This window comes from Thermobifida fusca NBRC 14071 = JCM 3263 (assembly GCF_001592045.1).
Lineage (GTDB): Bacteria > Actinomycetota > Actinomycetes > Streptosporangiales > Streptosporangiaceae > Thermobifida > Thermobifida fusca.
Genome location: NZ_BCWB01000039.1, coordinates 57,672 through 115,342 on the forward strand (window position 1 = coordinate 57,672; position 57,671 = coordinate 115,342).

Here is a 57,671-nt window from a genome sequence, read left to right on the forward strand (position 1 = left end):
TCAGCCCAATCAGGGTTGTCATCTCCGAGATAGCCCACGATTTCTACGGATCCGTCACCGTCGAGGTCCGCGGTTTCCACGTCGCGCTGTCCAGCGGTGAGCGGGCCGGTGAGGCTGAACTGGGTGACGCTTTCCGGAAGGTCGGGGCGCATCCAGGAGATCTGCTGGAGCCCGGCCACCCCGCGGTATTTGGTCAGCAGCAGGAACGTGCCGTCTTCTGCGATAGTCCAACTGTCGTCGAAGTCAGCGGGAGGCAGTGGGACGAACCCGGTGGGGGGTTCGTTCAGGTTGCTGGCGACGAGTTCGTCGTCCTCGTCTAGCAGGAAGATCCGAGTGGTGTGGGTTGCCCCGGTCACCGGGTGCGGCTCCAGTTCTGCTGCGGCGATCAGCGCACGCACGGGCGTGTCCTGGTAGGTCAGCCCAGAAACCGTGTGAACGTCGGGCGAACAGCTAGTGCAGCCCAGCTCACGGACGAGCTGCGCCTCGGCGGAAAGGGGCTCGCTGGAGGGTGCTGCAGCCGGGGCGCTGGAAGAAACACACCCGGTCCCAGAGATGAGCAGCACCGCGGCAGCGGCAACAGCGGTGCGGCGCTGAAGGGAGAACATCACCGTCCCTGACCGTGCGGGTGGGCTGTTGCAGGAAACGCGCCACACAAACCGGATAGTGGGCGCGGCGTACCGAGAAGCCTGAGAAGAGGCATGATCACCCGGACCGCTGGGGGACCCGTGCTGCGCTCACCCAGCGGGACTCCCAGTAAGGGTTGCCGAATACCTGGGTGACGTTGACCGGGTTTCCAGCGTGCACCATTTTGCCGTCGCCAATGTACATGCCGACGTGGGTCGGGGGTGGGTAGTTGCTCATGGTGTGGAAGAAGATCAGGTCACCCGGTTGAAGCTGGTCTCTGCTCACCGGCGGTAGAGCAGCCCGCTGTTCCCAGGTGGTCCGGGGGATTTGTACGCCTGCGGCTCGCCAGGCTCCTTGAACCAGCCCGGAACAGTCGTATCCGTGCGGCCCGGTGCCGCCCCACACATACGGCAGACCCTGTTTGGACAGGGCCCATTCGATAGCGACCCGGGCGTCTCCTTCACCGATGACGGGGCCGTTGTAGTAGCCGATGGGGAAGGTGAAGACGTACTCTTCGGGTTCTTCCGGCCGCTGGATCTCCGTCCACGTCTCACCCCCGCACTCGGGTCCGTCAACGAGACAGACCATTTCGCGAACGTTGTCGTGGAGCACTTCCCCGACCGGGGATTGGAGGACAGCGGTGATGACCCCCACCGCGACCAGGGTGACCACCCCCATCTCCACGAAGGAGGAGCCGCGGTCGTCTCTGGCCGAGGAACGGGGAGGAGTGGCAGGTGATCTCACCACCGGAGAGCTCCTTTAGCAGCAGGATTCAGCGGAAATCAGCTAATAGGAACGTCTTTGACCGGATGGAAACCGGGGATTTCGATAGTGACTTTTTTGGTTTCTTCAGGGATTTGATAAGAGGCCCAGTAGGTGCTTCTTCCTCCCGGATCTGTTCGCAGAACAAAGGAAGCAACAGTGTGGTCTGCGCCAGCGCAGAGACATCCCTTCTCTGAGTCAATATATGTATTGAATCTAATTCCCCGTTCTTCATCAATGAGAACCAGTCCGTTGCCAGAGGCTCCTGAAGGATAGGAGTAGACAGAATTTTTGAATTCGTGGAGCCAGATTTCTGTTTTGCTGTTGTTGTAAAGCGTCCATACGAGCGAGGTGTACTGACCTGTGGCAGATCGTTTGAGTTCATTGATTTCGATGCGGGCGCCTTCCCACGCTGAGTGTGTGGCTGTTGTTGAACCAATAGAGGGAAGACTTTCTGAAGAAGGAGCAGTCTCTATAGAGTCCTGGGCGTGAGCGGAAGGCATAGCTAGCACTAGAGCGGTGGTGAGTAAACCGGTAGCCAGGAGAGACAGAGAGCGTGTTCTGGACAGTTTCTTCACGGTTTCCTCACTATTTGGAGAAAGTGATGGTGACGCGCCGGTTTTTCGCCCGTCCCTCTTCGGTTCCATTGTCGGCGACTGGGTCAGCAGAGCCATGTCCAGCCACTTCAAAGGTGATGCCATCCCGGGTGATGAGCTCTTTGAGTCTCTTCTCCACTGCCTTGGCGCGATCCAGAGAAAGAGGGTTGTTAATGGCATCGTTTCCCGTGTTATCGGTGTGACCATCGATTTTTACGGTGGTGGTGGAAGAGGCGTCGATCTCTTCGGCAACAGCCCGTAGCGTCTCATCAGCAGCATCAGTCAGAGTGGACTCATTCAGATCAAAGAGCACATCCGAGGACAGCATGATGCTGGTCGTATCGCCCGTCTCGCTTCGAGAGCTACTTCCGTCAATGTCGTCCTGGAATGCCCAGAAGTCGAGAATCCGCGGTTCGGCAACGGGCGTGTTCACAATATCAGGATCGGGAGACGCCGCTTCGGTAATAGGAATATCTAGAAAATCTGGGGTAACGGGGGTCATTACCGTCATGAGTTCAACATCTTCGGGGGGAGCAGGGTAGGCTGCCCAGATATCGATGCTCTCTCCAGGAGAAAGATCCTTTTGTCCCGACCAGTCAGAGCAATGGCAGGTTTTCCCATCAGTCAGCTTAAGCGGCATGTGCCGCTTATTGTTTTGCATATCGATGAGAGAAACCCCGTTAGGAGTGGTGGGTTCTGTATTGGGGTCACCAAACTCGGCGAGTGTATAGAATATATACGTATTCTCCCGACCGATGTTGGTGATGCCTAGATTCAACACTAAAATCTCTGGGCTATGCCGTTCCAGAGAATAGATGTCGAAGCGGAGATTTCTTCCTCCCACTGCCGCGTTGGCGAGTGCAGTAGCGATGGGAGAGCGGCCGTCCCCGTTGCCGGAAGTGTCGCTTCCTCCGTCGGATTCAACATCTCCTGTGCTCTGCTCAGGATTGGTCGAGCTGTCCGGGCTGGAGACACAGGAAGAAAGCAGAACCGTGCTCAGCGCCGCTGCCAGTAGAAGGCAGGATGCGCGGAGGAAACCAGACGTAGCGATCAGTCGGTTCACGGGACGGCCTTCCAATCAAGGGCAGAACGATTGATCAGATGATTAGATTATCCAACGATGCCGGGGATCGGGACTATGCGAATGATGGGTACGGAAAACTATCGAGGATGAAGAGGCAAGATGAAGATCCTTAAGGCTGAGGATCTTCATCTTCCTCATCATCCGAGTCGGCTACACCGAAAGGCTTGTAGAGATACTGTCCTTCCTTGGATACAAGGCGGATGTCAATGAGCTGACGGGCGTGCTGCTCGCTCTGGATCATCTGTCCTTCACAGGAGACGCCGATGATCTGGTGGCTGGCTCCGAAGACGTAGTTGCAGTCGGGAATGACCATTTCCGCGATGGCTGCAGCGTTGCCGATATGGACAAGCCCTTCCTCGTCCTCTGGTTCGGTCCCGTCACAGACGGAGTCTGACCAGCCCCTGCTTCGATCCTCTAAAAGCTCCTTGCGGCAGTTCGCACCGCGGATCTCGACCCGGACAAAGTTGCCGACCTGGCCCATATGGTTGTCACTGGCCCGGATGTCTTCCAGGATTGCTCCGTTCTTTTGAGCATATTTCTCCGCTTGGGCTCGGCCACGTGCGGGATCGTAGAGTCGGTAATACGGGATCTGCCGCCTGGCTAGCATCGCAGCGGCGTTGTCTCGCGCGACCGTAACTGCGGCTAGCGCTGCAGCATCCGCTGCAGTCTGGGCTCGACTACGTAACTGATGAGCATCGCCGAGGCGGATAAAGAGCAGCATTAGCGCTAACAGAGACAACATCATGCCGATGAGCAAGAGCAGGCTCGCCTGCCCTTGCTCATCGGCCGATGGAGACTTGAGAGTGAGCCTCATGGAACTGCGGAGAACTACTGAGGGAGGGGTGGTTCAGCCGGGGTTGCAGTGCCGCTGCCCGTACCAAAGATTTGATCTAGCGCTTTGTTGACAGCCGTCTGGACCGCGTTGCCGATGGGGTTGTTGGTGATCAGAAGGGTCGCGATCGCGGCCACCAGGACGAGGACACCCGCGTACTCCACGAATCCGGCGCCTCGATCATCGCGCCGCTTCATGAGGTTGAGGTGGTTGGCAAAGGCCATCCGGGCCTTGACGTAGAGAGAAAGGATCGGCGTCACTGTGGGAACTCCTTTGTCGGACGTTCCTTGGGGCTGTTGTTGACGGTCACTAATGTAGAGAGTGGGCCATTGGGTGCCTAGAGCCCGCGGGCCTAAATATCAGGTCCCAAGAAGGCCCAGGTCCGCGCGTCAAGGTCTGGGACCTGCATGGCCGTTCCACCGGGCGATCGCCGCTGCTCGGGTACGCACCCCCAACTTCCGAAAAATTCGGTTGATGTGGTTTTTCACGGTTTTTTCGGAAAGGAAGAGTTCTTTCGCGATCTCAGCATTGGACAGACCACGCGCCGCTGCTTCAAGCACTTCAGCTTCCCGTTCGGTGAGGCCTAACGCCGCAGGGGCGACTGGGACCGGAGTAGGGGGAGCGGCACGCAGCGAGGAGACCAAAGCCGTCGCAGCCACTGGGGAGAGCGGACTCCCAGTGCCGTGCACTACTTCACGCAGTGCCCGGTTCAACTCGTCTAGCGTGAAGTTGCCGTGCACGAGATAGCCGGAGGCGCCGCGGCGCAGCGACGTCTGGATCACCTGCGGGTCTTCGGTGTGGGTGAGCATGACGACTTTGGTGAACTCGGCGAGTTCTTCCACCACGCTGACCCCGTCGCGTACCGGCATGCGCACGTCGAGCAGGACGACGTCGGGCCGGAGCTCTTGGGCTTTCGTCACAGCCTCGGCGCCGTCGCTCGCCTCGCCGACCACCTGAATGTCGTCGGAGGCCTCCAGCAGAGCGACCAGGCCTGCACGCACGACAATGTTGTCGTCCACCGTGAGAACGGTGATCGGGGACATGACGAGGACCTCCTCCAAAAGGGGTTACTGGGACAGGTCGCTGTTCTCGCAGGACGGCGCCAGCGGGAGTCTCACGGTGAGGGTGGTCCCTTCTCCTGGGGTTGAGTCGATGACGAGGTGACCTCCCGCGCGGATCGCGCGTTCCTGCATCCCAACCAGCCCGTAGTGGCCAGGGGCGGGCACCTCGGGGTCGAAACCCTGACCGTCGTCGTGGATCGTCATGACCAGGTGGCTTGCCTCAGCGGTCAGCTCCACGGTGACGGTGGCAGCGTGGGCGTGCCGGTGGACGTTCGTGAGCGCCTCCCGCAGTATCGCAATGGCTTCATGACGTGCAGTCACCATCAACGGCAGGGGAGAGTCGCAAGATCGCAGCTGGGTGCGCACCCCGGTCCGAGCAGACCACTCCCGCAACACTTCGGCTATCTGGTCTGCGATCGGAGTGTCGGAAGTTTCCTCACGCAGGTCGGAGATGAGTTGCCGGGCTTCGCGCGCCGCGGTCTCTGCGGCTTTCACCACCTGGGCCGCGGTGGCCTCGGCGCGTTCCGGATCCTTGCGCAACCACACCGGGAGGGCTTGGGCAGCGAGTGCGGCGCCGTGCAGGGTTTTCGCCACCGAATCGTGCATGTCCCGAGCTAGCCGGGCGCGCTCTTCTGCTGCTGCGGCGGCGCGTTCAGCTGCGCGACGCCGCTCTTGCTCCGCGGCCAGCTCTTCGAACAGGCCGCGGAGCCGCAGCCCGATGTATCCAGCGGTCGGATAGAGCAGCGGCTGGATGACGATGGCCTGGACGGTGACCCACAGCGTCACCGTTGGCGTGGACAAGCCGCCCAGGTAGGTGAACAAGGCGGCGAGATAGCCGAGGATCTGCAGTGCAGAGATTCCCGCCACACCCCGGACCCCGTAGAGCACCCCTGCGGTGGCGCTGGTGAGCACGGTGGCGAGGAAGAAGGCTCCCGACAGGCCGGACATGGCCAGGATCGCTGAAGAGACCAGAATGTCGGCGACGGTCAGCACCGGGTAGCGCACGACGTGGGCGGAAAACCGCCCCCAGTAGCGGGACAGGAGCCAGGACAATACCGCGTAGCTGATCAGGGCGAGGGCAACACCAGCGGAGATCTGCTGCGGGGGGAGGAGCAGCAGAGCGACGCCGGTGAGGAGGAACCGCAGTTGGATGAGGAGCCGAGCGAGCGCGGCTAACCGTTCCCGTGGGGTTTCTTTCTGATCTGCTGCGGTGCCCATGGCATCACCCGAAGATGGCGGAGAGGTCTACTTCAGAGCCGAGGAGCATGCCACCGCCGATGATGAGCAGCAGACCAGGCAGCATGGTGGCGGCGGTTACCGCGGTGACTCTGGGGTTGAGATGCTGCGCTTTGCGCCGCAGGAATTGGGCGTCTTCGCGGCGCATGTCGGTGCTGAGCGCGTGCAGGGTCTGGGAGAGTGGGGCTCCCAGCTCTTCAGCCTGCTGCAGCGCGGTGATGAAACGGCCCAGGGCCTCGTTGGAGTTGCGTTCCCGCAGTGCGGCGAAAGCGTCCCGCCTACTGGTGCCGAGTTCCATCTGGCGCAGCGCCAGTTGGAACTCCGAAGCCAGCACCCCCGGCATGGCGTCAGCCACGCGGGCCAGAGCTTGACGGAACGAGAGCCCGGCACTCACCGTGACGGCAAGGACGTCCAGGAAATCGGGCAGCTGCTTTTGAATCTCTTCCTGGCGTTTGCGCTTCTCGGAGTAGAGCGAGAGGTCGGTGAGCGTGCCGAAGGCCAGGACGACGAGGGCCAGAGTGGTCGAGCCTTGAAGGAACAGGAAAACAGCGAGGGTGCCGTAGAGCAGCACTTCACCGGCTTTGCGTTGCGCATAGCGGCGTACAGTGAGGCCTTCGGGGCGGCCAGCCGCATCGATCCGCGCCTGGATTTTCGCCTGCTGTTCTTCACCGAGCCATTCCAGGAGTGTGGTGGCGAACGGCCGTCCGATCAGTTCGGTGATGCGGTGCAGGATGAAGGTTTCGTCGGACTTCTTCTTTTTCGGCGCTGCGGTGATGAAGTCGCTCGTGACCTCGCTTGTCCGGGTCATCAAATGGAAACCCCACGTGAACAAGACCACGCAGAGCGCACCGGAGAGGCCTAGCAGCAGGCTTGTCGAGGGGGTCAGCGCGATGGACATGGGGTCGGGCTCCGTGTGTGGGTGGGGGCGAGCTTAGAAGTCGATACGGGACATGCGGCGGATCACTACGAACCCGATGGTGAAGAGGGTCAGGGCGGCCCCCAGGACAACGAGGCCGGCGAAGCTTTCCGTCATTCGGGCGACAGTGCCGGGCATGAGCGCGTTGAGCAGGAACAGCGAGCCCACGCCCATGAGGAGCAGCGTCCACGCTGTACTGGTGGTCTCGCTGAGGATGGTGCGGACCTCGCGCCGGGTCTCCTTGCGGTTCTCCAGGGTTTCGGAGATGTTGCGGAGCGCAGTGACGAGAGCACCACCGGACCGAGCCGACACCAGCAAAGTGGAGATCAGCACCCCGATCTCCCGGGACGGCATGCGCTTCCTCAAATCGTTGAGGGCTTCTTCAAAGGGTTGGCCGACTTTGATCGACTCCGCGACGTGCCGTAGCTCTGCTCCGGCCGGGTCGGCGAGTTCGTCGGCAGCCATGTCGATCGCGGTGGGGAGCGCGAGACCCGCTTGGGTGGCGTTGGACAGCACCCGGGCGAGTTCGGGAAGCTGCGCGGTGAACGCTTCCCGGCGTTTCTCTTCCTGCCGGTTGAGATAGGCGAGGAACAGGTAGCCCACGAGGGCGGCGGCACACAAGCCCAAAAGCGGAGCGAGGACGTGCCAGACGATGACGATCGCGGCGACAGCGCAGGCCGCCACCAGCAGGGCGAAGGAGGAGACCTTCATCTGCACGCCTGCCCGGTCCAGGCGGGTTCGGATCTGGCGGCCCAGCTCGGTGCGGCGCAGCCGAACGTCGAGGCGGGCCATCGGGCTGTTGGCGCGCCGCTCCACTTCGGCGAGCACGCTGCGTGCTGCCAGCATGCGGCGCTGCGCCACCCCGTCCAGGAAGACGACGACACCCCACACCGCGATGACCAGCGTGATGATCGTGATGAGCAGGATGAGCAGGGGATAGTGGTTCACAGTGCGCCTCCGGAGAAGGGGGAGCCGTGGTCGGCGGGGCGGCGGATCCCGAAGGTGGCCGGGATGCTTTCCCCAGCGGTGTAGAGCCGTTCGGCGATGTGCCGGGGCAGCGGGAAGTGGTGGAATTCTCCGGTGACTCGGCGCTGGGCTTCGTAGCGGTCCGCGTGGAATCTCAGGAGCGGTTCCAACCGGAATTCCTCGTGCCTTCGGGAGGCCACCACCGACACTTCGGCGACCCGCCGTGAGCCGTCCGGGTAGCGGGACAGGTGCACGATCACGTCGATGGCCGCGTTGATCTGGTCGCGCAACGCCTCGAAGGGGATCTTGACTTCGCTCATGGACGCCAGGGTCAGGAGGCGGTGCACGGCGTCGTCCGCGGAGTTGGCGTGCACGGTGGCTAGGGACCCGTCGTGACCGGTGTTCATCGCCTGCAGCATGTCGAGGGTTTCCGCGCCGCGGACCTCGCCGACGATGATGCGGTCCGGTCGCATACGCAGCGAGTTGCGGACGAGGTCGCGGATGGTGACGGCTCCTTGGCCTTCGATGTTGGGGGGACGTGCTTCCAGGCGCAGCACGTGCTCCTGCTGGAGCTGGAGTTCCGCGGAGTCTTCGATGGTGATGATGCGTTCGTGGGAGGGCACGAACGCGGAGAGTGCGTTGAGGAACGTGGTTTTTCCGGTGCCGGTACCCCCCGAGATGATCACGTTGAACCGGGCGCGGATCATGGAGGCCAGCAGGATGCCGGTCGCTTCGTCAAGGCTGCCCATAGAGATGAGCTGTTCAATGGTGAACGGCTTGGGGAAGCGACGGATGGTGACGATCGGCCCCGACAGCGACAGCGGCGGAATGATCACGTTGACGCGTTCCCCGGTGGGGAGGCGTGCGTCAACCATAGGGCTGGATTCGTCGACACGGCGGTTGACCGTGGAAACGATGCGGTCGATGGTCTGGTAGAGCTGTTCTTCGCTGGCGAATGTGGTCTCGATCCGCTGGACCCGGCCGTTGCGTTCTATGAAGATGTTGTCCGGGCCGTTGACCATGATCTCGGTGATGCTCTCGTCGGCGAGCAACGGTTCGAGCACTCCGAGCCCCAGGGCCTCGTCCACGACCCGGCGGATCATGTTGGCGCGCTCCCGGTCGGAGAGCACAGGGCCTTCCCGGGAGAGCAGGTGCCCGACGACCTTCTCCAAGCGGATGCGGCGCTGCTCCATGCTGAGCATGGCCAGGTCGTCGAGGTTGATCTCGGAGAGCAGACGTTTTCGCCAGTGGGCGACGCTGCCCCGGTCCGAGTGCTGGGCGGAGAGGCGGCCTTCGTTGAGCCGGTCTTTCAGAGCCATGAGTCGTACCTGTGCAGAACGGGCGGTGCGGGAACGTTAGAAAGCCATGTCCACGCGGCGGACCACGGTGTATTCGAGACCCCCGATGGGGAAGACCACGGGGATGCTGAACTCCACTTCGGCGTAGACACCGCGGTCGTCGGTGCGGCCGGTGCGGATCTTGGCGTCGTCCATCCAGTCGGGGAGCGCCTGCCGGGCTTCCGTTGCCCCGCTGATCAGCCCGGTGCGTTCTACCGCCCGGGCGCCGATCCGCGCCGCGTTCTCCGCCTGCTCCACGGCAACGAACAGGGCGAACACTTCGAACACTACGGTCGCCACCAAGAGGAACAGCGGCAGGTAGACGGCGAACTCCACGAGCTGGGAGCCGCGGTCGTCACGGCGGGGGCGGCGGAAACGGGAGGGCAGGAGCACCGGGGTCACCTTTCCGGAAAGACCATGGAACGGCTGCTGATCTCCCACGGGCTGTCCAGCCCGGGCAGGACCATCGGCATAGCGATCGTCACTTCGACATATTCCCGGCCTTCCACGGTGATCCGCTCGAGATGGAAAGTTCCCTCCTCGTCCCAGGGGGAACGCACCCGCCGCGTGGCCTCCTCCAGGATCAGCTCCGGGTCGTCCGGGGTGATCGCTGCTTGGCGGGCGCCTTCGTTGGCCGCGTGCGCGGCGTACATTCCCGTCAGACCGATCAGCACGAGCTGCCAGGTGAGCAGGAACGCGAGACCGAGAAGCGGGATGAGCGCGGCGAATTCCACCATGGAGGCGCCGGTGTCGCTGCGGCCGTGGAATTGACGGCTGCGGGCCAGCATCGCTTCGGCGGCATCCGCGGTGCTCGTGACCCCGGTGGGAGGCTCCGCAGCGGACTCTTCAGCGGATTCCAGGAGGCCCAGTTCTCTGGCGATCTTCCCGAACGCTTTGAGCAGGCTCTCGTCAGTGAGTCGGGAAGGGTCGCCGGTGTTGGACGCTTCTTCCAAAGCCCGGTAGGCGGCGGGGATGACTGTGCGCAGCATGGGAGCGCGCAGCAGTTTGCGAGCGAACTCGGGTTGGATCTCGTTTTTACGGCTGTGCCGGACGAGCAGCGAAGTCACGTTCTTGGGGTCGCGGACTTGGAGCCGTTCCCACATCGCGATGAGCCGCTGCGCGGCGCGGAGGGCCGGAAGGTCGGGAGTGATGAGGATGAGCGCGGTGTCGGACAGTTCCACGGCCACCGCGGTGGCGTCGTCGACAGCGGAGCCGCAGTCCACGATCACCATGTCGTAGCGGGATCGCAGGGCGCCGAGGATCTGCCGGGCGGCGTGCGCGGTGACGTCTTCCCCGTTTTCGCCGTGGACGGGGGCGAGCAGGATGTGAGGGCCGTCGGGGTGCACGTAGACGGTTTCGGCGAGCATCGCGGCGCTGATGTCGTCGGCGGCGTCAACGAGGTCGACGATGCTGCGACGGTGTTTGAGGTCGTAGTAGCCGGGGATGTCGCCGGACTGGAGGTCGAGGTCGACGAGGCAGACCGCCTGGCCGTTCCTGGCCGCGATCCGGGCGAGGTGGATCGCTGTCGTGGTGGTGCCCACCCCGCCTTTGGCGCCGGTCAGGCTGATGATCCGGCCGCGCCGCCCCCCGATAGGAAGGTCCAGGGACGCTGCTTCCAGGTGGCGGCGCAGGGTCCGGGACCATTCGGCTGCGCTGGAGACACGGGTTTCGAGTTCTTCGATTGTGGCGTCGCTGTGCAGCAGGCCGCGCGCCCCCGCCTCGACCGCGCTGGTGAAGAGGTCGGGGGACATCTCGTCGGAGACGAGGATGACCGCGAGTTGGGGACGGTTGCGGGAGATGTCACGGATGAGGTCGAGCACCGGCAGGGGACCGAGGTCCTCGTGGATCAGGACGACGTCGAGTGAGGGGAAGTGGGTGAGCGCGTCCGTGATGTCGTGGGAGGAGCGGTAGACGCTCACCACTTCAATGTCGCTGATCTCCGCGAGCCGTGCGAGAAGGGCGTTCTCCAGGTCGTCGCTGGGAACACCGATCATGACCTGGTAGGCGTTCATCCGTTCTCACCTCTGGAGCGGTCGGGGCTGGGTGGTGCGCGCTATTAGTTGCCAGCCGGGCCGGTGGGGTTCTGCTCGTCGTCGTTGCGCTGCTGTTCGAGGGCAGCGAGCTGGTCGTCAGAGCAGAACTCCATGTCTCCTGGAGTGCCCGCTCCGCGTGCGCTGACCAGAGCCAGCCGGACCTTGGAGGCGAAGGATTCCGCGTAGGTGAGCTGCAGGGCTTGCTGGGGGGTCAACCGGAACGTGACAGGGACGACCGTGTTGGTTCCGCCGGTCTGCGCGTCGATCTGGGAGCCGATGTCACCGACGTCGAGGACTTCCACGTTGGTCAGCACTCGGATAGCGCAGGCGGGGGACTGTTCGTTGGCTTGGAAGGAGGCGTAGACGTCGACGCGGGACTGGCGGGACACCTTGCCGGCCACACCGGTCTCCGCGTTGATCATGATCGCGATTTCGCGCTCTCCGTTCTCCAGGGCGGGCGCTGGGATCACCATGCTTTTCTGCAGTAGTGTGCCGGCATGCAGGAAGGTGGCGGAGACGGGTTCACTGCCGGGCTGGCTGAGGGCCTCGTCTGCGCTGGCCAGGTCGGACAGGAAGAGGTCTTCGTCGAAGAATTTGGCGGGAACCTCGTAGGGTTCGACCATGTCTTCGGTGATCGGCTGGTAGGGGTCGACGTCCTGGGTGAGCCGAAGAACCGTCCGGTAGGTGCCGAGTTCCCGGTTGAGCGTGTTGACGTACGAGACGATCGTGAGGAACACGGCGATCGCGCCGAATGCGGCGACGATCATGAGCAGAACGCCGCGTCGTTGACGGGGGTTCATGACGCTCCGTTTCTAGTTCTGGCCAGTCGGTGTGGGCAGGAGGGCAGGAGTGGTCGCAGGCGCGTCACCGCGCCGGACGGTACTCGGGAAGTGAGCCGGGGGACGGGGGAGTCGGCGGTGCGGAGTGGGGATGGCGGCCGGTGGTTTCCGGGCGGACCGGTGGGCTCGGTCCAGTAGGGGGCCCGATCGGGGCGTGGTGGCCTGTCCCGGGGCCGGGGAGGTGCGGACCGGTCGGAGGGGGCGGGCCGGGAATCCGTGGGCCGGCGGGTGCCGGCGGCGGTGTCTGCGGACGCATGTGGGCATGGGGTGCGGCGGTGGGCCGTCGCGCCGGGGTCCGGTTGACCGCGCCGCAGAATCGGCAGTAGGAGCTGACGACTCGTTCCCGGCACCAGCCGCAGGCGGTAGAGCGCAGGGTCCGCACCGGGTGCGTCAACGCGTCCTGGTGGGCGCTGAAAACCACGAATTCCACGTATTTCGTGGTACCCCAATAGGTGGGGCCGAGCGGCTGTTCTGGCATTTCGTGGACTGCTGTCGCACCGATCACGGGAAGGAACTGCTGCTCAAACGCGGTTCGGTCAGCGTCCCTTCCTGCGGAAACAAGGATTTGCGTCGGGTTGAGCGGCCGGAACGGAATATTCTGCTCGGGGTTGGCCTTCTTGACGCGGCCTACGCGTTTGACGGGGGCGCAGAAGGCTAGGAAGACCACTCCTGGAGCAAAGGACCCCATGTGCTGTTTGACAGTGATGGGAATAGTCGAGAGATTAGCTACGCTGCGCAGCCAGCCTCCGGCGAGAACGTGGGCGGCGAGGGTGTCGCCTAGTTCCGCAATGAGCCCGGAAGGCAGGTAGGGGGCGAGGTAGGCCAGTTGGTCAGCGAGGAGCGACAGCGCGAGCGGGGAGACGTCCAAGGGGACCGCGGCGATGTGGTCGGTGCGTAGCGCGCCTCGGGCGAACCTGATCGCGCGTTCGGCGCGGCCGCTGCGCCAGCGCGGGTAGAGCGCAACGACTTTTCTGCCCTGGTTGACGTGGTGGAAGGCGAAATCGAGGAATTCGCCGGTTTGGGTGGCGAGATCGTCGCCGTCCAGGGAGAAACGTTGCGCTCGAGCATTACCGAGATGACCCGTGCTCGGTATGTCGGCGAGCAGGGCCACGACGCTTGTGGACCTCGAACGGCCGCTGGACAAGGTACAAGCTCCAAGAGAATGAGGCGCGTGGTTACGGGTGCCGTCGGTATTGGGGTGGTCGAACGCCCCGCGGGACTATCGTAACGAAGCGGGATCAGTCTCCCGAGGCTGATTCGATTAAGAACCGTTATTCACACCAAGCTCTACCGTGCGTTATGCGACCGAGAAAAAGCAAGTCCTGGAATGAGGCTTGGGGATAACCGGCCCTCTTCGGACACTTTGGTCCAGGTCGCGACGGTACCCGGAAAACAGCAGGCGAGAGGAGCTACGAACAGCCTGGTCGGGGATGAGCGCGGGGGAACCACGGCGCGCGCCACCAGCAGATCTCACGGCGAAGCCGACGCTGGCTGCCTCCCGGCTGGGCACGCCTTTGCCGACGTGCGGCACACTCCGCCACTGGAAGGGACCGCCTGGCCGCACAGGGCCCGAGCCGCCTAGTCCTGGCGATGCCCCGAAAGACGCTGCTGCCCGCATGTGGCGGACACGGGGCCGTGCAGCGTGCTGCACGGGCTGGAGGACCCAGTCCTGAAAGCCCGGGGCAGTGCAGTGCCTGAGACAGCGGAAAAAAGGGGGATACGCACAGGGCCCGGACTTTCCGCGGAAAGTCCGGGCCCTGTGCGTGATCAGGGTGAGTGACGGGATTTGAACCCGCGACAACCTGGACCACAACCAGGTGCTCTGCCAGCTGAGCTACACCCACCATGGGCGCGGTGCCGAACTGTGGTCGGCATCTGCGTTCAGCAGAATACTACCTGGTTTTTGGAGTACTCTGCTCACTCCTGTTCCGTGGGGGTTCCCACACTCACGTTGAACCCGTTGCCGCCAGCGATGATGTCAGCGGCGATGGCCTTGGCCGTGGCACTGTCCGGTCCAGGCGGGGGCACGAACGCGGCCGCGCGGAAGTAACGCAGTTCCCGGATGCTTTCGGTGATGTCGGCCAGCGCCCGGTGGCCGCCGTGCTTTTCCGGGCTGGCGAAGTACACCCGGGGATACCAGCGGCGCAGCAGTTCTTTGACGCTGGAGACGTCCACCATGCGGTAGTGCAGGTGCTCATCGACGCGGGGCATGTCCCGGGCGAGGAAAGCGCGGTCGGTCGCAATGGAGTTCCCGCACAGCGGGACCTTTTTCGGCTCGGGGATGTAGCGCCGGATGTGGTCCAAGACGAGCTGCTCGGCCTCGGCCAGAGTCACCCCGTTCTCGAGTTCCGCCAACAGCCCGGATGTGGTGTGCATCTGGGTGACGAACTCGCCCATCTGATCCAAGGCTTCCTGCGGCGGTTTGATCACTACATTGATGCCTTCATCGAGCTGGTTGAGTTCGCCGTCTGTGATGAGGCAGGCCACTTCGATCAACGCGTCTTTCTTCAGATCGAGACCTGTCATCTCACAGTCGATCCACACCAGGCTGTCGTTCATAAGAGACAGCTTAGAACTTTTCCCCAGTGTTCAGATGACGGGTGTGACTGCCCGTCCGCGCTCCCGTATGACCGGAAAGCGCGGACGGGGACGCGGGTCACAGGCCTACCAGGCTTGGCGGACCGAAGATCGCGACCATCAACGGGTTCTCTTGCAACCACAGGTAGGTGCAGATTCCGCTGACCAGCACGATGAGGATGAGGGTGATGCACCCGCAGCCGCAGCAGCCGCCCTTCTTTTTCTGCGGGGCAGGGGGAGGGGCCGGGTAGGGGCTGCCCTGGCCGGGGCCCCACGAGGGCTGCCCTGGAAGCGGAGGCCGTCCAGGCGTGCCCGGTGCCCCCGCGGTCGGCGAGGTGCCGCGGGCGTAGGGGGCCAAGGGAGGGCGCTGCGGTTGGCTGGGGGAGACCGCCGGAGGGTTGGGAGCGTTCCGCGGCGGGGTGCCCTTGCCGGGGGGTGCTGGGGGCGGGGCCGGGGGAGACTGCGGGTAAGCCCTTGCTCCGTGCTGGGCGCCGGTGGACGGCGCGTAGGGGTACTGCTGCGGTGAAGCGGGGTAGGGAGAGGGCTGGGCCGGCGGATAGCCGGGATTCGGCCCGGAAGGAGCGTAGCCCGGGTTCGGGCCAGACGGGGCATAACCGGGATTCGGTCCAGAGGGAGAGTGGCTGGGGTGTGCCCCCGACGGGGTACGGCCTGAGCCGGCCCCGGAACCCTCAGCGGGAGTGGGAGGAGCCCCTGGCCCGGGAGGGACCGGGGGCCACTGGGCCTGCCCTGCGTGCCGTTGCGCTTCTGCTGCCCGCTTCTTCTGCTCTTCCGCGTCCTGGGCAGCTCGCTCGGCACGCCGCTTGGCCTCCTCTTCTGCCTTGCGGCGCTGTTCCTCTTGGCGTTTCTTGCGCTCCTCGGCGAGCTCGGCGCGGTACTCCTGGATGCCTTCCTTCAGGTTGCCGAGAAGCTTGTTGAACTTGCTGCCTTTCTCCTCAGCGCCGTCCCCTACCGCTTCCTGGGCCAGCGCCGGGTCGTCCGGGTTGAGCACCGCGGTCTTGGGCGCATCTACAGGTCCGAGGACAGCGGTCTTGGGGATGTTATCCGAGCCGAGGACAGCGGTCTTGGGTGCATCATCCGCTTCCTCGGGGTCGAGGCGCATCGTGGCGTCGGCCTGGCTTGGGGTGTTGCCGAGGTTGATGGTGGCCTGGTCGGCGGGGGAGTCCCCGAGGTTGATGGTGGCCTGGTCTGCGGGGGAGCTCCCGAGGTTGATGGTGGCCTGGTCGGCGTCAGGTTCAGGGCTGGGGGACGTTGCCGGGTCGAGGCGCATCGTGGCGTCGGCCTGGCTTGGGGTGTTGCCGAGGTTGATGGTGGCCTGGTCTGCGGGGGAGTCCCCGAGGTTGACAGTGGTCTGGTCCGCGCTGTCACCCGCAGGAGAGTTCGGGGTGAGGTCGGCGGTGGGGTCGTTGTCCGGGGAGGGGGCGGCCGCGGGGTCGAGGCGCACGGTGGCGTCAACGGGTGATGGGCCGCCGCCGCTCAGATCAATGGTCTCTTCAGACGAGGCCCCTTGGTCCGCCCCGGTCGTGTGTTGAGTAGCCGCCGATTCTTCGGCGGCGTGCTGTTCTGAGGTGAACTCGGACAGCGGGCGGACGTGGTGTGTCCACTCACTGCCGTTCCACCAACGGAGCTGGCCCGGAGCCCCTTCAGGGTCTGCGTACCAGCCTGGCTCGATCGATCCACCCATGGGCGACAGACTAAGGGCTCTTCGCCCCTGACGGGACCACAAGGCCCCGCTCCTCGCGAGACGGGAAAACGTCCGATCAGCACACGAAGGCGGGGCACGCTGCTGCTTAGGGGCGGGGAAGCCCGGCGGGTGACAGTTGCGGGTGTTCGTGGCGCGGGCTGGGCAGCCAGTCGCCGCGCAGCCGCTTCACGTCGATCGCCCCCGGACATTCGGCTGTGGCGCCGGGAACCTGGGAGTGCCCGAAATGTCCGCCGAGGGCCCACCAGTGTTCCTGGACTGCGGGGTTGGGGGGTGTGCCGGGGTGGGGAGGGCCCGCCGGCCAGAACCGGGGAATCCCCCAAGAGTCCAGCCACGTGAGGATGGCGTCGAGACCGTTGAGCGGTCCGTCAGTGAACGGTGTTGTGGAGCGGGCGACGACCTGGATGACGATGCAGACGCGTCCTTCCGCGGCCCGGTCGATCCGGTTGTCGGGAGTGAGCTGGCCTGTCGCGGCCATAGTGGCGGGAAGGAGCTGCACGACGTCGCCGTTCACCGGGTTCCACACCAAGTGCGCGGCACGGCCGGCTTTCTCAAGGTCGTGTGCGGCTGTGGATGCGGAGCACTGGCCGGGGTCGGATTCGTTCACGCACCACACGGCACGCGGTGCGCCGCCTCCGGGGCGTCCTCCGCGGAAGCTGCTGGTCACTCGTCCTGCTGCGGGCATCCAAGCGTTGGCCATGGCGGCCGCCTCTCAGTGAGTCCACGTATTCCACACCACATCACTGCGTATGCGAATACGTGCGACAAGTCCAGAAAAGGTATCTCCCCGGACAGCAGGGTCTATCCGTCCGGTCACCTTCAATTGCTGAAAGTGACCGGACGGATACGGGAATGCGGCAGGTTTACTCTTCCTCTTCGTCGGCCGAGGTGCCGGAGATGCGGAGCGCGAAGGCACTGAGGAAGATCTCGCCGATCTCCGTGGGGTCCTCTGTGGTGTAGGCGGCGCCGCGGGTGACTTCGGCGATCCGCTCAAGGGGTTCGGGGTCCACGTCGGGGCCGAAGGAGATGGCGATGATGCTCACCGGACGGTCCGGCTGGTAGGCCTCGCCCAGTTCTTTCAGGAGTTCTTCCAGGGTGATGCTGTCGTAGTCGTCGTTGTTGCCGTCGGTGAGGACCAGCAGGGTGTTGACGCGGTCCGGTGCGTAGGTCTCCGTCAGCTCCTGGTAGGCGGCCAGGATCGTGTCGTACAGTCCGGTGTCCCCGTCGGGCTTGGGGGCCAACTGGGCGAGGGCCGCGGTCAGCGTTTCGTGCTGGGTGGCGCCGTTGACGTCGGTGTCCAGCGGGCGGATGGGGACGAGTTCCCGGTAGTCGCGGCCTTCGTCAAGGTCGACGGAGAACTCCCACAGGCCCACTTCGGCGTTGCCGGGGAACAAGGTGAGGCCTTGCGTGGCGGCCATGGTGGTGACCTGCATCCGGGTGAGTCCGGTGCCGGGCACGAGTTCGGCCATGGAACCGGAGATGTCGATCACGGTGAGCAGGCGGGTGCCGAGTTTGAGCTGGTTCCAGGCTTGGATGAGGGATTTGGCGGCTTGTTCGCCGGGGGCAGGGAGTTCACCGGGGTGTTCGGGGCGGAAACCGTGCTCCTCGGTGAGGACAGCGGGGTCGATGGAGTCGTCCGCGGAGCGGAATCCGTCAGCGCGGATGACTTCCTGAGCGGTCCTGCTGGTGAGGAAGGCGCGGAAGTCTTCTGCGGCCAGTTGCACTTCGGGGTCGTTGGTGCGCAGCACGTAGGGGTAGTCCAGGGTGTAGGTGCCGTCCTCGGGGTAGATGACGTAGACCGTGGAGCCGGTGCGGGTGCTGTGGCGCCAGGCGGCCTGTTCGCTGAGGACCAGCAGGGGCGCTGCGCTTTCCCCGTCGGCGGCTTCGCTGAGCAGGGTGAAGGCGGCTTCCTCATCGGGGGCGATCGATTTCTGCAGGTTCTGCAGGGCGGCGATGAACCGGGTCTGGGCGCCTTCCTCGCGGTTGACCATGTTGCTGACGAGCGCGAGCGTGGCGAGCCCGGCGGAGCTGTGGACCGGGTCGATCACGTGGACCTGGTAGGGAGCCGTCTCCTGGCTGGAGATCGCCTCGGTGGGGACCAGGTCGCTCCAGGACAGCGGTGCGTCCTCGGATTCGGCGTCGCTGACGGCATCCTTGGTGGTCACGAGGACGAGGGGAGAGCGGGCCACGGATGTGCCGGTGCTGACGATGGTGTCGTCGTCTCCCGCGTCGCGTTGCACGGTTTTGACCCACAGGGTGGAGTCGGGAATCCACACCTGGGAGTCGGTGCCGCCCATGGTCGGTCCGGCGCCGGTGATGCTGTAGGCGACGTCGGCCGAGTCGGCGCCGCGGACTTCCACGGTGACGCACCGGTCTTTAGCGGTGTCGCTGGCGTTGAAGTCTTCGGCTAGCCGGGTGAGGACCGGGGCGATCTCTGGAGCCGCGGCGACGTGGAGGGAACGGGAGGAGCTGGTGCAGCCGAAACGGCCGTCCAGCACGAAGTAGCCGGTGACCCCGAGGCCGATGAGGAGAGCGAGTGCCGCGGCGAACGCGGCGAGGGCACGCCCGGTGCCGCGGCGACGCCGCCGCCGGTTCGCGCGGCGGCGAGAATCGAGGGCGTAGTCGTCTGCGTTGCTTCCGCGATGGCGTCCCAAGGTGACCTCACGGGGTTTGTTACCAACAGGTTTAAGGAGGAACGGTACTCAAGGTGACGATGGGGGCAAAGGGGAAGTGGGGTGCAGTGATGTTGCACAAGGGAGGAAAAGTCCGTGAATCCCGGTAGTTTGCACCCGTTTTCGGGTATCCGTAACTAATTCGTTGCTTTTCAGAGACACGCAAGCAAGCGCCGAGAATGTTGCCAAAGTGTGATTATTGGGGAGAGGGAGACGGGAGAAACAGCACGATCCGTGCTCGCTGTGACCTTGATCTCGGCCGAGACGGGAAGTGAGCGCAGAGGATCTCTTCTGGCCAGGATATGAATCCCGTTGCCGCGCGGCGGAACACCGCCGTCGGCCTCTTCCACAGGCCGCCCACCGTCCGTAGCCGGAACTCTGGTTTTCGGGCTACGGTGAGGAGACGGCAGGGGTGCCGCCGTACGCAAGGCGGGCTAGGATGACGAACCGCTCGCGCCAGGTGATTTCTGGGGTTCGCGCTGGATGCGCACGGACGGGGAAGGGTACGGGGGCGCCACGACCCGCCCCGCCGATCCAGCAGCGGTGGGGGTCGCGAGACGAAACGGCTGCGGTCCTGGGGCTCACCGCAGTCATCGAATCGCTCGACTTCTAAGAGGATGGCCATGTCCAAGCTGGGCGTTCGTGGAAACTCCCTCACAACAGTCGGCACCGCGGTACTCGGCTCGCTCTGTCTGGGTGGAGCGGTCGTCTACACCGCCGTGGTGGGAGCATCCTTCGCCGCGGAGTCCGGGATCCGGACCGAAGCGGCCGCCCAGACGATGAGCGGGCTTTCCGAGCTTCCGGAACCGCCCGTGGCGACCCTGGAAGTCCGGGTGGACGACGGCGAGGAGATCTACGAGCAGCAGCTCCACTGCTCCGGGGACCCCCTCACCGACCCGGAGGCCTGCGCCCAGCTCGCCGCCAACAGTGAAGAGGACGACAAGGCAGGACCTTTTGAAGAGGTCGCCCCGGGAGCGATCTGCGCCGACACCGTCTACGGCCCGGAGACCGCTGTGATCAGCGGCGTCTGGAACGGGGTGGCCATCGACACCGAGGTGACCCGCGTCGACTCCTGCGAAGAGGCCCGCTGGCAGCGCCTCAAACCGCTTGTGGAACCGCAGGAATAGCAAGCCGGGACCTTCTCGTCTCCGCCAAGCCCTCGCAAGCCGACCACAATGGGTCTGTGAACGTCATCGAAGTAGCCGACCCGGCCGATGAGCGGCTAGCCGACTATGTGCGGCTGCGCGATACGAACCTGCGCCGCAGCCTGGAGGCGAAGCACGGGCTGTTCCTCGCCGAAGGCGAGAAAGTAGTGCGCCGAGCCCTGCGCGCCGGATACCAGCCCCGGTCGCTGCTGCTCACCCGCCGTCGCCGCCGGGTGCTTGACGATGTGCTCGACACCTTCCAGGCACCGGTGTACGTGGTCGACGACGCGGTCGCCGAGCAGCTGGTCGGTTTCCACATCCACCGCGGGATTCTCGCCTCTTTCCACCGCAAGCCGCTCCCTACGGTGCCCGAGGTCGTTGCGTCCGCGCGCCGCATCGTGGTCCTTGAAGACATCGTCGACCACACCAATGTGGGGGCTATCTTCCGCAGCGCTGCCGGATTGGGGGTGGACGCAGCGGTGCTCGCCCCACGCTGCGCGGATCCGCTGTACCGGCGGGCCGTCAAAGTATCGATGGGCGCGGTCTTCACCCTCCCCTATGCGCGGCTCACCGACTGGGCCAGCGGACTGGAAGACCTGCGGCGGTCCGGGTTCACCCTGGTGGCGCTCACCCCGGCCGCGGACGCGGTGCCGCTGCCGGAAGCGGTACACCGCGACGGCAAGTACGCCTTGCTTTTCGGCTCGGAAGGGGACGGGCTGTCCAGCCGGTGGCTCGACCAAGCCGACGTCCGGGCCCGTATCCCCATGGCTGTCCGCGATGTGGACTCCCTCAACGTCACCGCTGCCGCGGCGATCGCCTGCTACGAGTTGATGCGTTCCGCGTGAGGGCAGGTTTTCGGGACACCGTATCCCTGATAGCAGGACTGCTCGTGCGGGTAGTAACAAAGAGTAGGAAAGCCGCCACGGTGCGGAAGATTCGCGGGTAGACGCCCGAGAACGACCGCAAGCAGGGACAGGAGCCCTGCTAGTGTCGATAAGCCGTGGACTGGCGCAAACAGGGACTACCGCGACATAGAGGAGCAGGGGTGGACGGGCGAATCCTGGTGCCCTGGGAGCAGAACCGGGACAATGCCCCGGCCTCGTTGACCGTGGAGGTCTTCGACGGCCACGGCGATCCCCCGCCGGACGTCCTCGACGACGTCGTCTTCTACGTCGTCCCCTACGGTCGCGACCAGCGTGTGGACCTCATCCCGCGGATGCCCCGACTGCGCGCGGTCCAACTGCTGACCGCGGGCTACGAACACGCCCTGCCGTACCTGCCCGCCGGGGTGCGGCTGTACAACGGGCGCGGACTCCACGATGCGAGCACCGCCGAACACGCGGTGGCGCTCATCCTCGCGGCCCAGCGGGACCTGTTCCGCTGGGCGGAAGACCAGCGGAGCCACGTGTGGCAGCCGCACTACACGCGCTCCCTCGCGGACTCTCGAGTGCTCATCGTGGGATACGGCAGTATCGGCGCGGCCATCGAGGAGCGGCTGCGGCCTTTCGGAGTGACCGTGGTGCGGTTGGCGCGGCGGGCCCGTCCCGCCGAGCAGGTGCACGGTGTCGACGAGCTCCACCGTCTCCTGCCCACCACGGACATCGTGGTGGTGGTCACCCCGCGCACCCCGGAGACCGAAGGACTGATCGGTGCCGCTGAACTCGCGGCGCTGCCGGACGACGCTCTCGTGGTGAACGTGGGCCGCGGCCCGGTGGTCGACACTGAGGCGCTGCTGGCTGAGCGCGGGCGGATCCGTGCCGCGTTGGATGTCACCGACCCGGAACCGCTCCAGCCCGACCACCCGCTGTGGGACGCTCCGGGCGTGCTCATCACCCCGCACGTGGCGGGGGGATCCGCTGCCTTCTACCCCCGTGCCCGGAGGTTCGTCGATGAGCAACTGCAGCGCTGGGCAGCAGGCGAGCCGCTCGTCAACGAGGTCGCCCAGGGCTCCGGGTGAGCGGCCCGGAAATCCCCTTCGTTGACTCTGCGAGATGTGTCGTTTACATACCGTTTGTTGTGATGGCTTGAAACGATTTCCTTCTGCCCGCATCCTGGTACGGAACAACAGACACAACCCGTATATCCGAAAGGCACAAGTGTGTCGGCACGGCGACGGCTGATGGCTGGTACGAGCACCACCGCGGTGTTCGTCGCAGCTCTCGGTGCTTTGAGCTCCCCTGCATGGGCTGAGCCTCATCCTGATGTGGCGGACCGGCCCCCCGTCACCGCTCCGTTCTCCCCCCGAGCAGCCACTCCTTCGGGATCCGGCACCTATCCTTCCCCTCCTGTCGCCGACGCGGACCGGCTCGAGCGCACGATCCGGGTCGCGCCGTTCGACGAACCGCGCTCTCGGGAGTACTTCGCGGTCTCCGCTGTGTCTCTGGACCGCGAACTCATCGACAAGGTTCGAGAGATCGACGGGGTACGGTCTGTCGAAGTGGTGGATGCCGCACGGATCAAGGTCGACGGCGTGACCATGTCCGTACTGGGCGTGAACCCCTCCACTTTCCGCAACTATGCTCCGCTCCCTTCCGCCAAGTCCGACGAGATCTGGCAGGGCATCGCTGAAGGGCGGATCGCGCTTTCCAACGACGCGGGCACCCAGCGGGACCTGAAACTGGGCAGCACGGTGGCCATGGCCGGTGCGCAGGGGACGGTGGACAAGGAAGTGTGGACCCACGCCACCTCGGGGGTGGCTGGGATCGACGCGCTCATCTCCCGTGCCTCTGCCGCGGAACTGGGATTCCCTCGGGGGAACGGGCTGATCGTGTCGGCCCCCGGCGCAGACTTGTGGCAGCTCCGCGAGGATTTGAGGAAGGTCCTCGGCTCGGACATCAGCCTGCAGGTGCTGGCTGAGGAGGATCCCGGACCGCGGAGGTACGACGCGGAAGGGGTCCCGGTCAGCGAAGAGGTCATCGAGAGGATGATCGCTGCGGCCGAGAGTCAGTTGGGTGTGCCCTACGTGTGGGGCGGCACCACTCCGGGGAAGGGTTTTGACTGCTCTGGCCTGGTGCAGTGGGCTTTCCGCCAGGCAGGGGTGGAGATCCCCCGCGTCACCCACGACCAGTGGTGGACGGGTGAGCACCTCGACTACTCCGAGGCCCGCCGCGGTGACCTGCTCTTTTGGCGCACTGACCCGACAGCTCCCGACTACATCTCCCACGTAGCGATCTACTTGGGGAACGGGAAGATGCTGGAGGCGCCGAGGACCGGCGACGTTGTCAAGATCACCGACGTCCGTTTGGACAAGATGGCCGGAGTGGTCCGCGTCCACGTGGCTGAGTAGCGGGAAGAGACGCGAACAAGAAACGGGGAAGGGGACCACGCCGCGCCGGCATGGTCCCCTTCGTCCTCCTGCCGAAGGCAACCGGGAGGGGAAGGCTGGCTCGGCAGGAGGGGAGGCAGGGAACTCTCATCGGGGAGGGGGCGTCCAATGAGGTCGTCCCTGCGAAGTATGCGGTTGGCTGGTTGTGGTCTTCGGTGTGGACAGTGCTCGTGACGCTCAGGCCAAGCGCAAACATAAGGTGCGCATCACCTTTTGGCAAGAGCGTCACAGAACGCCGTCACCAATCCCAAAATAGCGGAAACCGTAGTGTCCCACAGGCAATACTCGGGAATTTCTCCGAGTGAACCGAGACAGGCCGCGCAGCACCGGGCTGCGGACGCCCGAGCTGGTAGAAGGGAAAGCGGTATCCCGGCAGTTTCCGTCCGTAACCGCGTAGAAGCGCATTAGAAGCGACTCAAGATCACCATTGCTACTTTTATAGAAAAATGGGGTTTTCCGGTGCGGGGATATCGACGAGGCAGGGAGGATGACCGGATGTCTCCAACGGAGCGGGGACCCCAGACGCCTGCCGCGGCAGCAGACACGAAGAGCGGGGCCCGGGAGGACCACCCGCACCGCGCTCCCGCCGTGCCCCGCGGGAACAGCAAGGCGCTCGCAATCCTCCTGCACGGCCTCATCGACGACGGCGGCCTGTTCCCGCCCGCGCCCTTGCCGATGCGCCAGGCCGTGGAGAGGTACCGGGCGGATCGGACCGTCGGGCACCCCATGCACACCGGGCGGCTGCTGTGCCCCAGAAAAGCGCTCCCCGAGCTGTATGCTCACCTCGGCGCTGACGAACAGATCGCCGTGGGACTGGTCGAAGAACAGGTGGAGGAGATCGCCCACGCAGCCCCGGTCGATCCGCGGGTGCACATCACCCACTACGAGATCCGCGCCTCCTGGTCCGAAGTAGGCAAAACCGTCCGCTATCTGCGCGCGATGACCTTCCCCACGGCGGGCAGGCGACGGCTCTGGGGCCGCAGGGCCCGCACGGGTGGAGAGGCAGCCCACGTCCGGCCGATCTTCATCGAGTTCGACCGGAGCAGGGAAGGGCTGGACAGCATCGCTGGACTAGCCGGAGTGCCCCATGCGGGGGCGCGGCTCCGCTGCAGTGGCGCAACCGAGGACGACTTCCCGCGTCCCGAAGAGGTGGCCGAGTTCCTCGTCAGATGCTTCGACCACGATGTTCCGTTCCGGTTGAGCGCCGGCCCGCACCACGCGGTCCGACACACCGACCCGCTCAGCGGGTTCGCCCACCTCGGCTACCTCAACCTGCTCGCTGGTGCCGCGGTGGCCGCACACGGCGGCGGCCCCAACAAAGTGCTCCGCGCCCTGGTCATCACCGATCTGCAACGCCTACTCGAGCGGATCTACGCCATCGGTGAGGAGACTGCGCTCCGCATCCGGGAACTGTTCCGCGGATATGGAGCACGCAGCACCCGGGACCCGGTGGTGGAGGCCGAACAGCTCGGCCTGGTCACCCCGCCCGCGGCAGGGGCAGGCTGGACGGCCTGAACACGACACGGCTGCGGACAGGCGCACTGGCCTGCCCGCAGCGATACGGTCCCGCAAGGTTCAGGAGGAGAGCACCAGCGGCAGCAAGGAGCTCACGACTGGCAAGCCCTCCTTAGCGGACTGGCCTGCGTCGACGCTGGCGCGGTCGACAGAATTCTCCGAAGCAGCGGGGGAAGGAGATGCCGGGGCCGAACCGAACTCCCGCTGCTGACCAGAGTCCGAGGAGTCTTCGGCTAGCCCGGCGCACTGCGCGACGGCGGCCTGGTTGGCGGGTGTGGGCACCAGCGCCCACAGCCCGGAGTTCCAGCTTGCACTCCCCCAGGGGCCGCTGACCTTGCCCTCGGTGGGGAACTCTTCAGAGGACTTTCCCGCCTCCTCACTCAGGCAGGTGAGGAATTCCACCTCTGGGGAGTTCGCGAAGGAGGAAGGGTAGAGCGGGGCGTCGGCAGGTGCAGGGAGAAGGCGCGGCTGTCCCTCCTCGGACTCCTGCGCGGCATCAGGCTCTGCGGTGCTGGCCGAGGCCATAAGCCAGGAACGTTCCGCCGCGGAGCCCGGAACAAAGTCAGCCACCGACTCTCGGGCTTCGTGGCGAACGGACAGGTTGGACTCCGCGTCCTCGCGCGGTCGGATTCCTCGCGCGACCCGCAAGAGTTCGTCGGTGGACCACCGCGCGGGGTGCAGGAACACGGAGAGGATCACATCCTGGCCGTCCACCCAGAACACCGTGCCGTCAGCGGCGGAGAGGTATGCCGGCTGCCCGTTGACCGTGGTCCAGCGCAGCGCCGTGAGCTCGCTGTAGTAGGTGTCGCGGACCTCGGCCAGGGTGAGGGGCTTGGCGGGGCGGCGTACGTGGACCGACCCGTAGACCGTGTCGTTGTTGACCCACGTGACGCTGGAGGATCGCTCCTCGTTTTTGCGGGAGCTCTCCCAGCGGGAAGAGTAGTTGGCGAGTTCAGACGGCAGGTAGGTCACCTCGTAGCCGTCGATCAGGTAGACCGCTGTGGGGCTCTGGTGGATGGCCGGGGCAGCCAGAACCTCGGTGTCGGTGGTCGCCGCTAAAGCGGGGAAGCTGAGCGCCGCTACGGAGGCGGCAACCGCACCCGCAAACAGGCTCCACCGGCTGTGGAGTTGACGCATTGTGCACCTTTCGCTGATTGGCTGTAGCGGAAAACTGGGTGACAACAGGAAAGGGGGCGTCTGGGAGATGGGAGACACCGCCGACCCCTAAATTCTCACGGAAGGCAATGGAACAGTTGCTAAAAGTGTTCGCTGTGGTGGGGGAAGGGGGAGCGATTTGAAAGGTGTGGCAGGAAAAGAGGCGCCGATCCGTGACCACCGGGCCCGTACCGCCGTGATTTGAACGGCAGCAGGGCCGCAGACGGTGTCGAAACGTCACGGAGAGCAGGCGGGGGTCCGGCGTTTCTGGGGTGAAGGGGACATCAAGTCTGCGGCTAAGCGTGCCGCAGCCCGGCAGAGCCACTACGGCACGCGCAACGGGTGCCGCGGAAAACCGGAGGGCACGCTAGTACCCCTGGGCAGCAAAAGGTAATTTTTTGAATATTGACCGTTCTTTGGTCCCGTTGCCCAGTGGAGGTGGCCGTGACCACTCCCTCCGTCGTCATCACGGATACCGGAGCCCACGATCCGGGACCCGCGGTGCGACTCCTCGCCGAAGCCGGCTTCCGGACCCGGGTCCTGGAAACCCGGGACCCCGAACGTGTCGCCGCTGAAGCCGTGGGGGCGGTCGCCCTCATCGTCCACCACACTCGGGTCGACGCCGCGCTGTTAGACGCGCTCCCCACCCTGCGCCTGATCCTCACCACCGACCCGCACGGCTCGGGGATCGACGTCGCTGAGGCGGAACGCCGTGGACTCTGGGTCTGCCTGCCCCCGCGCCGGGAGAGCGCCGCCCAGGCCGCTGCCCGGGCCCTCAGCATGGCGCTGGCGCAGCTCCGCAGGATCGCCGCGGAACGCCTCACCTGTTTCCGTCCCGCACCGCGCGCCTGCGACCTCACCCTGGGGCTCATCGGCATGGAATCGGCGGCCACCGAGTTCGCCAACCTCGCCCTGCCCCTGTTCCGCCGCGTGGTCGGCACCGGAGCGCAGTGGTGCCGCTGGCCTCACGGCGTTGTCCAAACCGACCTCTACGAGCTGCTCGCCACGGCCGACATCGTCTCCCTCCACCTGCCGGCGACTCCTGCAACCCGCAGCCTCATCGGTGCGCACACCCTGCCCCGCATGCGGCCCGGTGCCATCCTCATCAACCTGGCCAGCCCGGACCTGGTAGACCGGGACGCGCTGCTGACCGCACTCGACACCGGCATGCTGGCCGGCTACTCCGCCGGCTACGCGCTGGCCGAAACCGGCCACTTCCACGAAAGCTGCGCGCTGCGCCACCACCCTTCCGTCGTGTTCTCCCCGGAGCAGCCCGGACCGACCGGAGACCAGTTGTGCGCGCTGGCCCGACACGTCATCGCCTGGCGCGACCGCGGTTTTCCCTTCACGACAGGGGCCAATCCGCTGCCCCTGGCCGCATCCCCGCTTCACGCCCCCTGTTCCCGCTCCCGGTTCAGGACGACAGGCCCTGACGGCAGGTCCGCCACGTCCATGGCCGGGGAGGCGTCTGCGCTCCGGTGACGCATCCGGTTCAGTCTCCGCCGGAGCCGACGAGCGACGTGGAGTGCGCGGTCCCGGCTCTCCCGTGTCTCCCACCAGCGTGAATACGCCTCGATACGGGCTTGGCGTAGTTCGGCGAGTTCGGCTTCCATCCGCATCAGCCGCGACTGCAGATCAGCGTGCTCGCGCGCCCGGACCTCCAACGCACGGTTGCAGGTCTCGACCTGGAGTTCGGCGCGGCTGATCTCAGCAAGCAGCTCGTCTACCGTGCCGTCCCGCCGAATGCGACTTTTCCTGACGAACCACACGTGTGGGTGGCTAACCGCCTCCACGGGGCATGCAACGGGCTGCGTGGCAAAGAGTGCGGAAAAGCCCCACCGGAGTGCTGAAGGTTACGCGGCAACCGTGGTATCCCGCTGCCGCGCTGCCGGAGAAGCAGACCGCGACAGTGTCCAGGAGCGAGGACGGACCTCCGTGTAGATCTGTTCGAAACGATCCAGCGAACGGTGGTGGTCGTGGGTTTGGGCGATGTCCCGGCTTGCCCTGCCCATGGCGGTACGGCGGTCCGGCGACTCGAGGACGTCCAGCAGCCGCTGGGCCAGCTGCGCGACATCCCCCGGCGGATACAGGTAGCCGTTGCGGCCGGGGCGTACAAGATGGGGGAGGGCCAACGCGTCGGCCGCGACCACCGGCAGCCCGGTCGACATGGCCTCCAGCGTGGCGATGCTCTGCAGTTCGGCCACGCTGCCGATCACGAACAGGTCCGCGGCCACGTAGACGAGTGGCAGGTCGTCGTCCGGGACGAAACCGAGGAAGTGGACCCGCTCCGCCACGCCGAGGGAACGGGCCAGCCGTTCAAGCTCTTCACGGCGCTGACCAGTGCCCGCGAGGACCAACTGCACATCACGGTGGCGCAGCAGGACAGGCAGGGCCCGGATAGATTCGTCGATCCGCTTCTCTTCGTCCAGTCGGCCCACAAACACCATGGTCTCCCGGGCGGGGAGTCCGAAATGGGCTCGGGCCTGGGCGCGGTCCTGCGGCCGCGGCCGGAACCGGTCCAGGTCGATACCGCAGGACACCGCCTCCACCGTGCGGGTGAACCCTTTGCTTGCCAAGAGTTCCGCGGCCCGCTGCGTGGGCGTGGTGACATAGTCGGCGGTCCGCGCCACCCGGATCATGTCCTGCCAGGCCAGGGAGCCCACGACCCCGTGCAGGCGGGGCGGGATGTGGGCGTGTGCGAACAGGTTGTCTGGCATGAAGTGGTTGGTCAGCACCACGGGCACGCCAGCCATCCGGCCGCAGCGCAGCGCTGTGCGGCTGATCGTGAAGTGGCTTTGCACGTGCACGACGTGCGGGGCGAGCCGGTCAACGATCCGGGCGATGTGACCGGTGAGTCCGAGCGGCAGCGCGGTGCGCATCGTGGGATGGACCAGCACCGGAACTGAGCGCATCCGGTGCAGCACCACTCCGTCCTGCACCTCGACCCGAGGCGGCCCGGACGCCGAGGCGCACACCACGTGCACGTCGTGGCCGCGCTCCGCCAGTCCGGTAGCCAGCCGGTAGGTGAAGTACGACGCCCCGTTGACATCCGGGGGATAAGTGTCGGTGGCGATGAGAATGCGCAGCCGCATAGTACTGCCGGTGCGGTGGGCAGCCTGGTGCGTGGATGTCATGGCGAATCTCCTGGCGTGGTGCGAACAACGTTGCTGGGAGACGAAGCGGTGCCGGGGTGTGCCGCTTCCGGATTGCGGTGCTTGGCGCGGGCCAGCACGGTGGTTCCGGCGATCGCTAGCAGTGCCGCGCCTGCGGCGAGCGCCTGTTCCAGCGGACCGGTGGGCACGTGCTCGCCAAGCACCAGCACGCCGATTCCCGCGCCGACGACCGGGTCGACGACGAGGAGCGTGGCGTAGGCTGCGGCAAAGTGCCCGGTCCGGTAGGCGTTCTGCTGCAGGAGTCCACCGAAGACCGCGACGGCCCCGGCCAGCACGGTGAGCCAGCTGAAGACCGCGGCGAGGTCGGCGACGGCCTGCACGGCGATGACGCGGGCCAGAGCCGAGGTCGTGCCGAGCGCGGCACCCCCGAAAGCCGCCAGCAGGATGGCGCGTGCCCCCGCGGGCAGCCAGGGCGCGACGAGGTATCCCACGCCGCCCGCGGCGACGACTCCGCTCGCCAGCGTCACAGCGGCGGAGAGGGGCAGCATGGGGGAGTCCGCGCCGTGCGGGAACAGCGTGATGATCCCGACCAGCCCGACCATGACAGCCACTCCGGCCAGGAGCTGGCTTGCCCGTACCCGCTGTCGGCTGAACAGTGCGGACAGCACGATGGCGAACAGCAGTCCGGAGACGCCGATCGGCTGGATGATGGTCAACGGGGCCGCGCTCAACGCCGCGAGATGCAGGCCGACCCCGACCGCTGCGGCCAGCGCCCCGAGAAGCCAGCGGGGACGGCGCACCAGGTGCCATAGGAAACTGATCCGGGCCACGCTGCCGCCCGGAGCGCGGATCGCATCGCGCTCCTGCAGGGCAGAGCCCAGGGCCAGGCAGAACGCCCCCACCAGCGCGAGAACAACAGCCCAGATCACCCGGGATCCTTCCCCGCAGTGGCCCAGGTGTCCGCGATGTCGGTCACGGCAGTCCTCCCCCGGGTTTTGCGATCACAGGGTTGCGTGGCCTCCACGCTACGAGCGGTGGTGTTCCCCCGGCGATAGGGAGAACACCTCACTTCGGCGTAGTGGCAGCCCTACCCCGCTCTGGGGGTTTACGCCCCTTGCGCTCACAGATATCCGGTGTTCGGGTGGCGGAGAAGAAGAGGGAGGGTTCCGGAACGGAAATATTGGCCAAATTCCGTGGCCGTCCGCCTACAGGTAAGGCGTGAGCAACTGGTCCACGGGGGCGTAGTCGTCGGTGAGGACCGGGCCTCGGGAGCTGAGGCGGGCAAGGTGCCCCGGGGCGACCAGGCTTCCCGGCACGGGGGTGCCTGCCAAGGCCGCCGCCAGCGCGTCGGTGTCGAAGGGCGTGTCGCTGGCGAGGAGCACGTGGTTGCCGCCGGCGGGAGAGCCCCACGTGCCGTGTTCCACGATCAATACGAGGTGGGAGAAGACTTGGCTGAGGGTGGCGGCTTGGGCGGCGAGGAAGTCGCGGTCTCCCCGGTCGATGACGTTGACGGCGTACCACCCGCTGGGGCGGAGCACCCGGTGCACCTGCTCGGCGAACTCGAGGGTGGTGAGATGCCAGGGCACGCTCAGTCCGCTGAACGCGTCCCCGAGGACCAGGTCGTAGCTGCGGGAGGGGAGTGCCACGATCGAGGTGCGGGCATCGCCTGTGACGACGGCCAGGTCTGCGCCGGTGCGCAGCCCTAGTTCTGTGCGGGCCAGTTCTGCCACGGCCGGATCGATCTCCAGGACCAGGCTGGTCGACCCGGGACGGACCGCGGCCAGCCAGCGCGGCATGGTGGAGGCACCGCCGCCCACATGCAGGCTGTCCACCGGGCCCGCGGGGAGCTGGGTGTCCACCGCGGCGCCGAACCACTGCGTGTAGCCGAACTCCAGGTGGGTGGGGTCGGCCAGGTCGACGTAGCTGTGGCGCAGGTCGTCCAAGTACAGCACTCGGCCGTGCGGGCGGTGCGGGTCCGCTGTCACGCGGGCGCAGTAGTAGGCGGTCTCCGCCGTACAGGGGGAGGGCACGCTGACGAGCAGAGTCCCGCTGATCAGGCAGATACCGAGCAGGACGAGGACGTTCCGCGGCCTGCCCGTCCGGGAGAAGAGTGCGCCGCGGACCGCGAACAGCAGTCCTCCCGCTACTGTCGCGCCGCCGCTGAGCAGCAGAATCGTAGACACCGGAAACAGCGCGACGAGGACGTAACCGGTGAGGACTGTGCCCGCGAGCGCCCCCGCAGTGCCCCAGGCGCTCAGCCGGCCTACCACACTGCCGCTTCGTGCCGCGTCCGCCAACTGGGTTTTCACTACGACCGGGGGGACCGCGGACAGCAGGGCGACGGGGACAGCGATCCCGCAGCCCACCAGCAGGAGCGCGGTGAACGGCCCGGCCCCGGCGCAGAGCGGGCCGAGCAGCAGCACAACCGGCCGGGCGAGCAGTGTGGTGCCGCCGCCGAGGAGGAGCAGGACCGCGAGCAGGGGACGGTGCGGACGCCGGTCCGCTGCGGCCCCGCCGAGCCGCGCACCGAGCGCGATCGCGGCGAGGGTGACCCCGATCGCCGCTGTGTAGGTTTCGAGGGTGTCACCGGCATAGGGTGCCACCAGGCGGATGACCGTGACTTCCAGGACTAAGACCACGGCCGAGGAGCAGAACACCACCGCCGCGGCGAAGAACCGGTTCATGGCAGGCAGAGTAGTGGCGCCTGCACTGGCGTGGTTCAGTACACCAGGGCTTCCCCGCGCTCGGTGTTGAGGACGTTGATGATGTCTTGCGCGGCTTTCCGCAGGGCACGCAGGGTGACGTCGATCGCGGGCCGCGGCACGCTGGTGGCGCGGGCGAGCGCGTAGATCCGCCGCACGGGGGCGTTGGGAATCCGGCGGTGCACCAGCCCGGGGTAGGAGGAGCTGAAAGCGAGCGCGGGCACCGCGGCGATACCGAGCCCGCGGGCGACCAGGCTCATGATCGTGCCGATGCCTTCGAACTCCCAGACCGCACCGGGTGAGCCGCCGACGTCGCCGAGCAGCCGGTCGATCGCGCTGCGCGACGGCTCGCCGACCGGGGCCGTCACCCAGGACTCGTCGAGGAGCTCGGCGAAGTCGACCGGGATGGACGGATCAGCCAGGCGGTGCCCTTCCGGCACCGCGAGGACGAGCGGGTCGTGCAGCAGCAGGAAGTAGCGCAAGGTTCCCGCGGCATCGTCCGGGGCGCGTTCCGACCAGTGGTCGACAAGGGAGATGTCGACTTCAGCGGTCTGCACTTGACGGGCGCCACTGCCGTGGGTGGTCTGCCGCAGCACCAGTTGCAGGCCTTCGTAGGTGCGCAGCTCCCGCGCTAGGGACGGGGCGAAAGCCACGGCCGCGGTGGGGAACGCGGTGAGGGTGACCCGTCCTTGGGGCGCCCCGGTCTGCGCGGCCAGCACGGATTCGGCTGCTTCCACCATTGCCAGGATCTGCTCGGCGTGGCCGAGCAGCAGCCGTCCGGCGTCCGTGAGTTCTGCGCTGCGCGCGGTGCGGTCCAGAAGCTGGGTGCCGACTTCGCGTTCCAGGGCCGCCAACTGCTGGGAGATCGCGGACGGAGTGTAGCCGAGGGCGTTGGCGGTGGCCGCGATCGTGCCGTGCACCGCGAATTCGTGGAGGATGTGGAGTCGACGCAGATCGAGCATAAGTTTAGCTTACGCTATCCATCGAAAAGACTCGCTTGCGCTGATGGATGAGGTGAGGCAGGGTGGGGAATCGGGGTCCCCGTCGAGCCCTTTTCCGGGCTGTTCCGCTGGTCATCAACGTATTGGAGCTGGATCTCCATGTCCGTAGCCGTTTCTGCCACGCTCGCCGTCAACGAGGCACTCGCCCGCCGTCGGAGCCAAGGACTTCCCGTCTTACCGCTGGGTTTTGGAGAAGCGGGACTCCCCGTCCACCCCGTGATGCGCGACGCCCTGTCGACGGGGGGTGACCAGAACGGCTACGGGCCGGTCGCGGGGATCCGTGAGCTGCGGGAGGCCGCCGCAGGCTACTGGGAGCGCCGCGGCCTGCCCACTGACCCGGACCTGGTCGTCGCCGGGCCGGGCAGCAAGCCCTTGCTGTATGCGCTGCTGCTCGCTATCGGCGGGGATGTCGCGATCGCCGCCCCGAGCTGGGTGAGCTACGCGGCGCAGAGCCACCTGTCAGGCGGGCAGCCGCTCTTCGTGCCGACCGCTCCGGCACAGGGCGGGGTCCCTGAGCCGGATGCGCTGGCCCAGGCGGTCACCGAGGCCCGGGCTGCGGGCCGGGACATCCGCGCGGTCATCACCACCTGCCCGGACAACCCCACGGGCACCGTGGCGTCCCGCGGCACCGTGCGCCGGCTCACCGAGGTGGCCCAAGAGCTGGACCTCGTCATCATCTCCGACGAGATCTACCGCGACCTGGTGCACGACCCGACCACGGTGGTGCACAGCCCGGCCGAGTTCGCGCCCGAGCGCACCGTCATCACCACCGGGCTGAGCAAGAACCTGGCCCTGGGCGGCTGGCGGATCGGGGTAGCCCGCCTGCCAGACAGCGACACGGGCCGCCATATCCACGCTGCTTTGCTGGGGATCGCCAGCGAGATCTGGTCGAGCCCTTCCGGGCCGGTCCAGCGAGCCGCCGCCTACGCTTTCCAAGAGCCCGCCGAGATCGTCGACCTGGTCGCCCGCAGCCGCCGCTTGCACGGCCTGGTGGCCCGCGCGGTCGCCGAGCGGTTCCGTGCCGCCGGAGTGCCGGTCATCGCCCCCCAGGCCGCGTTCTACCTGTACCCGGACTTCGGCGTCTGGCGGGAATGGCTGGGCGAGGCGCACGGGGTGACGACCGGCCCGGAACTGACCCGCATGCTACTGGACCGCTACGGGATGGGGGTGCTGCCCGCCGTGGAGTTCGGGGAGAGCACGCACGCGCTGCGGGTGCGGGTGGCAACCAGCCTGCTGTACGGGGAGAGCGAGGCGCAGCGGTACAGCGCCCTGGCGGCAGAGGACCCCACTGCGCTGCCGTGGATCCGGGCCCACCTTGACCGGATCAGCGAGGTGCTCGACGAGGTGCGCCAGGAGCAGCCCGCTGTCGCGGTGCCTGCGATGGCAAGCTGAACCAGGACAAAGACCACGGGCCTGTGGCGCGGGGAGGGTTGACCGGAAGCGGAAGGGAGACGGTCCCGCCCCGCGCCATAGGGCTCAGCGTAACGCTCTTTGCCGCCGCGACGGCCCGCTGGTCGGGCAATGGGGGTTTGAGACTCTCCGGAGCAGGGGAGTTCGGCGCGGAGCGGCACCGGTAGGTGCCCGCTGCCCCGCGAACTTCCCGCCACTGACGTCCTCCGGAGGCGGGCTGGCTTGCCCGCAGTACCCCCGATTCCGCCGGACCAGCGGGCCGTCGCGGCTTTTCTGCTGTCGGTGAGGCATCCCGGATGTCCATTCCGTGGTCCCGGTATTCCTCTGCTGCCCCGGTATCGAGAAGGATGGGTCGGTGTCGACACAAAGGGCGCGACAACTGGAAGCCCGGGGAATGACGGAAAACCGGAGCAGCAGCCGGTCTTGTGCCGCGATGATGGTGGACTGCAGCGCCCGAGGTGGAGAGGAGAAACCGTGACACTCGTCGAGTGGGCCCGACTGGTCTGCGCAGAACTCGAACTCTCGGAGGAGATCGACACCGACGACGTGAACCTCATCCTGGACTTGGCCCGGGACGCAGCACATTCCGTGGCCCGCCCCGCAGCTCCCCTCACCGCTTATCTGCTGGGTATCGCGGTGGGCCGGGGCGCTGATCCGCAGCGCACCGCCCGCCTGCTGAGCGAGCTCGCTCTGGCGCAAACGAAGAAAACAAATAAATAAAGAATTAATCAGTGATCGATGACACAATCCGTACGAAGGGGACGAATCATGCTGGCGAAGTTACAGTTTCGCAAAACCAAATAACCGCACGGAGATGCCGCGTTCTCTGGCCGCCAGCCACCGCGTACGGTCACCCTGCATGACGGGGAGGATGCGGGGATTTCCGTGGCCATCCGGAAAGCGGGTGTAAGTGTGGAAGAAGTGCGATCAATTCTCTCTGCGGTCAACGACGTTATTTGGGGACCGTTCGTTCTGGTCCCGCTCCTGTTCGTCACGGGAATCTTCCTGACTATCCGGCTCGGCGGACTGCAATTCCGGCTGCTCGGCCACGCGCTGTGGCTCGCTTTTGTGCGCCGCAAGGAGCAGAGCGGCGAAGGCGACATCTCCCACTACCAGGCTCTCAGCACCGCGCTGGCCGCCACCGTGGGTGTGGGCAACATCGCTGGCGCGGCGCTCGCCATCGGCTACGGCGGCCCCGGCGCACTGTTCTGGATGTGGGTGACCGGCCTGCTGGGCATGGCCACCAAGTACAGCGAAGCGCTGCTGGGTGTGAAGTACCGCCGCAGGGACGCCAAAGGCGAGCAAAGCGGTGGCCCCATGTTCTACCTGCGCTACGGGGTCGGCGGCGGCTTCGGTCTCGTCCTCGGCTTCCTCTTCGCCCTGTTCGGCGCGATTGCCGCGTTCGGTATCGGCAACATGACCCAGGCCAACACGGTGGCCGCCCAGTTGGAGAACGTCTGGTCGATCCCCACCTGGCTCACCGGTGCGGCCATGGTCCTCGTCGTGGCCGCGGTGGTGCTGGGCGGCATCAAGAGCATCGGCCGGTTCGCCGCCGGTGTGGTGCCCATCATGATCGTCGCCTACGTCCTCATCGCGGTAACCGTCCTCATCGTGCACGTCACCGAGCTTCCGGCGGCGTTCGCTCTCATCTTCCGGGAGGCGTTCACCGGCGAGGCGGCCACGGGCGGTCTGCTCGGCTCGGCGCTGCTGTTCGCCATCCAGCAGGGTGTGGCCCGCGGCATCTTCTCCAATGAGTCGGGTCTGGGCACCGGTGGTATCGCTGCGGCGGCCGCCAAGACGAAGCAGCCGGTGCGGCAGGCCCTCGTGTCGATGACCCAGACTTTCGTCGACACCATCATCGTGGTGAGCATGACCTGCCTGGTCATCATCGTCACGGGTGCCTGGAGCGAGGCGGAGAAGGACGACGGCTCCCTGATGACCTCCCTGGGCATGGCCGTGGGCTTGGGGAAGATCTCCCCCGCGTTGGCGCCGCTCGGCAACTACACCGTGGCGCTCGCGGTGGTGTTCTTCGCCTTCACCACCCTGGTCGGCTGGTGCTACTACGGTGAGCGCTGCATGGAGTACCTGGCTGGCCGGAAAGCGGTGGTGCCGTTCCGCATCGTGTTCACCCTGGTGGTGTTCGTCGGCGCCACCACCGAGCTGAGCACGGTGTGGACGTTCAGCGACATGGCCAACGGTCTGATGGCCCTGCCCAACCTGCTGGGGCTTCTCCTGCTCTCGCCGATCGTGGTGGCCGAGACGAAGAAGTACTTCGCCAACCCGCACTGGCGCAACCCTGACCTGATGGAGGGGCCCGACCCGGGCACCGCGGAGCCGCCCGAACGGAGCCCGCAAGGGGACAATCCCCCCACCCCCACCCGGTAACGGATCGCTACCCGTCATAGAAAACCGCGGCCGTGGGATACAGCTCCGTTATCCCACGGCCGCGACAGTCTGCGGTGGTGGCGCGGCACGCCCGGGTGTGCGCCGGGCGGACTGCCGCGCCAGTGAGATGTCCGGATGCGGAGCCTGCACCCGCATCCGGACAGTTCTTTTCTCGCCTAGTCCACGAGGGGGAAAGCTCTCGCCTCGTCCCGCCGCGCCTGTGCGTGGGCGGAGAGGAGCAACGCCTGCAGCGGGCAGGGCGGTGAGCAACAGGAAGCCACACTAGTGCCGTGCACCCGGCACAGGCTGAACCCCGGTATTCATGCCGGGGAGCGCGTCAATTCCCCCACCACGCGTGGAAATGGTGGACGGGGCCCTTGCCTTTGCCGATGTCCAGCTTGTCGGCGTGGCGCAGCGCTTCGGTGAGGTAATCCTTAGCGTCGCGGACCGCCTGCGACCAGGTGGGACGCTGCGGGCGCAGCGTGGCGATCGCCGAGGAGAGCGTGCACCCGGTCCCGTGCGTGTTGGTGGTGTTCACCCGGTCCGCGGTCAGGGTCTCCACGTCGCCGTCCGCCGACAGCAGCAGGTCCGTGCTGGTAGGACCGGACAGGTGGCCGCCCTTGAGGAGCACGCGGCGCGGTCCCAGGGCGAGCAGCCGCTCCGCCTGGTCGCGCATGCGGTCCAAGTCGGTGGCCTCCTCTTCGCCCAGCAGGTCGGCAGCTTCCGGAAGGTTAGGGGTGATGAGGTCGGCCCGCGGCAGCAGCACGGTGCGCAGGGCTTCCACCGCGTCAGCGGCGAGGAGCCGGTCTCCGCTCTTGGCGACCATCACCGGGTCGACGACCACGTTGGGCAGGCGGTAGGTGTCGATCGCGGCAGCCACGACCTCGATGATCTCGGTGCTGGACAGCATGCCGATCTTGACCGCGTCCACCCGCACGTCGGTGAGCAGCGTGTCCAGTTGGCTGCGCACGAACTCCGGAGGGACGTCGTGGACTTCGCTGACCCCGGTGGTGGTCTGTGCGACGAGCGCGGTGATCACGGTAGTGCCGTAACCGCCCAGCGCGGAGAACGCTTTGAGGTCGGCTTGGATACCGGCTCCGCCGCTGGGGTCAGTGCCGGCAATAGACAAGATGGTGGGAATCAATTGGACGTCCCTCCGCTAGTACTACCTAGATCAGGTTCACGGGTGTCCTCTCAGCCACCCTGGGGGTGGCACCCCGCGTCCACAGCGAAGGCTAGCAATACACGCAAACCCCCGCTGCTCCCTGATCTCTGGCGGAAGGGGACAGCGGGGGTAGAGAGGACAGGCGGGCAGGCTACTGCACGACCGTGTCGTTCGTCTGCGGACGCACTTCTGGGGCAACGGAGGCGTCGTGCGCTGCGCGGGCCTTGATCCGGTGTTCGATCACGATGACGGTGATCACGGCGGCCGCGCCGATGAGCGCCAGCACGATGCAGAGCACGAGGTTGTCCTGGCTGGGGGCGAGCAGGGTCCGGTCGTCGTCCTGCCACGGCCACAGCGCCCGCAGGGATCCCGCCATCAGCCCGGTCATCACCACCAGGGTGAGGTGGTGGAAGCGGTCCAGCAGGAACTGCAGCAGTTTGACGAACAGGGACAGGCCGATGGTCGCCCCTAGGGCAAAGGTCGCGATGTAGCCGAGGTCGCAGTTGTTGAGCGCCTCCATCGTCGGGAGGTACAGGCCGACGGTGAGCAGGATGAACGAGCCGGAGATGCCGGGCAGGACGAGCGCGCAGACCGCGACGGCAGCCGCGGCCATGACGATGAGGGGGTGCGGGTCCACGGTCGTGGACGGGACGCCGGTGAACAGGAACGCGGCCGCGGCCATGAGCAGGGCGAGCAGGTAGTCACCGACTCGCCAGCGCCGACCCGAACTGCTGTAGGGCACCCACAGGGACGCCAGCACCAAGCCGAAGAACAAGGCGTGCGATTCAGTCGGATTGTGCTCAACCAGCGGGGCGATGACGCGGGCTGCGACCAGCACGGCGGGCACCATGCCCACGAGCACGGCCAGGACGGTCCCCCAGTCGGCGCGGGTGAGTTCGGCGCGGGCCCGCGCCAGGCCTTTTCCGCGGAGGAGGTCGGTGACGAGCAGTCGCACCGCGGTGACGACGTGGCCCGCGGAGTTGATGAGGGACTCGTAGACACCGGTGATGAGGGCGACAGTACCGCCGCTGATTCCGGGGACGGTTTCGGCGGTTCCGATCAGGGTGCCGCGTACGCCGTTGAGGAGATGAGTGCCGAGTGACTTTGCCATGTCCTGCTTCTCGTCGAGGAAGAGAGACCGACCGTATCCCAGTGAAGTACGAGATGAAGGCCGGTGCCTGGAAGTGAACGCAAAAGACTGCCTGGTGCGGTGGCTCGGGCACGAACCGGTGGCCCGCCAGGCAGGAACGACCCAAGTTTATGGGGATTACGATCGGCGGAGCGACACGCAAAGCCGAAGAGCTCAGCGGCTGAGGACAGGGCCCGCGTCCCGCGCGATGCGGGAGGCCCACCGGTAGTCCTGCTTGCCTGCGGCAGTGCGTTTGACCTCGTCGACGATGCGGATGGTGCGCGGGATCTTGAACCCGGCGAGATGCTCGCGGCAGTGGTCGCGCAGCTCCGCGTCGCTGGGCTGCCGGTTTCCAGCCAGCGAGATGACGGCGCTGACCCGCTGGCCGAGCCGCTCGTCGGGGGCGGCGACCACGATGGCGTCGGCGACATCCGGGTGGGTTTTGAGGACGGCCTCCACCTCTTCGGGGTAGACCTTCTCCCCGCCCGTGTTGATCACGGTGGCGCCGCGGCCCAGCAGTTCGATCGTGCCGTCGGCGGCGATGGTCCCGTAGTCACCGGAGAGTGCCCAGCGGCGTCCGGAAGCGTCGACGGGGAAAGTCTGCGCGGTCTTCTCCGGGTCGTTGTAGTAGCCGAGGGGGATGCGTCCGGTGCGGGCGATCCGGCCGATCTGGTCGGATCCGGGAGGCAGGGGGCGCAACTGGTCGTCGAGGACGGCGACACTCGCTCCCATGGTGAAGCGCCGGGTCTTTCCGCTGAGCCGGGCGGAGGCGGAGCCGCACACCCCGGTTTCGCTTCCTCCGTAGTTGTCGCGGATGGCGATGGTCGGTTTCCACGCCCGCCACAGTTGGCGCGCGGTCGTGGTGAGCGGGGTGCCGCCGGAGCTGAGCGTGGTCAGGCTCGGACATCGTCCCGGGCTGCGCAGCAGCTCGTGAGCGAGGGGGCGGGCCATGGCGTCGCCGACGCACTGGACGATGGTCACTTTTTCGCGGTGGGCGAGTTCCACGGTCCGGGTGGGGGAGAAGACCCGGTCGGTGTTGAGCACCACGGTGGAACCCGACAGCAGCATGCTCAGCGCGTTCCACTGGCCTGCGGCGTGCATGACCGGGCCGAGGACGAGCATGCGTTGCGGGGTGGTGCGGGCGGCGCGTTCCGCGACGACTGCGGCGCTCGTGGCCCGCGGGGTGCCGCGGCGGCGCTGTTCCAGAGCCACGTGGAAGATGTCTTCCTGCCGCCACATGACGCCTTTGGGATAGCCGGTGGTGCCGCCGGTGTAGAGCAGGTAGAGGTCGTCGCCGCTGGTGGCGGGCAGCGGGGTGGTGGAGTGGGCGGCGTCGGCCAGGGCAGTCTCGTAGTCGATGCCGTCCCCGTGCTCGCCGGTGCCGTCGTCGAGGAGGACGACGTGGCGCAGGAGCGGCAGTTCGTGCCGGATGCGGGCAACAGTGGCAGCGAGAGAGCGTTCAGCGATGAGGGCGACCGAGTCGGAGTCGCGGAGCACGTAGCGGAGTTCCGCAGCGACGTACCGGTAGTTGACGTTGATGGGGACGGCTTTGGCACGCCAGACGCCGAATGCGGCCTCCAGCCATTCGGCCCGGTTGAAGCTGAGGATGGCGACGTGCTCCCCGGGGCGGATTCCCGCGTCGATCAGGTGCCGGGCGACGAGGGTGGCGCGGGCGTCCAGCTCGGCGTAGGTGAGGCGCCGCGGGCCCGCGACGAGGGCGAGTCGGTGGGGGACTGCTGTCGCGACGGCGGACAGCAAGCCGGACAAGGAGAGGTCACTGTGAGTGGTCGAACAGATCTCCGCTCCCAGAACTCGCATTTCGGTCATATTTCGCCTCTGTTGCTGTTGTGCCCGTGGGCGGGTATGACGACCGATCTTGCATCTATGACCTGGGTCACATTTGGCCGGGGTTGGCTATTGGAAAAAGCGACAAACGCGGCAGAACCCGATGTGCGGCAGGGGAACAGGCGCCCTGCTGTGAAGTGCACCACCGTCGGAAGAAAAAGAGAAGCGAAAGGTGTGCGGAACGTCACCGTGCTGCGGTGGAAACAGCAGGGAAATCGACGGTGTGCGGTTGCTCACGGGGCGTTTCTGCGCGCGGGAGCCTGCGCGTTATCTCTCAAACCTCCGTGGCGTCGGTGGCCGACTGGGCGGCGCGGCCAGTCCGACCAGCGCACCCGTGGCAGCGGAGTGAGCACCCGACGTACTTGCGCATGCGATCCTTCCCCGCGGCGACCGGCTGGTGCCAGCCGCCGGACCGCGCCCCCCATCCCACCGGGAACCCCGGTGTCCTCTCCGCTGCAGCGGCTGTGCCGCTGCGGTCACACACAAGTCCATCCCGTCCTCCCTCCCCACCCCGGCACAGCCGGGGCCCTCACGCACGGCGGCGCCCAGCACCGGCGCCACCAGTGGTCCCCACGATCCTGATCACGGATGTATCACCGTTCAACGACGCGGGTATCCCGAACAGACAACGATCCCCGGAGATCGGAGCGGTCCGATGAGCCCACGTCCATCGGGAGCAGACAGCGTCCCCGCATCCTGGTCCGCCGAACAGCACATCGCCGTGGCGGAACGGCGATCCGCGCACAACTACCACCCGCTGCCCGTGGTGATCGCGCACGGCGAAGGAGCCTGGGTGACCGACGTGGCGGGCCGTCGCTATCTGGACTGCCTCGCCGGATACTCAGCGGTCAACTTCGGACACCGCAACCCTGAACTCCTCGCCGCCGCCCGCGCTCAGCTCGACCGGATCACCCTCACCAGCCGCGCCTTCCACCACGACCGGTTCGCACCGTTCGTCGCCGCGCTCGCCGATCTCGTCGGCAAAGAACAGGTGCTTCCGGTCAACACGGGAGCTGAAGCGGTCGAAACCGGGATCAAGATCGCCCGCAAATGGGGATACGAGGTCAAAGGCGTCCCCGACGGGCGCGCCGTCATCGTCGTGGCCAGCGGAAACTTCCACGGACGCACCACCACGATCGTGTCCTTCTCCACCGACCCTGCCGCCTACCGCGGCTTCGGACCACCCACTCCAGGATTCCGCATCGTGCCCTACGGGGACGCCGCGGCACTCGCCGACGCTATCGACGCCGACACCGTCGCAGTCCTCGTCGAACCGGTGCAGGGCGAAGCCGGGGTGATCGTGCCGCCTGCCGACTACCTGCCACGCGTCCGGGACCTGTGCACCCGTGCCGGCATCCTGCTGATTGCAGACGAAGTGCAGTCCGGGCTGGGACGCACCGGCACCGTGCGGGCCTGCGACCACAGCGGAGTCGACGCCGATATCTACCTGTTCGGCAAAGCGCTGGGCGGCGGCATCCTGCCCGTGGCGGCGGCGGTAGGCGACGCGGAAGTCTTCGACGTGATCCGCCCCGGCCAGCACGGCAGCACCTTCGGCGGCAACGCCCTCGCCTGCGCGGTCGGCACTGCCGTGGTGGGCCTCGTCCGCGACGGCCCTTACCTGGACCATGTCCGCGCCCTCGCCCCCGTGCTGCGCGCCCGCCTCGACCAACTGGTCGGCAACGGCGTGGTCGCGGCCCGCAGCATCGGCCTGTGGGCTGGGATCGACGTCGACCCGACTCTGGCCACCGGAAGAGAACTGTGCGAACGGCTCCTGCAGCGGGGTGTGCTCGTCAAAGACACGCACGGCTCAACGATCCGGCTCTCCCCGCCGCTGGTCATCACCGAAGACGAACTGCACTGGGCAGTGGACCAGATCGCCGCAGTGCTCGCAGACCTGCGGGCCGGACGGTAAGCCGGGTCACCCCACCTCGCCCGCGAGAGTGTCCACGGTCGCCCCCGCCACCACCGCGAAAGTGGCATAGAGCGGACGGCCCGGGCCGGTTTCGATCTGCTCGATGACCCGCTCACCGACCGCCCGGTGCCCAGCGGCGTTGGGGTGGAAGGTACTGCGGTCCACAGTCACCCCGGTGGCGAGGTCCCGCAACTGCACCCCGTTCACCCACGGCTCGTCCGAGCCGATCTCGTGGCCGTCCAACGCGTGGTAGACGTCCACGAACTCCACGCTGCCCACCCCGCCCGACGCGGCAATCTCCTCGTCGTGGACCGCGACAGCCTCGGCGAGCTGCTGGTTGAACTCCTGAATGGTTTCGTTGAGCCACCGCTGGTTGCTCGCGGTCAGCGTGTAGTAGGCGCCGGTCGGTTCCTCCGGAAAAATCCGGGGGTAGCCCACGACAAGGATCCGGGCGTCCGGCGCGCGGGTGCGCACTTCGCTGATGAGCTCTTCAAACGTCGTCTCGAATTTCGCCATCCGCTTGCGGATAGCGTCCTCCTGGTCCGTGCACGCCTTGCTGTCCAGCAGCGGCACCCGCACCATGCAGGTCTTCAAAACCGTGGAGAACCCCAGATCGTTGCCGCCGATCCCGATCGTCACCAGCGACGTGTGAGGGGAGTTCCAGTCCAGCTGCGAGCCGACCTCGTCGATAGCGTCAAGCATGGCGTAGCCGCGCTGGCCGCTGCAGGCCAGGAACGACAAGTGTCCGGCGAAGTCGTAGGCTTCGGCGACCAGCTCCGGATAGGCGTTAGCGGACCGCCAGCAACCGCCCTTCACCGCGGTGCCGGGATAGTAGTCGCGGGCCCCGTCCCCCGAAGAGTACGAATCCCCGAGCGCGTAATAGTTCCCCCAGGTCGCTGCCTGGACCGGAGAAAGCAGCAGAAACTCGCCGTCCTCCGCAGGCTGTCCGCGGGAGTCGACCGGCACCCCCAGGCACCAGTCCTGGGTGGCCTCACACCACATGCGCCACAGCGTCTCGCGCCCCGTCGGGACAGCCAAGACCAGCGTGAGCGCTGTCACAAGTACAAGAGCGGGGATACCGAGGAACAACCGTCGTCTGGTCGCCGCACGTGGTCCGCTGCCCACAAACCTCCCCCGTGGACCGTCCGGCCTGTCTGTTCGAAGCAAAGAGTACCTGGGCACAGCGGGTGTTTTCCGGGCTGACTGGGAGATCTCGCCGCATTTCGGGGGAAGGGACCATCCAGCCCGGAAGGGAGGAGAACTGTCCCCGTTGCGGGTACGGCTGAGGCCCGGAGTGTCCCGCCGGCACACCTCGAAGCGACAGCCCTCCCGCCCGCACCACAGCACCCCGGGACTGCCCTGCCCGGCAAGCAGGCACCCGACCCCTAAGTGTGGCCGAAACCCACCGTCCGGCCGGGGTTGTAGGTGTTTTCTCCATACGGTTTCCGCGTCCCGCGTGCTAGATGTGGTGCACAACACTCCGTCACCGGGGAGCGTTAGGGGAGGCACCCGACGCTCACCGCATCCGCACCGTCCACGAAGGGGTCGCGTTTCATGACACTCAAGCCGCAGCCGCCGATCCTGTGGAGTCCCGACGAGGAGCGCAAAGAACGCGCCAACCTCACCGCGTTCACCCGCTGGGTGCGGGAGCACCGCGGTGTGGACGCACCGGACTACGAGGCACTGTGGCGCTGGTCGGTAACCGACCTCGAAGGATTCTGGTCCGCGATCTGGGAGTACTACCGGGTGCGCGCCGCCACCCCGTACACCACAGTGCTCGCCTCCGACGCCATGCCCGGCGCCGTCTGGTTCCCCGGCGCCACCCTCAACTACGCCGAGCACATCTTCCGCGACCGTGACCCATCAGCCGTGGCGATCCGGCACGCGTCCGAACTCCGGCCGTTGACCGAGTGGACCTGGGGAGAACTGCGGACCCGCACCGCCGCGATCGCTGCGGCCCTCCGCAGCCTCGGGGTGGGCCCCGGCGACCGGGTCGTGGCCTACCTGCCGAACATCGCCGAGGCGACGGCCGCATTCCTCGCCTGCGCCGCGATCGGTGCGACCTGGTCGTCCTGTTCCCCCGACTTCGGGGTGCGCAGCGTCCTCGACCGGTTCGCGCAGATCGAACCGAAAGTGCTGCTGGCCGTGGACGGCTACCGCTACGGCGGTAAGGACTTCGACCGCCGTGACGTGCTCAAAGCCCTGCGCGACGGCATGCCCAGCCTGCAGCACACCGTCGTCCTGCCGTACCTGGGCTGCGGCCCTGTCGCCGACACCCTGTCCTGGGCGGAGTTCGAAGCCGCGGGCGAAGGCGCGGAACTGGAGTTCACCCCGCTGCCGTTCGACCATCCGCTATGGGTGCTGTACTCGTCGGGGACCACAGGCCTGCCCAAGGCCATCGTGCACGGCCACGGCGGCATCCTGCTGGAGCAGTTGAAGAACCTGCACCTGCACCTGGACGCCCACGCCGACGACCGGGTGTTCTGGTTCACCACCACCGGCTGGATGATGTGGAACTTCCTGGTCAGCGTGCTGCTCACGGACGCGTCCATCGTGCTGTACGACGGCAGCCCTGCCTACCCCGACCTGGGAGTGCTCTGGGATCTGGCGGAACGCGCCGGGATCACCATCTTCGGCACCAGCGCCGGCTACCTGGCGAACTGCCGGAAAGCGGGCATCCACCCCACCGGCGGGCGGAACCTGTCCGCGCTGCACGCCATCGGCTCTACCGGCTCCCCGCTGTCCCCGGACGAGTTCGCGTGGTGCTACCAGGAGTTCGGCTCCGACCTGTGGCTGTTCTCCACCAGCGGCGGCACGGACATCTGCAGCTGCCTCGTCGGCGGGGTGCCCACCCTGCCCGTCTACCAGGGAGAGATCCAGGCCCGCTCCCTCGGCATGGCAGTGGCCTCCTGGGACAGCGCAGGCAACGAACTCGTAGGCGAAGTCGGGGAGCTCGTGGTGACCCGTCCCGCCCCGTCCATGCCCCTCTACTTCTGGGGGGACAAGGACGGCAGCCGGCTCCGCGACAGCTACTTCTCCATGTACCCGGGGGTGTGGCGGCACGGCGACTGGATCGAGATCACCGACCGCGGCACCGCGATCATCTACGGGCGCTCCGACTCCACCATCAACCGCGGCGGGGTACGGATGGGCACCAGCGAGATCTACCGCTCCGTGCTGGCCCTGGAAGAAGTCATCGACGCCCTCGTCGTCGACGTGCCACAGTCCGACGGAAGCTCCCGGATCGAACTGTTCGTGGTACTGCGCGAGAACACCGTGCTCGACGACGACCTGGTGCGGCGGATCAAACAGGGCATCCGCGAAGACTGCTCGCCGCGGCACGTGCCCGACGGGATCCAGGCTATTCCGGCTGTGCCGCGCACCCTGTCCGGCAAAGTGCTCGAGGTTCCCGTCAAACGCATCCTCATGGGAGAACCACCGGAACGCGTCGTCAGCCGCGACTCGCTCGCCAACCCGGAGGCGTTGGACTACTTCGTCCACCAGTCCCGCGACGCGTAACCGGCGGCACCGCAGTCCGCGGGGATGCGGCACGGGACCGGGGACGAATCCGGTCTTTCTTCATCGGGAATCAACACGCGACCCCCTACCCTGGTCCACGTGCCGCATCCACAGCCCACACCACACCTGCGCCGTCCGGCGTGGCCGGAGCCGGGACGACTGGTCGGCGTCGACATTGCCCGGGTGCTCGCCGTGTTCGGCATGTTCGCTGTCCACTTGGGCGTGACCTCCATCGGCCTGCTGGACGGTTCCGCCGCCGACACCCTCCACGAACTGATGCGCGGCCGCTCCTCTGCCCTGTTCGCGTTCCTGGCCGGGGTGTCCCTCGCCCTCGTGTCGGGACGGCAAACCCCGCTGGAAGGGGAGCCGCTCCGCAGGGTGACCCTCAAAGTCCTGGTGCGCGCCGTCCTGCTCCTCCTGCTCGGAGTGTTCCTGGACGCACTCGCCACCTCGGTCGCGGTCATCCTGGTCTACTACGCCGGCTACTTTCTGCTCGCGGTGCCGCTGCTGCGGCTGGGCCCGGCCCCGCTGGCCGCCATCGCCACGGGGATCGCCCTCCTCGGGCCGCAACTGTCGTTCCTGCTCCGCACCGTGCTGGGCGACCCCGGGTCCCCGCCGGCCTCGATCACCGGCCTCGGCGACTTCTTCCTCAACGGCTACTATCCGGCGTTCACGTTCATGGCGTTCGTGGTCGCCGGTATGGCGGTGGGCCGCCTCGACCTGAATGCACCAGCGGTGCGCGGCGTCCTGGCCGGCCTGGGCGCAGTCCTGGTCCTGGCCGGATACGGCGTGTCATGGCTGCTCGTCTACCCGCTCGGCGGAATCGACCGGATCGCCGCGACTTTCCTCCCCCTGTTCTACGGCACCGCGGAGACCACGGTCTCCCCTGAAGGGTGGGCCATGCTCCGCGACCTGGCGGCAGAAGAGATCGCTTCCCGGCACGGCACGGTTCCCGTGGACACCCCGGCCTGGCTGCTGGTGTCCTCCCCCCACAGCGGCACCACGTTCGAAATCGCCGGGGCAGTCGGAACCGCGCTCCTCATCCTCGTGGGCTGCCTCTTCGCCGCCGACGTGCTGCGCTGGGGGGTCTACCCGCTGGCCGCTGCCGGTTCGATGGCCCTCACCTGCTACGTGGGGCACATCGTGGTGCTGGCCGCGCTGGGGGACGTCACCGGTGAAGCGCCGCCGTGGCTGTGGGAGATGTTCGTAGCCGGAGCACTGTTCTTCGCCACCGCGTGGAAGACTTTCCTGGGCCGCGGCCCCCTCGAGCGTTTCCTCGGCTGGACCGCCGAGCAGGTGGCCGGCCGGTCTCCTGCCTCGCCGCCCCACGGCGGATCACGCCTGTCCTCGCCCCCGCCGTCGCCTCCCGCGGAGTAGCGGCCGCACCGGCACAGACGCGCTCCAGACCAGAGAACCCCCGGAAGAACTGGGCGGCAGCAGAACACGTGACAGGGCCAGGACTGGCGTGCCGCATGCGGAAACGCCCGGGAAGAGGCGCGGCCAAACCCGGCCCCGGCCTCTGCGGTGACGCTTGAGACCGGGGCGGGCATGGGCCAGCGCCAGGCCGGGAGATAGCACGAGATGGACGGTCCGTCAGCCTTGTACGGTCCGACACATCCAGTCGACAGGCGTCGACGACACCAGGTCCGGTTGAGGCCGTACGGGCAGTGGTGGGAGGCAGAGGCACACCATCTACTCCGCCTCCCACCAACCGGAACCGGTACTTCACACCCTAGGCTGCGGTCCGGCTCCAGGCCCTCCGCCACTGGTTGCGACAACGTCTGGAACTGGTGAAACCCCGGCAAAAAAGCAGGGCGGGTGTCAACCTCGCCGACTGCTGCGCGACATGCGCGCCTGCGTGCGGTCACGGTGCACCAGCGAATCCCCGGTGGTGCGGGTGTGCGCCCGCACCAGCCGCCGGGCGTCGTCGATCGAGGTGCGTGCCACCTCGGGCCGCGCCGCTGTCGCCGGGCGGGGCTCATCGTGGGGGAGCCCGAGGTCGGGGGGAAGCCCGGCACGGCTCACCACCCGCAGTTGCGCCTTCTCCTGGGAGATCGACGGCCGGATACTGCCGTTGGGGGTCTTCCAGCGCCGCAGCCGGTGTTCCAACCATTCGGTGCCCTGGTAGCCCTCGCCGCGCGGCCACGGCATCCCGTCGGGGCGGGTAGTGAGCGCGTACTGGAGGTCCGCCACGGACCATCCGGCGGCGAAGAACCGGGTGGCTTCCTTGCGGAAGACCGTGAAGTCCACCCCGGCCAGCGACGGGTCGTTCCGCCGCAGCAGTTCACAGGCCCGGTGGATCTCCCGGGGCGTGTACACGGGGGAGTTCCACGGATTCGGGCGCGGCGGGCGGAGGAGCGCGTCGTCGACGGTGACCACAACCTCGCCGTCGCGCCGGTCCCAGATCTTCACCCGGTCGCGGGGCCACCCCTGCGACTCCACCAAGGCCGTGGCCAATTTGCGCAGGTCGACATCGTCGTCACTGGACAGCCGGAATTCGGCCATGGGGCGCCTCCTCTTCTCTGCGCTCCCAGCGTAGGTCAAGGTCAGCGCAGAGACACGCCCTGATTTTGCGCTGGAAGGAAGATGACGCGAGACGCTCCGAGTAGGGTGGTTATTTTCCGCCGTTTCTCGTGCGTGGGAGGAGGAAGAGCAGGTGAGCGTTCAGGCACATGCCCGCGCCCGAGCCGCAGCAGACCGGCTGCGTTCCCGTACCGGGGTCGACCGCTACACCACCGCGGTGATCCTCGGTTCGGGGTGGAACGCGGCAGCCGACGCGTTGGGTGCTTCCGGTGTGGAAATCGACGTCACCCAGCTTCCCGGGTTTGTGGAGCCTTACGCGCTGGGACACCAAGGGCTGGTGCGGAGCGTGTCCGGGCACCGGGGGGACATGCTGGTGTTCCTGGGCCGCCCCCACTTGTACGAGGGGCACGACGCGGACACGGTGGTGCATAGCGTGCGCACCGCGGTGGCGGCGGGTGCGGACACGGTCGTGCTCACCAACGCTGCCGGATCCCTCGACCCGAACCTGGAAGTAGGCCAGTTGGCGCTGGTTGCCGACCACATCAACTTGACGGGACGGTCTCCCGTCGTCGGTCCGCGGTTCGTGGACCTCACCGACGCGTACAGCCCTGAGCTGCGCGCCGTGGCCCGCGAAGTTGACCCGTCGCTCCCGGAAGCCGTCTACGCGGCCCTGCCTGGGCCGCAGTTCGAAACCCCCGCCGAGGCCCGCATGCTCCGCACGCTCGGCGCGGACCTGGTGGGGATGTCCACGGTGTTGGAAACGATCGCTGCCCGGGAACTCGGCGCCCGCGTGCTCGCCCTCTCCCTGGTCACCAATCTCGCCGCGGGCCTGGGCAGAGGCCCGATCCTGCCCGAGGACGTGCTCCGCACTGGGCGGGCCGCCGCGACAGAGGCCGGTGTCCTGCTGGCGGATGTGGTGAAGAAAATCTGACCGGGAACTCCCGGACCGGTGACGGGGAACAGGACGAGACCGGCGGGGCCCAGAACAGGAGGGGTCCCCGCCCCTGCCTGCACGGTCCCTCCAGCCCGCAGCACCCGGGGCCGACGTCAGCCCACGGACCGCGGAGCAGCTCGCTCACCTGCCCCGTCGAGACCCCGATCCGCTGCGGGGATGCGGCAATCCTAGGCCCGCTGCCGTGCCTCAGCTGGCCAGGTCACGGCTGCTCTCCCCACCCCCACAGCGGGTCCGGGGGAAGCACGTCCGGGGAGAGCTCCGCGTCGGCGGCGTTGATGACCGGAACGTACTCGTCATCCACGGTGAACTCGCGGCCGCCCAGCTCGAACGTGGGGACCAAGTGCGTATCCACCGGTCCGATACGCGTGTTCCGCGGAAAGACCCGCCACACTTCGCGGGGACGTTTCTTGCGGAATCTGCGGTTCGCGACCACCACCACCGAAGTGTCCGTGACCACCACGTAGCAGGTCGCTGAATCGTTCCACGTGGCAGGGAAGACGTAGCGGATCTCTGCGTCGACCGGAAGAAAACCTTTCAAACGGGTGCGGACCGCGGTGGGAACAGGCATGGGACCTCCTCGCGACTGGGTGGAACACCGTCCACAGCCAAGCGGTCTCGTGTGTGGACTTCCCCACTTTTGAGGAAATTCGCTGGTAGAACGGTTTTTCAGTCTCAATTCATGAGAAATCCCGTAGACGGAACTCCCCCGTCTTGCTATCTCTTCGTGCGGATCGGATCGGAAAGACGAGGGTTGACCAGTGGGCAGTGATGCGCGGCGGCCGGCCAGGGCGCCCGACAAGATCGATCAGGCGATCATCGACGCGCTCGCGCAGGATGCGCGGATCGGCGTGAGTGAGCTCGCCGAAATGGTCAACATCTCCCGGGCCACCGCCTACAACCGCATCAAGCGGCTCACCGACGAGGGAGTGATCCGCGGCTACTCCGCGGTCGTGGACCACGCCCGGATGGGGCTCGGCATCACCGCGCTCATCCTGATCTCGGGAAGCCAACCCGATTGGCGGGCCAACCGCGAGATCATCTCCTCCTACCCCGAAGTCGAATACTGCTGGTACGTCGCGGGGTCGGCGGACATCGTGCTGCTGGTGCGGCTGGCCAACACCGATCAGCTCCGCGACCTCATCCTCACCCGACTGCAGTCGCTTCCCGGCGTCAACTCCACGCAGACCCTCACCGTCATCGACGAGGTCGTGCACCGTACCGTGGTGCGACCGCCGCAGGACTGCTGATTGCAGCATTTCACGTCTCCGCGCCCACCGGCACCCGGGCCCGCGCCTGCTGATCTTGGCGGGCGGTTTCCGCGCCCAGCGCGATCGGCGCGGCCAACCATTCGTCGTTCAACCCGAACGCGTCCACCAGGTCGCGGGCGTGAGGGCGCAGCTCCTGGCACAGCGCGTTCACCGTCGCGGTGACCGCCTTGGCCCGGGCCGGGGTGAGCCGCCCGTGCTCCAGAAACCAGGCGCGCTCCTGCTCCACCAGGGAGAGCGCAGCCAGGTCGCACAGGCGCTCCACGACCGCCCGCGTGCCTTCGTCTTCAATCCGGGCGACACCGGAAGCGAACGCTTCGAACACCAGCCGGTCCACGTGGGCGCGGGCTGCGAGCAGCACATGGTCTTGCACGTTGTTGACCACGTCGAACGGGTCGGCATCGGCGGGGGCGGCGCGGAGCCGGCGCGCCAGCCCTTCCAGCACGTGGTTCTCCCGGTCTGCCAGCAGGGCACGCTGCCATTCCCGGTTCCGCAGGTCGTCCTCGTCTCCGCGCCCCGGGGCAGCCTGGACCAGGCGGTCCAGCAGTGAGCGGGCAGCCGTGCGCTCGATCACGGTGCCGAGGAACTGCCCGGCCGCGAACTTGGCCATGCCCAGCGGGTCAAGGTTGCCGAACTCCTGGCGGTAGTTGGTGAGCAGGCTTTTCCCCACCAGCTGCAGCAGCACCGTGTTGTCGCCTTCGAAGGTGGTGAACACGTCCGTGTCCGCGCGCAGTTGGGGAAGCCGGTTCTCCGCCAGATAGCCTGCCCCGCCGCACGCTTCCCGGCAGGTCTGGATGGTGTCGACGGCGTGCCAGGTGGCGACCGCCTTCAACCCGGCAGCGTGCGCCTCCAATTCCCGTTGCGCTCGCTCGTCCAGGGGCCCGTCGGTGAAACCGTCGTGCAACCGGGACACCATCTCCTCTTGGGCGAAGTGCAGCGCGTAGGTGCGGGCCAGAGCCGGCAGCAGACGGCGCTGGTAGGCGAGGTAGTCCAGCAGCGCCACCTCGCTGTCGCTGCCGGGGCGGAGGAACTGGCGGCGCACCTGCCCGTAGCGGATCGCGATCGCCAGCGCGGTCTTCGCCGCCATGCCAGCACCCCCGGCCACGCTGATCCGGCCGCGGACGAGCGTGCCGAGCATAGTGAAGAACCGCCGGTTCGGGTTCTCGATCGGACTGGAATAGGTGCCGTCGGCGGCCACATCCCCGTACCGGTTGAGCAGCGCGGTGCGCGGCACCCGGACTTGGGTGAACCAGATACGGCCGTTGTCCACTCCGTTGAGCCCTGCCTTAGGCCCGCAGTCTTCGATGCGGATCCCGGGCAGTACGGTGCCGTCGGCGTCGCGGATGGGGACCAGCAGGGCGTGCACCCCGTGCCGCTGCCCGCCAGTGATCAACTGCGCGAACACGACGGCGAGCCGGCCGTCGCGGGCGGCGTTGCCGATGTAGTCTTTGCGGGCCGCTTCGTCGGGGGTATGGACGACGAATTCGTCTGTGTTCGGGTCGAAGGTGGCGGTGGTGCGGAGCCGCTGCACGTCAGAGCCGTGACCGGTTTCCGTCATGGCAAAACAGCCGGGGATCTCCAGCGACATCACCCCCGGCAGGTAGGTGGCGTGGTGGTATTCGGTGCCCAGCGCCTGGATCGCGCCGCCGAACAGCCCCCACTGCACACCCATCTTCACCATCAGCGACAGATCGCAGACGAGCATTTCGAACGCTGCCACGGAGGCGCCCACCTCTCCGCGGCCCCCGTACCGCGGGTCGAAGCCGTAGCGGGCCAGGTCGGTACGCGCCAAGGCGTGCAACTGCTCGGTGACTCGGGCGCGGTGCTCCGCCACGCTCAGCCCGTAGCGGGGGGTGAACTCCGGGCCGCGGAGTATGTCGCGGGCGCGGCGCCGCACCGCAGCCCAACGGCCGTCCAAGAGGTCGCGTAGCGCTTCGACATCGACTCTCGCTGTATCGCCGTGCTGGGGCATGGCAGCCTCCCCCTCGATAGGGCCTCCACTGTCCCCTTCACTTCTGCTCTGTACTGCCCGGAACTAACCCGCCGCCCCGGCCGGAAGCGGACACCACCCGGCTTCCCCTGTTCGAAAAGCGTGCTGGCCTGCGGTCATCAACGTCCGCAGGGGAACATATGGGGAACCCCACTCGAAAAATAGATAACGAATCAATAACTACATCGGCGGAGGGGATCCGATTGTCCGTCTGACTCCCGGCAGCCCTCTGGCGGACCGGGATGGACGCTCGCCATCCCGACATGTCACCATCAGCACAGTTGAGAAGTAGGAGACACCGGCGTGCGCACAGTGATCCTGTTGGCGGTCCTCATCGCGGCAGCGGCCGCACTCATCTACCTGTTCGTCCGCAGCCGGAAAACCGCTGCACCGCCGCCCGCCCCCGCCCCGCTGCGCGACCCCTTCGCCGACTCGGGCCCGCAAGGCGACCCGCGCGCCATCAAAGTCGGGGACATGCTCGACATCGGGATCGAACGGGTGTGGGTACGCGGCACCCTGCGGCTGTCGGAAGGCGGCTGGCAATGGGCCGAGCACTTCGTAGACGAAGGCGGCACCGGACAGCGGCGCTGGCTCTCCGTAGAAGAAGACCCCGATGTGCGGATGGTGCTGTGGACGAGCCGCCCCGACCTGGACGTCGTTCCCGGCCCTGCCACGCTCACCGTCGACGGCGTCACCTACCGGCTGGTGGAACGCGGCACCGCCTCCTACCGGTCGGAAGGCACCACCGGGCTGCGCGCCAGCGGAGGAATGGACTACGCCGACTACCAGGCACCCAGCGGAGAACGCCTCGCATTCGAGCGGTTCGACCACGGTTCGTGGGAAGCCAGCGTCGGCACCGAGCTCACCCCCGCGACCGTCACCGTCTACCCCGGCGGCAACTGAGCCGCAACCGAGATGAGAATCGCCGTCGATGTCCCGTTCAGTGACACCCGCGCCGCCGACCTGGCGTGGAGTGTGACCCACGGTCCCGTCGAACCGCTCGTCAGCCGGACCGTGGCCCTGGCCGGTGCCCGTGTCCGCCTCTGCGTGCTGGGCGCCTCCCACCAGGTGGTGGTGGACCACGGGCCCACCCGGTTCGTGGAGACCGTCGCCTGCCTGCCGGATGTCGGCGGCGGACTGCCCGCCGAGGCAGCCCTCCGCGTGCCGGGAACGGCGCGCTACCACTTCACCAGTTCCGTGCACCGCCTCGACCGCGCCGAGTTCACCGCCCGCACCACCACGGTCCGCGACCGGCTCGCCGAACACCCCGGGGCGCTCCTCGCCGTCTTCCCCGGAAACCCCCTCGCGATCACCGCGCTGCTCGTAGCCGGGGCGGGGCCGGTCCTGCACTGGTACACCTGGCACGCCTACCCGCAGACCGGAGAACTGGTGACCACCGTGTCCACCACCCACCTCCACCCTCCGCTCTCCGGAAGAGAGGACCCCGGTCATGGCCGTTGACCCCGACAACTCCGCCCCCGCCAAGAAGAAAGTCCTCATCGGACTGGGCCTGCTGGCGCTCATCGTCGTCTTCGTCGCCTCCTGCAGCAGCTCCTGGTCCCGCTGCGGCGACTACGACCGCGACATCGTGTACACCTACAGCCCTGGCCGAGGCGACTACGACCGGCGAGGCAGCGACTATGTCTACCGGCCCGACGGCACTGGCGACTACCGCCGCGAAATCCGCTACATATACAACCCCAACGGCGGTGCCTACGACCTGAAGAACGGGGAGTACGTCTACGTCGGATGCAGCAAGAGGAACCGCTTCTCTTGGCACGTCGGTGTCGACAGCAGCGACAGCAGCTCCAACCGCAGCGGCAGCTCCACCCGGGGCGGCGGCCCGGGCTGGGGCAAATAGTGTTACCCGCTCCCACCCCTCAACCGAAGGAGAAACCCCCATGCACCCACTGCTCATCGACGTCGTCGCCTGCCTGGCCTACGGCGTAGTCGGTATCGCGCTCATGGCTCTCGGCTACCTGATCGTCGACCTACTCACCCCTGGCAAGCTCCACGAACTGATCTGGACGAACCGCAACCGCAACGCGACGCTCATCGTTGCGTCCAACACCCTCGGCGTGGCCATCGTCGTGTCCACCGCCATCGCCGCGAGCGCCAACGACCTCGCTGCCGGGCTGGTCACCACCGTTGTCTACGGACTGGTCGGCCTCCTCCTCATGGCACTGTCCTTCCTCCTCATCGACCTGCTCACCCCCGGCAAGCTCGGCTCGATCGTCGCGGAGAACGAACTGCACCCTGCCGCCTGGGTCAACGCCTCCGCCCACCTCGCGGTCGCAGCGGTCGTGGCCACCGCCATCTACTGATGGTCGACACCACACCGGCGCAACCAGCCGAGCAGAAGGAACGCCTGCCCCTGCCCCCGCGGATCGCCCGGTTCGTCGTGCTGTTCGCGGTCTTCGTCTGCGCCGCGTGCGGCCTCGTCTACGAGCTCGCTCTCGTCGCCCTCGGCAGCTACCTGCTCGGCGACACCATCACCCAGGCGTCCGTGGTCCTGGCGGTCATGGTCTTCGCCATGGGCGTCGGATCCCTGGCCTCCAAACAGCTCACCCACCGGCCCGCGTTCTGGTTCGCCGTGGTGGAAGGCCTGCTGTCCCTGCTTGGCGGCCTATCCGTCCTGATCCTTTATGCGGCGTTCGCCTGGTTCTCGCTCTACCAGCCCGCCCTCGTCAGCCTGTCCTTCCTCATCGGTGTCCTCATCGGCGCGGAAATCCCGCTGCTGATGACCCTCATCCAGCGCATACGCCGTCAAGAGGCCGCCAGTGCGGTCGCTGACCTGTTCGCCGCCGACTACGTGGGCGGCCTCATCGGCGGCCTTGCTTTCCCCTTCCTGCTCCTGCCCGTCTTCGGACTGCTGGAAGGCGTGCTCCTGGTCGGCATCCTCAACGCGGTCACCGGAATAGCGATCGTGCTCTGGCTGTTCCGGCACTCCCTCACCCGCGGCGGCAGGATCGGACTCGCCGCCGGGCTCGCCCTGGTCATGGCGGTGTCCGGGAGCGCACTCGCCCTGTCCGAGCGGTTCGAAGTGGACGCCCGCCAAGCCCTCTACCGAGACCCAGTGGTCTACGCGGAACGCTCCGACTACCAGGAGATCGTCCTCACGGAGAACCTCGCCCGCACCGACCTTCGGCTGTTCCTCAACGGCGACCTCCAGTTCTCCTCCCTGGACGAGTACCGCTACCACGAGTCGCTCGTCCACCCGGTGATGAACGGGCCGCGCCGCACCGTGCTCGTCCTCGGCGGCGGGGACGGCTTGGCCCTGCGCGAAATCCTCGAATACGCGGACGTGGCACGCGTTGTCCTCGTCGACCTCGACCCGGCCGTAGTTGACCTGGCTCGCACCCACCCCCGCATCACCGCGCTCAACCGGGATGCGTTCGCCGACGAACGCGTCACCGTCGTCCACGACGACGCGTTCACCTGGCTGCGGACCACCACCGAGCAGTTCGACGCGATCGTCGTGGACCTCCCCGACCCCGACGACGTCAACACCGCCAAACTGTATTCGGTGGAGTTCTACGGACTGGTCCGGCAGGCTATGGCGGAAGAAGCGCGGGTCGTCGTCCAAGCCGGGTCTCCGTACTTCGCCTCCCGCGCCTACTGGAGTGTCGGACAGAGCATGGAGGAAGCCGGACTGCACACCACCCCCTACCACGTGGACGTGCCCAGCTTCGGCGACTGGGGGTTCTTCCTCGCCGCGACCGACCGTGCCCCCGCACTCACCCTCCCCGACGACCTGCCCGACACCGACTTCCTCGACGCGGCAGTCCTGCACGCCGCCCAAGTCTTCCCCAAAGACCGGCGGCCTGGGGCGCAGGGCGAATCCCAGCCGTCGACCCTGCTGAACCCGCGCATCATCGACTACCACCGCACCGCGTGGGAAGGGTACTGACCAGTTCAGGGCGTCGCGTCGTCGAGAAGGCCCGCGTCATGCACCAGCAGGGCGATCTGGACCCGGTTGGTGAAACCGAACTTGGCCAGAATGGCGGAGACGTGCGTTTTCACCGTCGGCACGCTCAGATGCAGGGCCGCGCTGATCTGCGCGTTGGACAGGCCGCGGCCCACCGCTACCGCCACCTCGCGCTCCCGGTCGTTGAGGTGGGCGAGCCGCTGCCGGGCACGGCTCCGCCGCAGGTCTGCCTCAGGGTCGGCGACCCGCGCGATGAGCCTGCGCAGGACGGTCGGGGACAGGACCGGGTTGCCGCGGGCCACCTGCCGCACCGCCGCCACGATCTCTTCGGGCGGAGTGTCCTTCACCAGGAAGCCGGCGGCCCCGGCACGCAGCGCACGCAGGACGTGCTGATCGGCGTCGAACGTGGTGAGCACGATCACTTCGGGGGCGTT

51 protein-coding genes, 1 tRNA gene and 1 riboswitch (2 of these 53 cut by a window edge) are annotated in these 57,671 nt (G+C 66.9%); of the genes, 19 read left to right on the forward strand and 33 right to left on the reverse strand.

Annotation, left to right across the window (positions count from 1 at the left end; translation table 11 throughout):
* The 20 genes from TF1_RS09465 to TF1_RS09555 all read right to left on the reverse strand — a co-directional run.
* On the reverse strand, positions 1-605 hold the 5' portion of the coding sequence (locus TF1_RS09465) for a hypothetical protein (RefSeq protein WP_011292707.1). 172 nt of this gene lie to the left of the window's left edge; the window shows 605 of its 777 coding nt (coding positions 1-605); the start codon lies at positions 603-605; the stop codon falls past the left edge of the window.
* A gap of 97 nt (positions 606-702) precedes the next feature.
* Positions 703-1,371 (reverse strand): C40 family peptidase, encoded by a 669-nt coding sequence (locus TF1_RS09470; protein WP_011292706.1) that lies wholly within the window; start codon positions 1,369-1,371, stop codon positions 703-705.
* 35 nt (positions 1,372-1,406) lie between these two features.
* A complete protein-coding gene (locus tag TF1_RS16150) occupies positions 1,407-2,060 on the reverse strand; it encodes a hypothetical protein (protein ID WP_156482498.1) in 654 nt (217 codons plus the stop codon).
* On the reverse strand, positions 1,975-3,045 hold the full coding sequence (locus TF1_RS16495) for an OmpA family protein (protein ID WP_255266162.1): 1,071 nt from the start codon (positions 3,043-3,045) through the stop codon (positions 1,975-1,977). Before TF1_RS16495 ends, TF1_RS16150 begins: the two co-directional genes overlap by 86 nt.
* A gap of 130 nt (positions 3,046-3,175) precedes the next feature.
* Complete coding sequence (locus TF1_RS09480) at positions 3,176-3,880, reverse strand: pilus assembly protein TadG-related protein (RefSeq protein WP_011292703.1); 705 nt, start codon at positions 3,878-3,880, stop codon at positions 3,176-3,178.
* A 14-nt stretch (positions 3,881-3,894) separates the two neighbouring features.
* Positions 3,895-4,158 carry a hypothetical protein gene (locus TF1_RS09485; protein WP_011292702.1) on the reverse strand — a complete coding sequence of 88 codons (264 nt, stop codon included), beginning with the start codon at positions 4,156-4,158 and terminating at the stop codon, positions 3,895-3,897.
* Positions 4,159-4,287: 129 nt separating this feature from the next.
* Positions 4,288-4,941 (reverse strand): response regulator, encoded by a 654-nt coding sequence (locus tag TF1_RS09490; RefSeq protein ID WP_011292701.1) that lies wholly within the window; start codon positions 4,939-4,941, stop codon positions 4,288-4,290.
* 24 nt (positions 4,942-4,965) lie between these two features.
* A complete protein-coding gene (locus TF1_RS09495) occupies positions 4,966-6,177 on the reverse strand; it encodes a sensor histidine kinase (protein WP_011292700.1) in 1,212 nt (403 codons plus the stop codon).
* 4 nt (positions 6,178-6,181) lie between these two features.
* Positions 6,182-7,093: a type II secretion system F family protein gene (locus TF1_RS09500; protein ID WP_016189055.1), complete on the reverse strand. Its 912-nt coding sequence runs from the start codon at positions 7,091-7,093 to the stop codon at positions 6,182-6,184.
* Between the two features lie 33 nt (positions 7,094-7,126).
* Entirely contained in the window at positions 7,127-8,059 is a 933-nt protein-coding gene (locus tag TF1_RS09505) for a type II secretion system F family protein (protein WP_011292698.1), read from the reverse strand.
* A complete protein-coding gene (locus TF1_RS09510) occupies positions 8,056-9,396 on the reverse strand; it encodes a CpaF family protein (RefSeq protein WP_011292697.1) in 1,341 nt (446 codons plus the stop codon). The genes TF1_RS09505 and TF1_RS09510 overlap by 4 nt, the downstream gene beginning before the upstream one ends.
* Positions 9,397-9,432: 36 nt before the next feature.
* Positions 9,433-9,807, reverse strand: a complete 375-nt coding sequence (locus TF1_RS09515) for a TadE family protein (protein WP_011292696.1) — start codon at positions 9,805-9,807, stop codon at positions 9,433-9,435.
* Positions 9,808-9,812: 5 nt separating this feature from the next.
* Complete coding sequence (locus TF1_RS09520) at positions 9,813-11,426, reverse strand: AAA family ATPase (RefSeq protein WP_011292695.1); 1,614 nt, start codon at positions 11,424-11,426, stop codon at positions 9,813-9,815.
* A gap of 44 nt (positions 11,427-11,470) precedes the next feature.
* Positions 11,471-12,247 (reverse strand): Flp pilus assembly protein CpaB, encoded by a 777-nt coding sequence (gene cpaB / locus TF1_RS09525; RefSeq protein ID WP_011292694.1) that lies wholly within the window; start codon positions 12,245-12,247, stop codon positions 11,471-11,473.
* Positions 12,248-12,311: 64 nt separating this feature from the next.
* The gene (locus tag TF1_RS09530) at positions 12,312-13,397 is read right to left on the reverse strand and encodes a hypothetical protein (protein ID WP_011292693.1); all 1,086 of its coding nucleotides are present in this window, start codon (positions 13,395-13,397) and stop codon (positions 12,312-12,314) included.
* A gap of 660 nt (positions 13,398-14,057) precedes the next feature.
* Positions 14,058-14,130 (reverse strand) — tRNA-His (locus tag TF1_RS09535).
* A gap of 73 nt (positions 14,131-14,203) precedes the next feature.
* Complete coding sequence (orn, locus tag TF1_RS09540) at positions 14,204-14,845, reverse strand: oligoribonuclease (RefSeq protein ID WP_011292692.1); 642 nt, start codon at positions 14,843-14,845, stop codon at positions 14,204-14,206.
* Positions 14,846-14,942: 97 nt separating this feature from the next.
* Positions 14,943-16,565: a DUF2510 domain-containing protein gene (locus TF1_RS09545; RefSeq protein WP_061783820.1), complete on the reverse strand. Its 1,623-nt coding sequence runs from the start codon at positions 16,563-16,565 to the stop codon at positions 14,943-14,945.
* A 106-nt stretch (positions 16,566-16,671) separates the two neighbouring features.
* Positions 16,672-17,190, reverse strand: coding sequence for a hypothetical protein (locus TF1_RS09550; protein ID WP_227480912.1), 519 nt, complete (start codon positions 17,188-17,190; stop codon positions 16,672-16,674).
* 256 nt (positions 17,191-17,446) lie between these two features.
* Positions 17,447-19,237, reverse strand: coding sequence for a VWA domain-containing protein (locus tag TF1_RS09555; protein WP_061783821.1), 1,791 nt, complete (start codon positions 19,235-19,237; stop codon positions 17,447-17,449).
* Positions 19,238-19,878: 641 nt separating this feature from the next.
* On the opposite strand from TF1_RS09555, the gene TF1_RS09560 reads away from it, so the two are divergent.
* The 5 genes from TF1_RS09560 (at position 19,879) to TF1_RS09580 (ending at position 25,240) form a co-directional block, all read left to right on the forward strand.
* Positions 19,879-20,382, forward strand: a complete 504-nt coding sequence (locus tag TF1_RS09560) for a hypothetical protein (protein ID WP_011292688.1) — start codon at positions 19,879-19,881, stop codon at positions 20,380-20,382.
* Between the two features lie 56 nt (positions 20,383-20,438).
* Positions 20,439-21,245, forward strand: coding sequence for a TrmH family RNA methyltransferase (locus TF1_RS09565; RefSeq protein WP_011292687.1), 807 nt, complete (start codon positions 20,439-20,441; stop codon positions 21,243-21,245).
* A gap of 200 nt (positions 21,246-21,445) precedes the next feature.
* On the forward strand, positions 21,446-22,357 hold the full coding sequence (locus tag TF1_RS09570) for a 2-hydroxyacid dehydrogenase (protein WP_061783822.1): 912 nt from the start codon (positions 21,446-21,448) through the stop codon (positions 22,355-22,357).
* Positions 22,358-22,519: 162 nt separating this feature from the next.
* Positions 22,520-23,686 (forward strand): C40 family peptidase, encoded by a 1,167-nt coding sequence (locus TF1_RS09575; RefSeq protein WP_011292685.1) that lies wholly within the window; start codon positions 22,520-22,522, stop codon positions 23,684-23,686.
* Positions 23,687-24,220: 534 nt separating this feature from the next.
* A complete protein-coding gene (locus TF1_RS09580) occupies positions 24,221-25,240 on the forward strand; it encodes a hypothetical protein (protein ID WP_061783823.1) in 1,020 nt (339 codons plus the stop codon).
* 60 nt (positions 25,241-25,300) lie between these two features.
* Here TF1_RS09580 and TF1_RS09585 read toward each other — a convergent pair whose 3' ends face one another.
* Positions 25,301-26,377 (reverse strand): hypothetical protein, encoded by a 1,077-nt coding sequence (locus TF1_RS09585; RefSeq protein ID WP_061783824.1) that lies wholly within the window; start codon positions 26,375-26,377, stop codon positions 25,301-25,303.
* Between the two features lie 462 nt (positions 26,378-26,839).
* Between TF1_RS09585 and TF1_RS09590 the strand changes: the two genes are divergently transcribed.
* Positions 26,840-27,877, forward strand: a complete 1,038-nt coding sequence (locus tag TF1_RS09590; protein ID WP_104612615.1) for an NAD(P)-dependent oxidoreductase — start codon at positions 26,840-26,842, stop codon at positions 27,875-27,877.
* 371 nt (positions 27,878-28,248) lie between these two features.
* Here the strand turns inward: TF1_RS09590 and TF1_RS09595 are convergent, their stop codons facing one another.
* The 4 genes from TF1_RS09595 to TF1_RS09610 all read right to left on the reverse strand — a co-directional run bounded on the left by TF1_RS09595 (position 28,249) and on the right by TF1_RS09610 (position 33,172).
* A complete protein-coding gene (locus TF1_RS09595; RefSeq protein WP_061783825.1) occupies positions 28,249-29,529 on the reverse strand; it encodes a glycosyltransferase in 1,281 nt (426 codons plus the stop codon).
* Positions 29,526-30,437: a DMT family transporter gene (locus TF1_RS09600; protein ID WP_011292679.1), complete on the reverse strand. Its 912-nt coding sequence runs from the start codon at positions 30,435-30,437 to the stop codon at positions 29,526-29,528. The genes TF1_RS09595 and TF1_RS09600 overlap by 4 nt, the downstream gene beginning before the upstream one ends.
* A 276-nt stretch (positions 30,438-30,713) precedes the next feature.
* Complete coding sequence (locus tag TF1_RS09605; RefSeq protein ID WP_011292678.1) at positions 30,714-32,192, reverse strand: fused MFS/spermidine synthase; 1,479 nt, start codon at positions 32,190-32,192, stop codon at positions 30,714-30,716.
* Between the two features lie 35 nt (positions 32,193-32,227).
* Positions 32,228-33,172, reverse strand: coding sequence for a LysR family transcriptional regulator (locus tag TF1_RS09610; protein WP_011292677.1), 945 nt, complete (start codon positions 33,170-33,172; stop codon positions 32,228-32,230).
* A gap of 138 nt (positions 33,173-33,310) precedes the next feature.
* Here TF1_RS09610 and TF1_RS09615 point away from each other — a divergent pair, with 138 nt between their 5' ends.
* From TF1_RS09615 to TF1_RS09625, 3 genes are all read left to right on the forward strand, one after another.
* Entirely contained in the window at positions 33,311-34,603 is a 1,293-nt protein-coding gene (locus TF1_RS09615; RefSeq protein ID WP_011292676.1) for a pyridoxal phosphate-dependent aminotransferase, read from the forward strand.
* A gap of 492 nt (positions 34,604-35,095) precedes the next feature.
* A complete protein-coding gene (locus TF1_RS09620) occupies positions 35,096-35,341 on the forward strand; it encodes a DUF6457 domain-containing protein (protein WP_011292675.1) in 246 nt (81 codons plus the stop codon).
* A gap of 192 nt (positions 35,342-35,533) precedes the next feature.
* Positions 35,534-37,006 carry an alanine/glycine:cation symporter family protein gene (locus TF1_RS09625; protein WP_061783826.1) on the forward strand — a complete coding sequence of 491 codons (1,473 nt, stop codon included), beginning with the start codon at positions 35,534-35,536 and terminating at the stop codon, positions 37,004-37,006.
* 337 nt (positions 37,007-37,343) lie between these two features.
* Here TF1_RS09625 and thiD read toward each other — a convergent pair whose 3' ends face one another.
* The 3 genes from thiD to TF1_RS09640 form a co-directional block, all read right to left on the reverse strand.
* A complete protein-coding gene (thiD, locus tag TF1_RS09630) occupies positions 37,344-38,150 on the reverse strand; it encodes a bifunctional hydroxymethylpyrimidine kinase/phosphomethylpyrimidine kinase (RefSeq protein ID WP_011292673.1) in 807 nt (268 codons plus the stop codon).
* Positions 38,141-38,236: riboswitch (TPP riboswitch) on the reverse strand. (Overlaps the previous gene by 10 nt.)
* Positions 38,237-38,322: 86 nt before the next feature.
* Complete coding sequence (locus TF1_RS09635; RefSeq protein ID WP_061783827.1) at positions 38,323-39,282, reverse strand: DUF368 domain-containing protein; 960 nt, start codon at positions 39,280-39,282, stop codon at positions 38,323-38,325.
* Between the two features lie 192 nt (positions 39,283-39,474).
* Complete coding sequence (locus tag TF1_RS09640; protein ID WP_011292671.1) at positions 39,475-41,127, reverse strand: acyl-CoA synthetase; 1,653 nt, start codon at positions 41,125-41,127, stop codon at positions 39,475-39,477.
* A 673-nt stretch (positions 41,128-41,800) separates the two neighbouring features.
* On the opposite strand from TF1_RS09640, the gene rocD reads away from it, so the two are divergent.
* Positions 41,801-43,057: an ornithine--oxo-acid transaminase gene (gene rocD, locus TF1_RS09645; protein WP_016189040.1), complete on the forward strand. Its 1,257-nt coding sequence runs from the start codon at positions 41,801-41,803 to the stop codon at positions 43,055-43,057.
* Positions 43,058-43,063: 6 nt separating this feature from the next.
* On the opposite strand, the gene TF1_RS09650 is transcribed toward rocD, so the two are convergent.
* The gene (locus TF1_RS09650; RefSeq protein WP_152436259.1) at positions 43,064-44,116 is read right to left on the reverse strand and encodes an SGNH/GDSL hydrolase family protein; all 1,053 of its coding nucleotides are present in this window, start codon (positions 44,114-44,116) and stop codon (positions 43,064-43,066) included.
* Between the two features lie 495 nt (positions 44,117-44,611).
* Between TF1_RS09650 and TF1_RS09655 the strand changes: the two genes are divergently transcribed.
* Both TF1_RS09655 and TF1_RS09660 read left to right on the forward strand, forming a co-directional pair.
* Positions 44,612-46,576, forward strand: a complete 1,965-nt coding sequence (locus tag TF1_RS09655) for an acetoacetate--CoA ligase (RefSeq protein ID WP_011292668.1) — start codon at positions 44,612-44,614, stop codon at positions 46,574-46,576.
* Positions 46,577-46,600: 24 nt separating this feature from the next.
* Positions 46,601-47,953, forward strand: a complete 1,353-nt coding sequence (locus TF1_RS09660) for a heparan-alpha-glucosaminide N-acetyltransferase domain-containing protein (protein ID WP_061783828.1) — start codon at positions 46,601-46,603, stop codon at positions 47,951-47,953.
* A gap of 444 nt (positions 47,954-48,397) precedes the next feature.
* Here TF1_RS09660 and TF1_RS09665 read toward each other — a convergent pair whose 3' ends face one another.
* Complete coding sequence (locus TF1_RS09665; RefSeq protein ID WP_011292666.1) at positions 48,398-49,081, reverse strand: hypothetical protein; 684 nt, start codon at positions 49,079-49,081, stop codon at positions 48,398-48,400.
* A gap of 151 nt (positions 49,082-49,232) precedes the next feature.
* Here TF1_RS09665 and TF1_RS09670 point away from each other — a divergent pair, with 151 nt between their 5' ends.
* Entirely contained in the window at positions 49,233-50,030 is a 798-nt protein-coding gene (locus tag TF1_RS09670; protein WP_011292665.1) for a purine-nucleoside phosphorylase, read from the forward strand.
* Positions 50,031-50,253: 223 nt separating this feature from the next.
* Here TF1_RS09670 and TF1_RS09675 read toward each other — a convergent pair whose 3' ends face one another.
* The gene (locus TF1_RS09675) at positions 50,254-50,622 is read right to left on the reverse strand and encodes a hypothetical protein (protein ID WP_011292664.1); all 369 of its coding nucleotides are present in this window, start codon (positions 50,620-50,622) and stop codon (positions 50,254-50,256) included.
* A 190-nt stretch (positions 50,623-50,812) separates the two neighbouring features.
* On the opposite strand from TF1_RS09675, the gene TF1_RS09680 reads away from it, so the two are divergent.
* A complete protein-coding gene (locus TF1_RS09680; protein WP_011292663.1) occupies positions 50,813-51,301 on the forward strand; it encodes an Lrp/AsnC family transcriptional regulator in 489 nt (162 codons plus the stop codon).
* Between the two features lie 10 nt (positions 51,302-51,311).
* On the opposite strand, the gene TF1_RS09685 is transcribed toward TF1_RS09680, so the two are convergent.
* On the reverse strand, positions 51,312-53,291 hold the full coding sequence (locus TF1_RS09685) for an acyl-CoA dehydrogenase family protein (protein ID WP_011292662.1): 1,980 nt from the start codon (positions 53,289-53,291) through the stop codon (positions 51,312-51,314).
* 321 nt (positions 53,292-53,612) lie between these two features.
* Between TF1_RS09685 and TF1_RS09690 the strand changes: the two genes are divergently transcribed.
* The 5 genes from TF1_RS09690 to TF1_RS09710 are packed head-to-tail and all read left to right on the forward strand — an operon-like array spanning position 53,613 to position 57,219.
* Positions 53,613-54,212, forward strand: coding sequence for a DUF4178 domain-containing protein (locus TF1_RS09690; protein WP_011292661.1), 600 nt, complete (start codon positions 53,613-53,615; stop codon positions 54,210-54,212).
* Between the two features lie 12 nt (positions 54,213-54,224).
* Positions 54,225-54,770 carry a DUF2617 family protein gene (locus tag TF1_RS09695; protein WP_011292660.1) on the forward strand — a complete coding sequence of 182 codons (546 nt, stop codon included), beginning with the start codon at positions 54,225-54,227 and terminating at the stop codon, positions 54,768-54,770.
* Complete coding sequence (locus tag TF1_RS09700) at positions 54,760-55,170, forward strand: hypothetical protein (protein WP_011292659.1); 411 nt, start codon at positions 54,760-54,762, stop codon at positions 55,168-55,170. Before TF1_RS09695 ends, TF1_RS09700 begins: the two co-directional genes overlap by 11 nt.
* 40 nt (positions 55,171-55,210) lie before the next feature.
* Positions 55,211-55,633: a DUF350 domain-containing protein gene (locus TF1_RS09705; protein WP_011292658.1), complete on the forward strand. Its 423-nt coding sequence runs from the start codon at positions 55,211-55,213 to the stop codon at positions 55,631-55,633.
* Positions 55,633-57,219, forward strand: coding sequence for a polyamine aminopropyltransferase (locus TF1_RS09710; RefSeq protein WP_011292657.1), 1,587 nt, complete (start codon positions 55,633-55,635; stop codon positions 57,217-57,219). Before TF1_RS09705 ends, TF1_RS09710 begins: the two co-directional genes overlap by 1 nt.
* A gap of 5 nt (positions 57,220-57,224) precedes the next feature.
* Here the strand turns inward: TF1_RS09710 and TF1_RS09715 are convergent, their stop codons facing one another.
* Positions 57,225-57,671, reverse strand: the 3' portion of a protein-coding gene (locus TF1_RS09715; RefSeq protein WP_104612624.1) for a response regulator. It continues 240 nt past the right edge of the window; 447 of the gene's 687 nt are visible here — the last part of the coding sequence; the start codon falls outside the window, past its right edge; it ends in the stop codon at positions 57,225-57,227.

What these genes read in the sequence shown, in the direction of transcription:
- TF1_RS09610 (WP_011292677.1), bottom strand. Translation starts at nt 33,172, where the DNA reads ATGCTCGATCTGCGTCGACTCCACATCCTCCACGAATTCGCGGTGCAC.
- TF1_RS09655 (WP_011292668.1), top strand. Translation starts at nt 44,612, where the DNA reads ATGACACTCAAGCCGCAGCCGCCGATCCTGTGGAGTCCCGACGAGGAG.
- TF1_RS09510 (WP_011292697.1), bottom strand. Translation starts at nt 9,396, where the DNA reads ATGGCTCTGAAAGACCGGCTCAACGAAGGCCGCCTCTCCGCCCAGCAC.
- TF1_RS09665 (WP_011292666.1), bottom strand. Translation starts at nt 49,081, where the DNA reads ATGGCCGAATTCCGGCTGTCCAGTGACGACGATGTCGACCTGCGCAAA.
- TF1_RS09560 (WP_011292688.1), top strand. Translation starts at nt 19,879, where the DNA reads ATGTCCAAGCTGGGCGTTCGTGGAAACTCCCTCACAACAGTCGGCACC.
- TF1_RS09710 (WP_011292657.1), top strand. Translation starts at nt 55,633, where the DNA reads ATGGTCGACACCACACCGGCGCAACCAGCCGAGCAGAAGGAACGCCTG.
- TF1_RS09705 (WP_011292658.1), top strand. Translation starts at nt 55,211, where the DNA reads ATGCACCCACTGCTCATCGACGTCGTCGCCTGCCTGGCCTACGGCGTA.
- TF1_RS09695 (WP_011292660.1), top strand. Translation starts at nt 54,225, where the DNA reads ATGAGAATCGCCGTCGATGTCCCGTTCAGTGACACCCGCGCCGCCGAC.
- TF1_RS09585 (WP_061783824.1), bottom strand. Translation starts at nt 26,377, where the DNA reads ATGCGTCAACTCCACAGCCGGTGGAGCCTGTTTGCGGGTGCGGTTGCC.
- TF1_RS09700 (WP_011292659.1), top strand. Translation starts at nt 54,760, where the DNA reads ATGGCCGTTGACCCCGACAACTCCGCCCCCGCCAAGAAGAAAGTCCTC.
- TF1_RS09495 (WP_011292700.1), bottom strand. Translation starts at nt 6,177, where the DNA reads ATGGGCACCGCAGCAGATCAGAAAGAAACCCCACGGGAACGGTTAGCC.
- TF1_RS09675 (WP_011292664.1), bottom strand. Translation starts at nt 50,622, where the DNA reads ATGCCTGTTCCCACCGCGGTCCGCACCCGTTTGAAAGGTTTTCTTCCG.
- TF1_RS09685 (WP_011292662.1), bottom strand. Translation starts at nt 53,291, where the DNA reads ATGCCCCAGCACGGCGATACAGCGAGAGTCGATGTCGAAGCGCTACGC.
- TF1_RS09595 (WP_061783825.1), bottom strand. Translation starts at nt 29,529, where the DNA reads ATGACATCCACGCACCAGGCTGCCCACCGCACCGGCAGTACTATGCGG.
- TF1_RS09520 (WP_011292695.1), bottom strand. Translation starts at nt 11,426, where the DNA reads ATGAACGCCTACCAGGTCATGATCGGTGTTCCCAGCGACGACCTGGAG.
- rocD (WP_016189040.1), top strand. Translation starts at nt 41,801, where the DNA reads ATGAGCCCACGTCCATCGGGAGCAGACAGCGTCCCCGCATCCTGGTCC.
- TF1_RS09490 (WP_011292701.1), bottom strand. Translation starts at nt 4,941, where the DNA reads ATGTCCCCGATCACCGTTCTCACGGTGGACGACAACATTGTCGTGCGT.
- TF1_RS09605 (WP_011292678.1), bottom strand. Translation starts at nt 32,192, where the DNA reads ATGAACCGGTTCTTCGCCGCGGCGGTGGTGTTCTGCTCCTCGGCCGTG.
- TF1_RS09580 (WP_061783823.1), top strand. Translation starts at nt 24,221, where the DNA reads ATGTCTCCAACGGAGCGGGGACCCCAGACGCCTGCCGCGGCAGCAGAC.
- TF1_RS09660 (WP_061783828.1), top strand. Translation starts at nt 46,601, where the DNA reads ATGCGGCACGGGACCGGGGACGAATCCGGTCTTTCTTCATCGGGAATC.
- TF1_RS09640 (WP_011292671.1), bottom strand. Translation starts at nt 41,127, where the DNA reads ATGACCGAAATGCGAGTTCTGGGAGCGGAGATCTGTTCGACCACTCAC.
- TF1_RS09545 (WP_061783820.1), bottom strand. Translation starts at nt 16,565, where the DNA reads ATGGGTGGATCGATCGAGCCAGGCTGGTACGCAGACCCTGAAGGGGCT.
- TF1_RS09500 (WP_016189055.1), bottom strand. Translation starts at nt 7,093, where the DNA reads ATGTCCATCGCGCTGACCCCCTCGACAAGCCTGCTGCTAGGCCTCTCC.
- TF1_RS09615 (WP_011292676.1), top strand. Translation starts at nt 33,311, where the DNA reads ATGTCCGTAGCCGTTTCTGCCACGCTCGCCGTCAACGAGGCACTCGCC.
- orn (WP_011292692.1), bottom strand. Translation starts at nt 14,845, where the DNA reads ATGAACGACAGCCTGGTGTGGATCGACTGTGAGATGACAGGTCTCGAT.
- cpaB (WP_011292694.1), bottom strand. Translation starts at nt 12,247, where the DNA reads ATGAACCCCCGTCAACGACGCGGCGTTCTGCTCATGATCGTCGCCGCA.
- TF1_RS09635 (WP_061783827.1), bottom strand. Translation starts at nt 39,282, where the DNA reads ATGGCAAAGTCACTCGGCACTCATCTCCTCAACGGCGTACGCGGCACC.
- TF1_RS09480 (WP_011292703.1), bottom strand. Translation starts at nt 3,880, where the DNA reads ATGAGGCTCACTCTCAAGTCTCCATCGGCCGATGAGCAAGGGCAGGCG.
- TF1_RS09575 (WP_011292685.1), top strand. Translation starts at nt 22,520, where the DNA reads ATGGCTGGTACGAGCACCACCGCGGTGTTCGTCGCAGCTCTCGGTGCT.
- TF1_RS16150 (WP_156482498.1), bottom strand. Translation starts at nt 2,060, where the DNA reads ATGGCTCTGCTGACCCAGTCGCCGACAATGGAACCGAAGAGGGACGGG.